This is a genomic window from Winogradskyella sp., from assembly GCF_965228925.1.
Lineage (GTDB): Bacteria > Bacteroidota > Bacteroidia > Flavobacteriales > Flavobacteriaceae > Winogradskyella.
Genome location: NZ_OZ245845.1, coordinates 3863985 through 3921655 on the forward strand (window position 1 = coordinate 3863985; position 57671 = coordinate 3921655).

Here is a 57671-nt window from a genome sequence, read left to right on the forward strand (position 1 = left end):
AATAAACACAAAAATATCACCGAGGGCTCTATAGCCGTAAGGAGCATCGCCCATAGTATAATTTAATGCAGCATAAACCGAGATGCCACCTAAAAACACGAATAATAGTAAAAACAGAAAATTGGTTGATCCGAAAGCCGCCCATATCAAGGCAAGTGTTAAAATAATGACCAGTACAATGTTAAACTTTATGGCATCTAGCATCTCTTCTGGAGTAATACTACCGCTTTGAACAGCACGTCTTGGCCCCACACGCTCATTATTATCTGCACCATTAACGCTGTCCCCATAATCATTGGCCAAATTTGAAAGTATTTGTAAACTTATGGTGGTTAATATGGCCAAGACCAAAACCCACCAACTAAAGCGGCCATTGTAATAGGCAAAACAAGTTCCTAAGATAATACCAGAAACTGAAAGGGGAAGTGTTCTAAGTCTCATGGCAGAAAGCCATGGTCTAATTTCTTTCATTCAAATTCATAGATTAAGGGATCCATTTTTTGGGGAAGTTAGGCTTTCTCTTCTCTAAAAAGGCATCTCTACCTTCTTTTGCTTCATCCGTCATATAGGCGAGACGTGTCGCTTCACCAGCGAATACTTGTTGACCAACCATGCCATCATCCGTGAGGTTCATAGCAAATTTGAGCATTTTTATTGATGTTGGCGACTTAGCCAATATTTCTTGAGCCCATTGGTAAGCTGTAGTTTCTAATTCTTCATGCGGAATTACGGCATTGACCATTCCCATTTCAAAAGCTTCTTGCGCTGAATAATTTCTACCTAAGAAGAATATCTCCCTTGCTTTTTTCTGCCCCACCATTTTGGCTAAATACGCTGAACCATAACCGCCATCAAAACTAGTGACATCGGCATCCGTCTGCTTAAAAATAGCATGCTCTTTGCTGGCAAGGGTGAGGTCACATACTACATGTAAACTATGTCCACCACCGACAGCCCATCCAGGAACCACAGCTATTACTGCCTTTGGCATAAACCTAATGAGACGCTGAACCTCCAGAATATTTAGACGATGATAACCATCGTCACCCACATAACCCTGGTGACCTCTTGCTTTTTGGTCTCCACCAGAACAAAAACTCCAAATACCATCTTTTGAAGATGGTCCTTCAGCACTTAATAGCACGACGCCGATATTAACGTCTTCATTAGCATCATAAAAGGCATCATAAAGCTCTGATGTTGTTTTTGGACGAAAGGCATTTCGTACATCAGGACGGTTAAAAGCGATTCGCGCTACACCATTGCATTTATGATATGTTATATCCTCATAAGATTTGGCAATTTTCCAATCTATATGACTCATTCTCTTCAATATTTTAATGGCAAAAATAAGGAATTAATAATAATGAATTAAAGGCCTTTTTTTATTTGATTTTATTATGCAAGCATAATATATTTGCGACCATTTTGCATTGATTATAATTGCTAACCTTAGTTCTTACTGATTGACCTAAGCCTCACTATGCTCTAATAACATTGAGCAGTATCGCTTTACTGAATTAACGGTTAGCCTTTAAAACAAGACTATGAGCATCACAGATTCAAATGTTGCAAAACATATATTAAAAGAAGTAAAGACTGAGGTTGGTGTATTGTACTTTTTTAATCACATCGCCGTTGTTGAGTTTAATGAAAGTACTCATGTAGATATGATTTCTGCGCGAGATACCATACATAACCTAGTTAGTTATTTTGGGCAATCGCGGCCTTTTGGTCTCATTGCCAATCGTGTCAATTCGTATTCCATATCCTTGTTGGACGCAAAGGAAATAAAGCCAGCCTTACCAAATATGATCGCCTATGGCGTTGTTAGCCATGATCACGCTAGTAAAATGGATGCGGAAATTGAAAACAACTTTTGCGAATCGCAGCAAATACACTTTAAAGATATCTACGAGTGCCTAAATTCGGTATACGGGAGAGTTAAGGAAAGCCTTATGCTATCACTTAATTAAAGTGATTCCGTTGGCATCAATTGAAATTAATCGGTCTTTATAAAGCGAGCCTATCGCCTTTTTAAAGCTCTTCTTGCTCATTTGGAGTTGTTCCTTTATAACTTCTGGACTCGATTTATCGTGAAGGGGTAAAAAACCACTGTTATCCTTTAAAACTTCTAAAATAAATGCGGCACTCGGCTCAATGTTTCTATAACCTATTTGGCTTAAGGAAATATCCAACTTATTATCTCGTCGTACTTTTTTAACAATACCCTTTAGTCGATCACCGACACTGATATCCTTATAAATATCATCCTTAAAGACAAGTCCTAAGTGTCTTTTGTTGACAATGACATTCATACCAATTTCAGAGGGATGAGAAACAATCAAATCGACCTCATCGAACTGAGATACTGTTAATTCCTTATTGTCTAAAAAGCGATTGGTTTTACTTGAAGCCACAAGACGTTGTGTGTCTTCATCCAAATAACAATAGACCAAATACCATCCGCCAGCCTTCATCTTAAATGCCTGTTCCTTGAAAGGGCAAAACAATTCTTTAACGAGACCCCAATCTAAAAAAGCTCCAAACTTGGTCACTTGGTTACAGCGCAATACTGCAAAATCCCCTTTCTTTATATAAGGTTGGTCTGTGGTAGCTACAGGGCGTTCCTCATTATCCAGATAAACAAATACCTCTAGCTGGTCACCGATCTCGAATGTTTCTGGAACATAGCGATTAGGCAATAGAACTTCGTCTTGATCCCCATCACCCAGAAACAAGCCAGGTTCTGTATCCCTTAAAATCTCTAATGTATTGTATTCGCCTAAATGTATCATGGCACAAAGGTATTGATATTAGCGACATACTAAAACGAAATTTAGACAAAGAAAAACGCTGCAATTGATGAATTACAGCGTTGAAGTTTATGATTTACGAGTGTAATCTACTAGTAAACAGATGCTTTATTGAAATGGGTTACCAACAAGTAATAGACAACCGCTCTGTATTTATTTCTATTAGACTGTCCATAGGTATCCATAACAGATGCAATGGCACCATCTAAGCCATCGCTCTCACTTAAGCCTAATTTTTTGATTAGAAAATTGTTCTTCACCGTAGCTAGTTCTTTTTCGTCGGAACCTGATACTGTAGACGAATCGGCATTGTAAATGGAAGGTCCTAAGCCAATGGTTACTTTGGTTAATAGATCCATATCTGCATCTACACCACATTTTTCCTTTAAATCTGCAGCATACTTGGCGATTAATTCATCTCTTTTACTCATGTTGTTACTTGTTTATAGGTTAAATATATTGTCTCACTAAAGGTAAGATATTTTTTAGACACATAAAAAATAGGCGCGTCACACGAAATCATATTTAGCCTAAAATTTATTTTATGAATTTAAAGTAGTTTAAAAGGATTTCATCATTGCGCGTTGATGGTGTAAATACCTCCAGTAACTTAGGGCGTTCTGAAGCATTGTAAAAAGATTCCAAAGCTGAATTTAAAGAGGTATCATCTGTGGCCTTTATATAGTCAAAGCCATACATATCGCAAAGCTGAGTCGCCGTTAATTGATGTTTGGTTTCGAAGTACATATCAAAATTTTCCGTGTTCTTGTGTCCCGGTAAAATCCTAAAAATTCCCCCACCTTGATTATTGATAAGAATAATTCTAAAACTTTGGGGTATGTAATTGTTCCATAATGCATTGCTGTCGTAAAAGAAACTCAAATCGCCCGTAATAAATGTAGTGCGCTTTTTACTGACCACTGCTGCACCAATGGCAGTGCTTGTACTACCATCAATACCACTGGTTCCTCTATTGCAAAACACGGTAACATCGTTCCGCAATTGAAACAATTGCGTATATCTAATGGCAGAACTATTTCCTACCTGTAATTGACTTTGCTCAGGAATACGCCTTAATACAGCATCAAAAACCGTAAAATCCGAAAATGGAATGGTCTTTATATAATCCTCATGGCGCTTACGACGTCTTTGTCTTACAGCTAACCAATAGGTCTTATAATCGCTTTTTGTATGTACCGTTATCCGAGGAAAAAATGTCGCAAAAAATGTATTGGCCGATAATTTTATGTGCTTATCCAAACTAAAAAACGTATCATTCGCTCTAAATAAATCGACATGCCAATGGTACTTTGGCTTGTAGTTTCGTAAAAATGCTTTAATCTTTTTGGATACCACTAAACCCCCGAAGGTCAATAAAATATCCGGCTGAAGTGCTTTAAATTCCTCGTCGCCCAAAGGCGCAATGATTTTGTCTATTCCAGGGAAAAAATCTGGATGATGCCAATTAGAGGTCGTTTCTGTAAAGACCAAAATACTACCATCATTGGCCAATTCTTGTAGCCATTGCTCTTCTATCGAATTAGGTTGATGCACCCCAACTAAAACCATTTTTCTTTTAGCAGCCTGCCAAACATCCAAAAGACTTTCAATTTCAAAGTCATCAACTGTTTCTTTTCTGTCTTTCAGACTAAAGGGTTTGGGGTTGATCGTCAATTCATCGACGGTATCATATAAGGGCTCTTCAAAGGGAATATTAATATGTACTGGTCCCGATTTTATTCTAGATATGGTTAAAGCCTCATGCACCTCCGATTCATTATAAGTCTGAATCCCTTTCTGAAGTCCTAAAAAGTGTTCAAGTTTATTTTCAATACTCTTAAGAATAGGCAATTCCTCATCTGTTCCATGATGTTCTTCTTCCTTGAGGTCTAACTTCAAATTTGTGCTATACAAGACATGCTCTCCATAAACATTTTTTTGTTTTATGGTTTGCCCATCACCAATATCGATTAAATATTTTGGCCTATCAGCAGACAACACCACCAATGGTATATTGCTGTAGTACGCCTCTGAAATTGCCGGGTAATAGTTGAGCAAGGCACTACCAGAGGTGCAAACTACGGCCACTGGTTCTTGTAGTTGTTGGGCAATTCCAAGGGCAAAAAATGCGGCACAGCGTTCATCGACTATGCTGTAACACTCAAAAAAATCATCGTTAGTAAACCCAATGGTCAAGGGTGCATTTCTACTCCCGGGTGAAATTATAATATGCTTTACATTATGCGTTTTGCATAAGGTCACTACCGTTTGGGATAAGGGAATATTGGAATATGTCATCAAGCTACAAAAATAAGGAATCTCTTTATTTTAGCTTAAAACGTTAACGATTGTTTTAGTTTTGTTCACGGTTTCCTCCCATTCATTTTCTGGCACTGAATCCTTTGTAATTCCACCTCCTACATAAATGATGGCGGTATCGTCCTTAAGCTGCATGCAGCGCAGATTCACATAAAAATTAGAATGGGTCTTAACGATGCCATAGGCATTGTTCTCAACATTTCTCCGATTGGTATTTCTAGTTTTAGATTGTTTTAAATTGAGTTCTCCCAGAAATCCTGTATAATATTCCCGATGGTAAACTTCATGTTTTAAAATAAAGTCTTTCGCTTGCTGTTTTGGAAAACCACAAACTGCCGGTGTAGGATGTAAAGCTTCGATTATAGATTTTAAGCTGCAATCGTCCTTGATCATGCTAATAATATAGGTCTTGAGATGTAAGAGATTACCTGCTCTTACGGTTTCTACCTTTGAAATGTCTATTTGACTGACATAAGGTGCGATTTGCTCCGTAATATAATCTGTCACGATTTGTTGCTCTTCATACTCTTTATCGGTCCAGGGTAACTGGTCGTTTTCAGAATAGGGTTTCGTTCCTGCTAATGAAATGGTCGTAAGGCGTTTTCCTTCTACTTTGAATAGCAATTCTGGTGTGGCACCCAACCACAGCCCTACTTTAGGATGGTACCAGCAGTAGACCATAGCATTTTTATAGGTATTGAATAGCCTTTTAAAAATCGCTATGGGGTGATTAGAGCTTGATGGTTTCTCGACTTTTCTAGATAAGACCACTTTTTCTAAGTCGCCATTTTTTATTGTTCTAATACCCCTAGAAATAAGATCTAAGTGGTCTGCTTTGTCTTTATTCACCAAGGAAGATGGTTCAAAATCCTGTTCTAGTTCTAATGCTGCGATTTCCAATTTGTGGTGTTCACAATGGGCTTCGGGCAATACAACACTTGGCGTATTTAAATCGAACGGCGCAAATACAAAACCACTTTCTGAAAAATCTTTTGTGGTGTGCAAGGCATCGTCCTTTTGCAGCCAACACTTTATGATAGAATTGATCGGTCTACTATAGACGACAAAGGGTAATTGATTACGATACTGATGTTCTAAAGTTTCAAAAAATGAATGTATAGTCATCAACTATTTTTTAGGCAGTGAAATTGTTGATAAGCGGCAAATCGACACCAAATTATCGGCCTCGTCAGTCACTCTAATATCCAATAACTGTGTGGTACGGCCCTTATGTAAAAATGTTGCTTTTGCGTATACATAGCCCTCCTTAACGCTCTTTAAATGATTTGCTGTTATTTCTATACCTCTAACAAAAAATTGCTCTAAATCCACAAAGACATGGGACGCAAAACTACCGACACTTTCGGCTAACGCCGCTGTAGCACCTCCATGAAGAACGCCATCTGGCTGATGGACTTTAGGGGTTACCGGCATACGCGCAACTATAAAATCTTCACCAAAATCGATCATTTCAATATCTAAGGTCTCTAGCAAGGTATTCTTGGATATGGCATTGGCTTTTTGCAAAAATTCTTCTTTAGATAGTTGCATATAAAACGTATTTTTAAAATCGATTACAAAAATACTGAAACTACTAAGAATAATGAATTCAGAAGAAAAAGAAATCCTGTATCAAACAGGTAACTCCTACTCGACTTTGAATAGCCTTACTGAGACTACTAAAACGGTCTGGTTTGTATGCCATGGCATGGGCTATCTGAGCCGTTATTTCTTGCGTTATTTTAAGGGTTTGAATCCTGAGGACAACTATATTATAGCACCACAAGCGCCCAGCAAATATTATATTCAGCCCAAAATGCATGTTGGGGCCAATTGGTTAACACGAGACAATACCGTGGCAGGTATGCAGAATATCCTCAATTATTTCGAGGCGATTTTTGAGGTGGAACAACTGCCAGATCATGTTAAGCTTATCGTTTTCGGGTATTCGCAAGGTGTCAGTGTCGCCATGCGCTATCTAGCTTATAAAAAGCTACAATGTTCGCAATTGGTGATGCATTCTGGTGGTATTCCCAAAGAGTTAAAAGCAGAAGATTTTGAATACTTAAGTCCTCATACAAAGGTGAAACTCATTTACGGTACCGATGACGAGTTTTTGGATGAGAATAGAATCGCAGATGAGACAGCACGTGCGACAGAATTATTTGGTGATCGCTTGACCATACGTCCTTTTGAAGGCAAACATGTGGTTAATGTGGATTATATAAATGATTTGGTTTAGGCTGTCATTCCTGCGAAGGCAGGAATCCACTCAAAAAATTAACACTAAATTAATATAGATTCCTGCCTTCGCAGGAATGACAACATATGAAAGCACCAACTTTAGAAAACAACCGAGCTAGACTAAGTCTTATAGATTTAAGCAACTACAAACATCTCGAGGCTATAGCCCAAGAAAAAGATCTTATTTTCTATTCCCCTTCCGATATTTCAACGCCTGAAAAATTAAGAGCCTATGTACAATTGGCCGTGGATGGCTATTATCATAAAACCATAATCCCGTTTATCATCTATGACAAAGAAAAAGAGGCTTATGCGGGTTCTACGCGTTTTGGGTTGATCAACTGGAAAAACAAATTACTGCACATTGGTTGGACCTGGATTGGTCACGACTTTCAAGGTACGGGGTTGAATACGAATATGAAGTTTTTAATGCTTCAATATGCATTTGAAACTTTGGAATTTGAGAAGGTAGAGTTTAGAATCGATGAGCGCAATAAGAAATCACGACGTGCTGTTGAAAAACTGGGGGCTACCCTTGAAGGCATCTTGCGCAAAGACGTCTTGATGAAAGATGGCTTTAGACGGAGTACCTGCTGTTATGGCATTCTAAAAGATGAATGGCCACAGATAAAGCAGAAATTGTTATCGGTCATAGCATAAACAACAAAATGTCATTCAGAAGGAATGTAATGACTGAAGAATCTCTTTAATTTACTCTAGATTAGATGCTTCGCTTTTCAACTTCGTTAGCTTCCTTCGCTATAGTAGCTTTGGCTACGGTAGCCGAGAAGCTGCGTTGAACGAGTCGCTCTGAATGACAGTTCGTTAAAAACCTATTAACTCGGTTGTTGCAGGGTTTTGTTCTTCTCCTTTAGAATCGCTAATTGCTTTTCTAAAAAGGTAATGGCCTGTTCGGTTTTATAACTGGTTTTAGAGGCAAACTCTTTAAGGTCTTCCTTAAATTTGTCTTTACCAGACTTTGCGGCTTTTGAGACATCTTCCTTAACCTCATTAAAGTCATTGACTATTTGATCCTTAACCTCTTTACCCTCTTTCTTTAATTTATCTCGTGTTACGCTTCCCTTGTCTGGTGCTAATAATACAGCAACACCTGCACCTATTAAAGCGCCTAAAACCAGAACTCCTTTATATTGTATCATGTTGTTTTCTTTTAAGATTAATAATTCCTTTACTTGTAAGTAGTAAAACTTAGGGATTTGTTACAAACAAATACAATGCCAGTATCCAAGCTTAAAAGACCCATCCTAAAACCTTTAGATAAGTTTTCTATCCTTTAGGTTGACTAGCGAGAAGTTTATCTAATTTCTCTTTCGAAAAGTCTTGATCGGGTTTCATTTCCAAAGCCTTTTTGTACCATTTTATGGCCAAATCAATGCTGTCCATCTCCTTGTAAGCATCCCCTACGCTATCGACCCAACCTGCATGGTCTGGTTCTACTTCTGTTTGAAATAGCAGGACGTCTAAAGCCGGTTTCAAATGATTTCTATCTATAAGCCAATATCCCAAATCATCGAGTTCCCCATCATTAAAATAATAGTCTTGTGGTGATTTCTGCTTTTCTTCGAAATATATAGCTTTCATTTTTTCAATGCCGCCCTTAAGAATGCAGTCTTTTAGCTTGAAGTGAATAGGCGCACGAGATCGAAGCGTATCATCAAAAATGATATTCTTTAATATAATTGCTGCATTGTTGGTTCGCCAGAAATAATCGGTATTGGCCATCATTACAATGGCTGTATTATGCTCCGGAACGAACCCGAAGAAACTGTTGAAACCTGTATCCTGGCCACCATGATAGTAAATAGGTGACTCGTTTATTCTTCCAGGAAACCAGCTTAAGCAAATTTTTCTTTGGTCTTCTGGTGTATGTACAGCAGTCAATAACTCATAAGAAGCTTCACTATATATCCGCTTACCATTAATGATGCCTTTATTTAAATATACCTGTGCCCATAACAACATATCCTCGACATTTGAATGCAAGGTAGAGCTTCCGGCATGCCTTCGATTGTAAGGATAAATAGCACTCACCTCACTTTGAAGACTATCACCAAATACATGGGGTTGCGTCGCTAAATCCTCAGGTACTTCAGGCTTAAGGAAGGTACTGTTTTTCATACCGATAGGCTCAAAAATGCTTTGTTTCATATAAGCTTCAAAGGTCATCCCTGAGGTCTTGGCAATCACATCACATAAAATATCAAAAGCGGGATTGCTGTAATTATATTGCGTCCCTGGTTCAAAATCCAGTACTTCTGTGTTTTGGCTTCTGGCATAGCGTTCTGCCGCACCATCATCGTATTGGGGTTTGTCCCATTCATAATCATCGATATTGGGGATGCCAGAGGTATGGGCAAGCATCTGCTTGATGGTGATATCTTTATAACGCGCATCGGCCATGGTGTAATAGGGTAAGTAATGCGTTAGTTTTTCATCTAGGTCAATCTTTCCTTGCTCCACCAACTGGACAATAGCTGTGGCCACAAAGGGTTTTGACACTGATGCCATATGAAACAGGGAACGTGTTGTTAACGGCTCTTTTGTATCTAAACTTCGTACCCCATGAGCACCTGTGTAAACAATAGTATCATTTTTAATCAAGCCTATGGCGATGCCTGGGGCATCAAATAGTACTTTTTGTTTTAGAACTTCAGTCTCAATTTTTAAGGCTTCTGGAGAAAGGGTATGTATTTCTTCTTCTTTACAGCTCACTAATAAAAAGAGACAGACAATGGTGTACAGTGTTTTTTTCATTATTAAAATCGTGTTTTAGTTATTTTGATAGGTTTTTTTCGAGTTTATCAATGATGTATTGTACACCTTGAATCCAATTAGCTTCAACAAGAGTCAAGGCCTTTGTAACATCGTTAGCAGCTAAATAATTAATGATCTTTTCATGCATTGCTATGGACTTTAGCTTTTGGTCTTGGTTCCAAAAGGCATAATCGTACAAGCTAATTCTCACCCTGAGATTTTCAATTATTTTAACAGCTAATCCGTTGTTATAGGTTTCGATGAGCTTTTGATGAAATAAGCGATCATAGTCCAACATTTCTAAAGCGTTTTTAGCATGTATAAATGCCCCATTTATACCTCTTAATTCTTCGATTTGCTTTGTGGTATACGATGAATTCTTAACCGCATTACGCTCTAACACCGCCATGAGGTCGTAGATCTCTTTGGCTTCCGTAATTGACAATTCCATTACAAAAAACCCTCTATTGGCAATGTAGTTAACGATCCCCGTTTCTGATAGTTGCGTTAAGGCCTCTCTAATGGGAGTAACACTTAAGTCTAATTCTTTAGCCACCCTTGGAAGTGAAATTCGTTCCCCAGGTTTAATATGACCTACAAGGATATGCTCCAAGAGAATTTTTTTGACTTCATCTTTAAAAATAATTTTTTTTAGCATCGACAAATGATATATCGTATACGATTTCTAGTTTGAAATTAACACAATTAGAAATGGCCTATGGTTCATATTTTAAACTAAAGATGACCTAGTTTTCTAATTGTTACACTTATTAGAAAAATAATTACTATTTCACTTTTTTGCCGTTATACCCGACGACTTTCAAATTTGTGACTGATTCATTTTCAAAAACAAATTCAAAATATAACCCCGTTTTGGCACTAAAGAACAGGGTCTCTGTTTCTGGCAATAAATAAATGGGGTTTCTTACTAGTCCTCCACTAAATTCTAGACCATTATCCTTTATAATCACTTGAGCCGTTGCATCTTCAGAAAATTGATAGTCCCCAACATAGCGCGATAGTTCTTCGTTCGACTGCTCCTTATACTTCCTTAGTCTTGGGTAGACTCCTGGCAAGTTATATTCTTGGGCGATGCTTAGAAATAACTCTTTAATAATATCATTTCCGTTATCCGAATTGACCATAATAGCCACAGAAATGGGATGTTCCTTCCAAATTCTTAGGTCAGAAACAAAACCTTCATCTGAGCCACCATGCCCAAATACATGTTCAACCACATAAGGGCCCATACCTTGATTATTTCCATAATCGGTAAGCATTTCGTTAACAGTCTTTGTCTTTAAAAATCCGTCTTTTTGACTTTGATAGGTGGTTTGGATATCCTTTGCCCATAGCAAAAGTTGGGAAGGTGTTGTCCAGAGTCCAGCAGCAGCCATTTCCGGATAAGTATGCCACTTTCCTGGTACTTGAGAACCATCGGATTTGTATCCTGCGGCTGCAAGATTATGATAAGACTTCGGAAGCGGGTTTTCATAGGTACTTGAGGTCATACCAAGTGGATTAAGAACCTCTTCTTGCATAATGTCCGAAAAGTTTTTCTGCTCAATATCTGTAAGCATCAGCTGCATCACCGTGTAACCACCTCCGGAATAACCGACTTTCTCACCAGGTGCTCTAAAGACCTGAACTGAATCTGTATTTCCTTTGCCGTTCAATACGTCCACAACGCTGGGAATGGTATCGTTTATGGCGTAGCCTGGGAAGCCATGAACGGTAAGTCCTGCCGAGTGGTTTAACAAACGTCTTAAAGTCACCTTTTCTTTAGTTGTAAATTCGTTCTCTGGTACTTTCCAACGTTTTAAAACGTCATTGACGTTAGCATCTAAACTGAGCTGACCTTCTTCCACAAGTTGAAGTGCTCTGGTTGCTGCAATAGGTTTACTAATGGAACCTGCCTGAAACAAGGTCTTTGTCGTGACCTTACGATTTTCACTAGAATCGGCCATACCATAACCTTTTGCCCATTCAATCACCCCATTATTCATAACAGCTATACTTATTCCCTTAATATTTAACTCCTTCATTCGGTCTTCGATATGATGATATTGAATACTTACACTATCCCCATATTGCACCCGTAAATTGGATTGGAGTCCATTTTCTATTCGAGCAATTTTTTCTTTTAATAATTCACTCTCTCTTTTCTCTTGACTGTTACAACTGGCCATGACCAATAAGGTCATGACATAACAAAGTATGCGCATAATTACATGTTTTAAATTAATATTTGATGAATTTTTTAGTAAACCACTGCATGGTGTTATCATAAATCACCATGCAATGCTTACAATGCTAGAATTGTGAATTCTACATATTGGTAGGATGGTCTAGCTTATACGCTAGACACAATAGGAAGTTAGTTTATTCCTGCTTTCTAAGATAGATGTTGCCCGACCCCGCGTCTAACTTCATCTTTGTTTTCCCAGAATTTAACTGCAGTTTCATGCTCTTGGCACCTTCAGTGATGGTTTCATTCAAAACTTCAAAATCTACATTGCTTAATATACGATCGCCAATAGCATCTACATTCAGATTGGCATCTGTTGGCAAAGTAATATCAATGTAACCATCATTGCTGACTAAGGAATATAACTTTGATGGTTTTACGCCATCGAATATCACTTTGATGTTACCACCAATGGTATTGGCGATAACGGGTCCATCCACATCTGTTAAAGTTATAGACTTATAAGAGGTTGAGATCTCCACTTCACCCTTAAAATCCGATAGTTCCCAAGGCTGTGATGTTGTTCTTACAAAGAAGGTATTTGAATTTTTCTTAGAGCAGTCTTCCACATTCCAAGATAGCTTAATGGAATTGGGAATTAAAATTTCATATTTGTTATTTGAGAATGCCAAATTCGCCAACCCTATGTACGAATTTTTCTTAGAATTCTTCTTTTTAGCATCCGTAGATTTAACAGTATAACCAAGGGCCCTATCCTTACCGGATGTTTTAAATTTAAAATCCTTAATGATTAACTCTCCCGGTTTTTCAGTAATGTCCAAATACAAATTATCCGCAGGATTATTGGATTTGTTACCCAAGGGTTTTAATCCTTTCTCCAATTCTGCATCTTCATATTGTGTGGATAATAAATAGAAACTCCTATCTACGAGTGATTCCTCTAATGAGTCTAATGTCTTCTCTTTCTTTATTAAATTCCCGTTTTTGCCATCAAAGTCATAAACATAGGAAAAACGCGATTTGTTATTTAGGCTTTTAATGATAACCTCATCACCATCATGGCCTTTAATGGTCATATGCGAATTTGAGCATATTTTTAAGGTGCCACTATTGAATTTAATGCGTTTTTCTTTGTCCTGTGAATGGCCTACTCCTAGGATTAAAAGTAGTATTACTAATGTTATTATTTTTTTCATTTCTGTTCGTTTTTTTAGTTCACCATAGCTTTGCCTACTTCGCCAAAGTACTTGCTACGAAGCCTGAAAGCGTAGGCGAATTATTGATTTAACATGGCTAATAAGGCTGAAGCATTACCTTTAACTAAGGGTAAAGCCTCTTTATCCTCCATAATTTTTTGCAACGGTACTTTGGCCCGTTGCTCTCTTAAAATAGCGACTGATTTTATGAGTTTAAGCTGCACGATAGGTTCTTTTTCGGTACCTAGCGCATCTATGAGATTATTCCGTACCGATGCATTATTTGGAAATTTCAATAGTGCATCTATGACAGCAATTTTAGAGTTGGCATCGGAATCGTCTTTTAAGATCTTAAAAAAGGCATTCAGAATTTTTTCATCCTCTTTTTCATTCTGAAACGCATCCTCTATCTCATAGATAGCTTCTAAACGCGAACTATTGGTGTCACTTTCGTCTAAGGCCAACACCAGATTATCTCTTTTCTCAATATGTTTGGTATGCTCATTATAGAAATACCCAACAGTCATTAATAATGCTATACTCGCCGCAATCGAGGCATACCTAATCATATGTAATCGCTTGACTCGACCTGAAGGATGCAACTCCTTTTTTAATCTGGATTCAAAATCCATCCTTGCGCTTTCTGGCATCTTTTGGTCATCAAAAGTGGATTTGTGCTCCTTTATAAATTTCTCTAAACTCATAATACAATACTATTTTGCAATTGTTGCTTTAAAAGACGTTTCCCTCTTACATATTGGTTGCGTACCGTGCTTTCCTTTAAGCCTAATTGTTGAGCTATTTCCTTATGGGAATAGTCTTCAATGAGGTACAGCACAATAATAATTCGGTATTTGTCCTTTAAACCATCTATTGCTTTTTTAACGTCTTCAAATTTTAAAGACTTCTCCTCGTAGTCGTCCTGTGCGTCTTCTAGTTCTGGAAGCTGATTGGCATCGTGCAGCCAGCTTAATTTTTTTTGCTTCCTTAAAAAGTCCAAAGCACAATTCACGACGATACGTTTTAACCAAGGCCCAAGGTTAAGGTCGTTTTCTAACTTCGATATATTCTGAAACGCTTTGATAAAGCCGTCGTGCACAGCGTCCTGAGCATCGTATTGGTTTTTAACAATCCTAAAGCTTACATTATACAGCATGTCCTTATACATCTCATAGACCTGCATCTGTGCTTTTAGATTATTTTGCTTACATGCTTTTATTAATTCTGAGCGTTCCAAAAATTAGTTTTCGATGGGTTAGTTGACTTAATAACGTGGCTAGTTAAAAAATGTCGCAAAAAAATAAATCGATTTCTAAAATTAGGGAATGTTTGGGATATCTCGAGTGATGGCAATACTTAGAACTAGGCAATTTTCAGATAAGTGCGATCAAATTTTTTTTTTTGTGTAAGACTGGAAAGACACTACCCCAAGGCTACCATTAAGCTCGTGACTATAGAACAACGGTACACGACCGAATCCATACAGAACGAAGCATACCCTATGTAGGGAAGCTTCATTCAGTTATGGTAAGATCGATTTAAGACCGCTCGCAAGTCAGCCCTATGATAGGCTGAGTATTGATAATAGACTGCCAAAAATCATTATCTGATCCATTATGAGCTTCTGGGGACAGCTCCACAGGGTGCCATTTTATATTGGATAGTCCTGATTGGGTCATGGTCCTTTCGTGCGTGGTCTTTTCGAGATGGTAGTTAACGACTTCGATATGGCTGCCATCGTCTTGATAAAAACGGTAGATGACTTCTCCTCCTTCGTCGTAGTTCTTATTCTCCCTTGTAAAGCCATATTTAAACATGGTGTCTACTGGAGATCGATAATCCGGATTAGAGTTGATGGTAATAAAACGTCCTCCTGGATTTAAATGTCTTGAAATGGCCTGAGAAAATTGCAAGAGTTCTTCCCTACTCTTTGCATAATTGAGCAGGTAGGACGCCGTTATGAGGTCATAAGTTTTGTTCAGTTGCAAATTGAGCACATTTTGTATATAATAGGTAATGCCCAATGGCGTTTCCGTCTCCGATACCTCAGCCAATCGAATCATTTCTTTTGAGATATCGACGCCTTCCACATGTGCCGCCCCTCTTAGTTTTAACTGTCTGGTATAAAAACCATCCCCACAGGCAAGGTCCAACACCTGCATGTTCGATAAATCTCCGGCTAGTTTAAAAAAGGTATAGGCCTCCACGTGGCGTCTCCAAGGTTGTAGTTTAGACAATTGGTATTCCTTGGCAATGTTGTTGTAGTCTGTTTTCATAAGTTTAGGTACTAATTTGTTCATATTTAGTAGGGGAAGTTTTCAATATGCCTACATCCAAAACCGTAATTTCCGGATACTCTGGTATAGGTATGCTTCGCACAAATAGTGCGGTTTAAAGGGTAAGTAAAATTGTGTTAGTCCATTGCCTTGTTATAAGGAATGGAAATGGCCCATTTTATATCATCTGGCCTAGGGGTAGGTGCAAATCATAATCACTTTCTACACTTCTGGTATACATATCTAAGGCGATAATGAAATACACGATAAATATAGCATCATCTATCTTAAAAACAAAAAAATAGGCGTTTCTTGTAGAAATATACAAGGCCTTAGATACCCTACAAGGTCGACCAAAGGCAAAGTTGCTTTAGAGCTGTGCTAACCAATCGGATAGGGTCTGTAGAAACCCTTCTGGTCGTTCCCAAGGCAAGTCATGATCCTGAAACTCATAAAAGCCGCCTGTCTTACATTTATATAAGTTGTGGTTAGTATCGGGAAATGATTTTATAGTCAAGTCCGTAGTTTTACCTAAAGTCTTTTCGTAGAGTGCTTTGGTTTTTCTCCAATCCACGTGCATATCTTTTTCCCCAAATATGGCTAAAACGGGACAATTGATATTTGACAACATGTTATCAAAATCGGTAATGACTATAGGTAATCCCGTAGCTTCATCCAGCACTTGAACTTTAGACGTTTCTTGATACTGATAATAATCTTCTTCCTTGTAAGGCCCGCCATTAAACCGCAATATAAAAGCGTTCTTACTCAGGTTTGGAGCGGCTTTTTTAGCACTTTCAAAACTGCCACCAGAATGTTGAATTTTTGTGGCCTTTAACCATTCGTTAGCTAATAAAGCAATGGAATCTTTAGGCATACCGGCGATACGAAGATTATTTTCCAAGAGATATTTAAAATTTTCTTTGTCGTCCACACCACTTATGGAAATCCAAAATGCTATGTCCTTGTATTGGTTAATGATAATGGGATTGATCCAACTCCCCCTACTTCCTCCGTATAGACCAAAACTGTGGGTACCTGGTATATTTTGCGCTTTAAGCGCCATTATAGCAGCAATAGCTTCATCGGCACTATTATAAACCGATTGGTTATTATTAAAGGTTCCGCCACTTTGCCCACAACCCATTTTATCCCACATATAGGTGGCATAACCACTGTTTACAATGGTTTCCCGTATGTCGGCATACCAGTTTTGAGCCACGGCATTGGTACGACCTGAACCATGAATGATGAGTACAAGGCCCTTGGGCTTTTGATCTTTTGGAAGATTTAATACACCATTTAAAGTGACGCCCTCAAAATCAAAATCTAAAATTTGCTTTTGCATTTGCATTTGCGCATTGCAAAACGATATAAGAAATAGAAAAACAAGAAATACGCTTCTTAGCATGGTCTATAACAGTTTTATGTATAGACCGCTTTAAAGTGGCAGTGTTACAGTTTTATGACGCATTGGCCATTTATGATAATATCTATTTAGGAGTTATTCAAAAAAAATAAGACCTCACTTATTGGCCTTGGCTATGACCAGTCCCGAACACTCGGGATTACTTATAGTCAATGTTGGCAGTAGTTGCTTTTTGTTAAATTTTAATCGTACCTCAAAGTCTATTCTGTAACAACAAATTGCCACGATATACCATATTTATCGGCACACCATCCGAATTTTTTACCAAATCCGTAATCCCCTTCTCCTTTGTATGCGTCTAACGGAACCATGATCTGCCCACCATTTGAAGAGAGCTTTTCAAAAAGCGTCTGGATCAAATCCTCTGAATCATCACTTATAAAAATTGAGACCCCTGGCGTAAATGACCAAGCATGATTATAATTACTTTCAGAAACCATATAATCTGTGCCATTAAGCGTAAATATACCATACTTAATCAGTTCAGGTGTACCTCCGGCTTCCCCTTCTGAATACTTTATTATGCTCTTAATTTCTGAGTTTGGAAATATGGATGTATAAAGCTTTAAGGCTTCTTGTGCTTTTCCACATTGGTCGCCCACAAATGTTAGAAATGTTGTTGTTTTCATGTTTTAAATAGTTATTTATTTTACCATCGATAAGTTTTTACTTTGTGTATAATTCCATTTTTGTTAATAAAAAAATCCTTGGAGTAATTATTAGGCGGGATATCGGGTGTGAAATCTGTATGATGATAAAGATAAACTTCAGTTTCCGGAAATTCATCTACAGTATAAATTTTCGTAGGTTCTCCATATTTTTCGATTAATTCTGATTTTGATTTTCCCAACCATTCTTTTTCTAGCTCTTTTCGCCATTTGTTATTAGCTGAACCACAAGAGAGTACCACAGCAATTAGTATTAGACAAAACCTAGTTATTAAGGGTTTATTTTTCATATGATCCGTTATTCTCAAATTTTAGCCTGCGATCTCAACTATAGGTAGTTCGGCACTCAGAATTACCTATCGCGTTTGTTTTAAAACGTCTTTTTAATAATCATCAAAGTTTAATTTGTCAAATCCTTTAAATTCCATGCGTTTAGTTTGCACACAATTATTGACCACTAAATCAAATTTATCAATATGTTTTAAAGGAGTTACCAATGATTTTGATGTCCAACCCCCATAATCACGAGTCAATATATAAACGTAGTCGTATTTTGTCTTTTTGATTGAAAACAGTCCTTTTTCTGATTTTGATTTTTGAGTAATCGTTCTGATTTCAATTTCGATTTCCGTGTCTGTCAATTTTTTTAAATTGTGAATAACATCCGCATCTGCTTCGATATTATATGCATAAACAGCATTCTTATCAATAAAATATGTTGTAGAAATTCCATCACATTTATAATAGGCAACAAATTCGTTATTTAGCTTTTCTAAGGTAATCCAAGTATCTGGGAAATTTCCAATGGAGATATGTTTTGGTTGATGCTTTTTCGAAATTTCCTCAATGTAATAGGCGATAGCTTGTTTGTCAAATTTGTGTGGGTTCCAATCCAAATAGGCTTTATAAAAAATAGAATTTCTTGTGGTATCTATAAATAATTGGTGTTTCGTTAAATCCAGATGCTTAGGATTATTTTTTTCTAAAATAGAGTCTTGTCCTACCTTCCATAAAGGAATTTTTGTTTCAGAAGTTTCAATCTGTGTTTCGGTGGCTTTTTTATTTTCCATTTTTGATTTCGTATGGGATTGACAAGCCATCAAAACTATGGCGACCAATATGTATAATGCTTTTTTCAAATGTTTTACAGCCTGTTCTTATATGCATATTTCAGAAAAGGACACAGTCATTTTCCGCCGTAGATTAAAGGTAGTAAATTGTAATGAAACTTGTGGAATTCAGGCCAACTGGCAGGCTCAGCAAACGATACAACTCGTTAGCAAAAGAAATTTAAAAGCTAAACTCCAAAACAACAATTCTTTTATGAAAGTAATCCCTAAAATTTGGATCATTACTCAAAATTCCAGAAACCACGATTGCATTTTGCATCATTCCTACGGCATTCCTTGCTTTCCAATAGTTATTAATTAATGCGTCAGAGCTTTTAATTTCATACAGTGCTTTCATATATTTTCCTGCTTGATTTACCTGTAATCCGTCAACAGAATCTTTTGTGTATATGTCTTTCCATAGTCCACTTTGATGAAATTCTATATTTGTTTCACGCGATTGAAATTTAAATTTTTCCCTGTCAGATGTCGCGTCCGAAATCATATCAGTCAGGTATTGTTGATATGCTTTTTCGACAGACAAATCAGGATAGATTTTGTTTAGATTTTTTTCAAAGTCTGACACCAGTAAATTCAAGCATTTCGTTTCCCTTTCGCCTAAGACTTCTTCAAATTTTACAACATCAGCATTTCTTTGTTTTTGAGAACAACTGAAAGTCAAGATTAGAATAATAATTAAAACTTTCTTCATAGGTACATTGTCAAACATTATTGGCATTAGTTTTTCAATAGGTCATCAAGTTCATTATGGATATCGTGAGACAATATCTTTATAACCTGGTTTTTCTCATCTAAAAGCACTTGATAAGGCACTGAATTTGTCCCAAAAAGATTATAAGTTTCGTTATTTAGATCAATAAATTGTTTCCAGGGCGTTTTATCGTGTTTAATCGCCGTAAGAAATTTATCCTTTTCAGTTTCACTGTCAATTCTAATTCCTATGCCGTAAAACTCAATTCCTTTATCCTTATATTCCGAATAATGATTTTGGAATCTCTTGTTAAATGATCTACAGGGCGCACACCATGTAGCCCAAAAGTCCAATATCTTATACCCCTTATGCTCAAGAAGTAAATCTCGGAGAATTATAGTATCGTTCTCAATAATTCTGATTAAGGAAAGCTTTTCATCGCGTAAATTAATAGTTTTCAATGCATGTACTTTGTCATCCTTAGCTTTTAGATATTTCTGATAAGCTTTTCTTGCCCCTTTTCCTATTTCAGTAGAAAAGTCTTCTTCATTTAGCTTTTCATACAATTCAATGGGGATATATCCTGAGTTGTCTAGATTTCCTAAGATCTTAAGAATTGTATCCGTTGGTGCTTTACCATAAGATTCAATGAGTAAGTTGATTATATTTTCGGTATGTACACTTATTTTACGTGTAATAGAATCGTTTTTGTTATGATCTTCCTGATTATCAGATTGGCTAACAACGAATTGGCTCATATGTCGTATTGAATCTAACTCTTTGTTTATATTCTGAGAAAGGTCAAAAGGTTCCAGAGTTTTATTGCTGTTCGAATTTTTATGCGCTTTCTTACACCCAAAACATATTAAAAAAACAAGTAGAATTGACGATACCTTTTTCATTTTTAGTTCTTTGAGTCCTATAAGATTGACGATTAGTTTTACCAATTGTTACCTGCTGGCTTTTTATTTGATGTAATATCTAACCATTGGCCTATGTTTGGACTTTTGGTCAACTATTTCAAATCCCGCCTTTTCAAACGATTTGTATAATCCAATCCAAGCAAAAGCATCTGGTAGTTTCTCTTGCGTAGGTATTGTCGGGTATGCCTCTAAAATTTCGATTCCATTGTTTTTTGCATATGCAACTGCACCTTTTAGAAGCTCAACAGAAATTCCATTTTTCCTAAAATCCTTTGAGACAAATGTGCAAGGAATTGACCATACTTTCTTTTCGTCAATCGGCTTATGTACTCTCGACTTTTCAAGTCTTTTAAAATCTTCTCTTGGTGATAATGCACACCACGCGATCGGAATATCTTCATAAAATCCGATTAACCCTGTTGGTTCATCATTCCAAACGAGTGCTTTCATTCTGTCTTGATTAGCACATTCAGCTTTTCCTTCGTCGTGGTCAGATTTGGCCTGTCTGAAGTACATACACCAACATCCTGCACCAGCACCGTTTCCACCAAAGAGCTCTATAAATTTGTTCCAATTCGATTTGGTTAAAGATTCAAACCTTAAATTAGAGCGAAATTCTCTATCAATTGTCTTTTCTTCCATGTATCAATGCAGTTTATTTAGCTTGCAGGTAACCGTTTTGTGTATGGCTTCGTTGCGGATTTCTACTCACAAACTTTTCGGTTTCACCACTTAAACCCTTATTGCCCATACACATTGTTAGCCATTCGTCATTTATTTCCAAAATTCCCACCACTTCTTTTTCTTAGTTTCATTTTCATTCATCATTTTTTGAATTGGACTTTCAAGCTTACCGCTATTCATTAATTCCTGCATTCTCAAATAAGGTCTTGTAATGTCAAAATATATTTCTTTCCCGGATTGACATTGAATCAAATCCAATATGCTGTTTTCATTTTTAACGAGACTTTGACTTTTAAACTCTTCTTGAAAATATCTCAACATATCTTTCTCATCGGATACTCTTGTCACCATGTAGGGCATTTCTTTTGTACCATTTCCAGTTAAGCTAATCCCCTCCATTATTTTATGAGCAAAAATCAATTCAGCTTGCGCTTCTTTTTCTTTATTCATTTTATCTAGAGCGTAATTCTTATATAAATGTGCTCTTGGTGAAAGAATTACATTAATATTATTGTACTCTACAGCTTTTACTAATTCTTCTTTATCCAAAAAGTCTTCAATTACATCAAGGTCTTCGGAATAGGGATTGTAACTGGAATGATTAAATACTTCTTCTTGAGAAGAGATGAAATTTTCATTCGTAGTTGTCCTTATAAAATCAAAAAATGTGTCTGTCATTCAGTTTTCTTTTGGTGATGTGATGGCTAACGGTCTCGTATAACCGTCAATTATGGACTTTAAATTTGGGGTTTTTCTACTTATCTAAAGATATAAAATAAAGCTTAGATTTTTTAACGAAAGACTCCACCTTAATTGCGGTTATCTATTGTTGTGTGTAGATTTTATTTCTCCTTTTATTATTGTTAAATACTTTTTCTCGTCCAAACTAAACTTTGCGATTTTCCAAGATTTCTTTCTGTATATAAATTCAACCCAAAGCCCTAATTCAGAATTTAATTTTATTGACAGTACGTCCTTTTCAATTACTTCAATAGTCTTGTCAAAACAATTTCGAGTATTTAGTTCGGTAAGAATATAGGCCGTTGTTTTTAAATAATCCTCAGACGCTCTTATGGCATCTTCTAATTCTTTTTTTCTATTCATTTCTTCATAGAATGTCTTAAGGCTTTTATAATATCGTACCTCATATTCAGATTCAATTAAATCGTTACTAGGTAGTTCCCGTTGTCCTAATACCCTTTTAATTGGTTGGGAATTATGCCAAGGACCTCTTTTATTATTTTCCTTACGACGAAATAATATCCAACTTACATCGTTTTCTTTTAGGCCATTCTCCTGACAACTACAAAGTAAAAATTCGTTTTTTAATTCACACATAGTTTGGTCGATTTACACACAACTGTTGCGGCTATGATTTCGTTACGGTACCAGCCTTTCGACAGAGCCTGTATCGAGCTCGTCGAGATGCTCAAGACAGGCTAAAGCGAACTGGTGTAAGCGATTATAGTCGATGTTGCCCACAGCATTTTATTTAGTTTTTAAATTCCTAATATATAGTCTTATCCTATGGGTTGGTGTTATTGTAATCATGCCACTTTTTTTATAAAAGTTAGAAACTACAATATACATTTCGATTTCTGTAGTTTCATTTGGGTACCATTTGTCATTCTTTTTCAAACCACCCTTTAGTTCTGCTTGTTTCAAATCGGACAGGTCTCCTCTGGATTTCGGTTTACCATAAAGTTCCGTTAGTTCTTTTTCTAATTCATTGAACTTTTCAATTAAAGCTATTTGATATTCCTTCGATTTTTTCTCTTGAGTATTTGGTTTTAGATTATGTAAGCTTTCATCCCATTCGTAAAGAATATGAGACATTATAGAGTCCTTTTCTTTAAAATAATAATAGCATATTAAATCGGATATTATTTCTTGTTCACGTTTAAATTTTAGAGGTTGTGCATTTCCATCAAAAGAAATGTGATTCCTAATATTCGGTACTTTTTCACTACCAAGACTTTCTTCGATTTTTAGATATTGTTTTAACGACGTGTTTTGAATATCAAATTCAAATTCTTGTCCGAAAAGAGTAATTCCGATTAATAAAAGACCAAGTGTGATAATATTCCTCAAAGGTTTGTTCATAGTATGGGCAACAGTTTTGTGCATAGCTCGTTGCGGAAAATGTCCAACGGACTTTTCTGCCGTAACCGAAAGATAGCAAATTGCAACGACACGAGCCACTTTTAGTGGCGAACTGGCGAAGCGATTCCGACTGCGAACACAGAAGCTTTTCAGCCTTCGCAGCCGATCTACTTCGGCGAAGTGGGCTGGCGTAGGTATGGAATTTCAGCCCTAATGAACTATAGCCGTTGTAGGCAATTAGCTTTATTTAGTCCATAAATTGATTTATAGTTTTCCATTTTGGGTCTTCGTTAATTTCATATCCGAAACCTCTTGTTAATCCTTCTTTATTTATTTGCGTTTGTAACCATTGATGTACCTTTTCAGGGTCATCTAAATATACATAAACGTCCAAAAAAGTGTCATTAAATAAATGTCCAACGTAATGAGATGTAGTCATCTCTTTTATATTTTTAAGAAGTTCATCTTCGAATTTATTCGCAATACTTGTTTCCTCTGGTTCAGGAAGTCCATTTTCTTTACACTTCTCTAAATCCAATCCAATTGCAATTTTCAGACACCAAGGATATTGAGATTTATATTCATAATTTTTATAAGCAAAATTAAACGACCCTATAGCAGGTCTTCCATCTTCTAATTTTGCTTGAACAACAGCAAATTCTTCTTTAGGGAATATTTTGTCAGATTCTAACTTTTTATTCTGTCCGTATCCAAACAGGGATGATAATATACCCATGGCTAATATTAGTACTTTTAGTTTCATTTTTCAGTTTATTGCTAACGGTCTGGTATAACCGCCAGTTACGAGTATAAAGTTACTGTTTTTCGGTTGTGATTGCATAAATGTCTGAAAAACTCCAAGTCTAGAGACCAAGTGCAGCTTGTAGGTGTTTTAATCCTTCCCCGTTGTTCTTATTCAATCCTGAATTGATGAACTTAAACATGGCTGCGTAAGCATCAAAATTGGTGTCGCCGTCTACTGGCGCTGTCGCAGCATCTGGATAAGCACATGTAAATGAGTGAAGCGTTCCTCTTGTGCCTCGAGAAATACCCAATGTAACATTCTCCTTTGTAGTAATTTCATATTTGGTATACACCAGTTGATTCCCTCCCGCCTCATAGGTCCATGTCGCAGCTGTAGAATAAAGTGGCGTTGAATCAAAAATCTGTAAATCAGGAGCAATGATACAGTATTGCGCAACTTTTATATCAATACAAAGGGAATCTTTAAAACCAAATAAGCTTGCAATATCGACTCCAACATTTGCCGCGCCTTTCCTCGGGTTGGTAATTGTTGAAACATTGTCAAAAGCCACAATATTAAAGCCTTCAGCTTGGTTGTTTAATTGTAAGGATCGTACAAGCTGAGCAACACCCGAATTGTCTACAGCTCCTCCGTCAGCAAGTCTTACAACCTTTTGGTTGGCCAATTCCTCAAGTTCTATTCCTTCTGTGTTAACATATTGAACGTTAGAATTCGCAAGGCCAAAACTAACGGCATCGTCTGCAAGGGTATACGAAAGATCAAATATTCCGGTAATGCGTTCACTGGCTCCAAATCCCAATGCTGCGCTAGAGGCCGCGGCCGCTACCATAACGGGAACATTATCACTATGTAATGGAAGTTCCAAGCTGGAAGCATATTCCGGTGCTTTTTTGAAAACAAAATCTGCGGTATATCCAAGATTAAACACGGACGATTTGGTATTTGTCCCCAATTCCGACAAAAAAGGAGAAGGTTGGTAGTCTGCACTTTTGGGTACACTTGAGAAGGTGACGGGAGTTACATCCGGTGGGATTCCGTTACTGCAGTCGGATCCCGAATCTCCATCCAGGACAGGTGTAGCAGGTGAAAGGCAAGCCTGATAATAATTATGATTGTTCCCGAGGTCATTTTCGCTATTAAGGACTGCTGTATTGGTTAATAGCGTTGATGCCAAGAGTAATGACTTATCAGCAGCCCATGTTTGATGTGGTGCTTTCAGTGTTGTTCCTCCTAAGGAATAATCTCTGAATACTAGATCTTCAACCACTAACTTCCAGTAAGTCCCCCCTGTAAATGATACATTTGTGTAGTAGTCAAAGACACATTCCAAATAAATATCCTCAGGTTTATTATTACAACCTGCGGCATCAAAGAGTTTTCGTTGCTTACCAGTCCATCCGCTGGTTGTGGTCCAAGAATTTGCTGCGTCCTTAGCTTCAATATCCGAAACGAAGTCGGCAGAATACATAAGCATAGTGCTAAACCAACTTCCTCCTGAATTTGAAGAGACAGTCCCTACATTGGAAAATATATCGTTCAGTTTCTTAGTACCGTTATCTAACAGTGAAATAGTCCAGGCAGAATGCGCGGTATGTGCCCGCCAGCCGCCACCGGCAAAGGCGACATGCACTTTCTCAGCGGAATCGGTAGTCACTTGTTTTGTTTCACTTTTTGTTGTATCATTTTTACAATCCGTCAATAGGAATAATGTACATACTGTAATTAATACAGAAAAAACAGAGGTAACAACTTTTGTAGAAAGAAAAAGTTCTGTACGACTGATAATTGGTCTGGTTTTCATTTGTTTATTGCATTTAAATCATTTGCTTTTATGGTATAGAACGGTATCGGCAGTTACATATCCCGATAGCTATCGGGATAGCAATTAGCTTAGCAAGTACACACCAAACTGACACGAACGCAGCGAACTGACATAAGCAAAATCCGTGAGGATTTCCGGATATGTCATATAGTTATAAAATTAGCACTTTACGCACAACCATATATACGTAGAACTACGTAATTATATGTCATTTAGCAAGATTGGAAAAGTGATTCCAACTCCTACCTTTAATGTTGTAGTCATATTACGATAACATATGGACAGATTACCCAGAAACAAGCACATTTATCAAGAGCAACCCCATACTGTTGAAGAGTACATCCTTAACTTTTTTGATACTGAAATTGATATCGTTTTAGGAAGAACTTTCTCATTTTCACCTGTTCACCTTCATCGCTTTATGCGTGCCATGCTCGGAGAACCCATTGAGGCCTATATTACCAGAGCAAGTCTCGAAATGACAGCTAAACTCTTGTGGTATTCTGAAAACTTGGTAGAGTAGATTACCTATACGTGGTTATGAGGTTAAGCACTTTTATTGGGAGGTGAGAACGGACTATTACTTCTAACAATTTTTGGGGGCAGACTTTTTCAATCTAATTTTTCTAAAATAGCTGTTCCACTTGAATTGGCAGCTGTTGTTTTAAAACGACCTTTGATAAGTTTTAAATCGTCCATAATTTCAAATTCAATATGACCAGAAGTTTCTCGTCTTTTCCCTTTTTCATAAATATTTGCTTCAAGCTTATCTTCTGATATTTTCCCATTAATGCTTATTGGTGTTTTTTGATTCAAATTGTAAAATGTTTCTACTCCTTTAAATTTTTCCCAAAACTTTTCTCCATTTCCATTTATTGCATTTTCATTTTGAGTCAAAAAAATCTTGTACTTGTATTCTAATTTATTATTGTCAAATCTATCAAGGCTACTATTTTGAACTTTAAAAGTCATCTCCCAATTTCCTGATAAATCAATTTCATTTTGACTCGAAGAAAAAAATAAGATGATTGCAATTATTCCTGACGTAATTCCAATTATCCAAGCTATGACTTGTATAATTTCTTTGGCTTTTGAGTTTATCATTATGTTTGTCTCCAGCTTGTTTATACCAATTAAAGATGGCGCCGTTTGTAATTAACTATATAGTTAATGCCAAAACTAGCTCAGTACCTATAATCGAAGTTAGCCTTTCTAAATAATGAAATCAATACGTAGAACTACGTATTTTTTCAACAAAGAGATGCTTAATTACAACTTAGCAAGATTGGAAAAGTGATTCCCAACTCCTACCTTTAGTTTTGTAGTCATAGAACGATAGCACATGGACAAATCACCCAAAACCCAACACATTTATCAAGAGCAACTCCATACGGTTGTAGAGTATATCCACAATCATTTGGATACTAAAATTGATATTGCTGTATTGGCAGAGCTGTCTCATTTTTCAGCGTTTCATTTCCATAGAATTACCCGAGCACTTTTAGGTGAACCTATTGGTGCTTATATCACTAGAGCACGTTTAGAAACCGCGGCTAAACTATTGCGCTACTCCGATAATTCTATAGAAACTATTGCTTACAGTGTAGGGTTTGAGACACCCTCTTCCCTATCCAAAGCCTTTAAAAACTATTTTGGGATTTCGCCAAGTGCACATCGTAACAAAAAAGAATTAATAATCAAAAAACAGAACAGTATGACGACTACACTCAACATCAAAACACCTAAAATCCAAAATCTCGACGATCAAAACTGCTTGTATTACACCATGCATGGGGCCTATCGAAGTTTAGACTATGCCGGTGCTTGGCAAAAATTATGGACGGAGATCAAGGCTCAAAAACTCTTTACCAAAGGCATACAAATGATGGGCTTACCCTTTGATGACCCTAACGTGACAGATCCAAATAACACACGTTATGATGCCTGTCTCATTATCCACAAGGACGCTAAACCCAACGGTGATGTCGGCGTCAAAACCCTAAAAGGTGGTAAATTCGCGGTCTTCTTGTACCAAGGCAGTTATAAACACTTCCCAGAAGTGTATGACTATATGTTTAATAACTGGCTATTGAATACCGACTATCAATTACGAGACGCTCCACCTCGGGAACGCTATATCAGTAACCCGGATCGTGTAGCAGAGGACAAACTAAAAACGGAGTTTTATATCCCGATTAAGTAATGTTATAAACAGAACTGTCATTGCGAGTGAGGTACGAGCGGGGCAATCTCATTACTATGGACGCTAATATATAGCAGATTGCCGCAGCTACACTTTTGGCGTAGCTTCGCCAGCCTGTCGGCTAGGCAGGCAATGACCATAGATAAGGCGTTTTCGTCAGTTCGAGTAATTCCTCTCCTGATAGCTATCGGGAGAGGAATTGTATCGAGAACTGCTTCTAGTTAGAAAGACTTCTCGATAGCTCTGCTGAGCGCAGTCGAAGTACATCACACTAAAAAGCGCGACACTCGAAGTGACAAAAGCTTTTTAATTCTGAGCAATGTAAAATCATAAAGAGCAGGTCAATTGACCTGTTCTTCCAATTGTCGCTGCTTCAATAATTTTTCGACCGTGAGTAAAGACACCAAATACGATAAGGTGGATTCAGCACCTTGGTTAAGATTAATGCCATGGGCTTCTATACCATCGTGACCGCCACCTGTTGCCGGATTATACACAATTTGATGCAACACATTATTCCCCATAAACCAGGTAAAAGCACAAATGAGCAGATCGTAGTAACGGTAATCATTGGTGACTTTATAAGCGATTTCCAAACATTCTATCAGCGAGGCAATCTCTACAGGTTGCTGACCAAACTGATCGATATGATTGGTACTTTCCTTGGTGATCTGACTGCGATTGGAAATTGGATTGATCATCCCTTCGTGATACATATTGGCGATTAAAAATTCCAAACTCTGTACAGCAATGGTCTTATACCTTTCGTTTTTGGTCATCTCAAACGCGTAAAACAAACCTTCAGGAATATCGCTGTTGGAATAGCTTAAATTGTTCTCGAACCAAGGCCACAATTCAGAAGCCGTATTATTATAAAGTTCACAGAGGTAATCGGCCAAAATCGTAATCCGTGATTTAAAATCATAGGAGTCGTTAGCAAGCATCAATCCTGAAAAAGCCTTAATCAATTTGCCCACCGCTCTTGGGGACTTTACCTGTGGTATTAAAGGGATATAGGTATTTAGAATAGTCCTAGCCTCCGCTTTTGATGCCTCACTCGACCAATTACTGTTAAGTACTTCGCATAAGCCCAAAACGGCTCGTGAGGCTGCTTCATCGGTATTGACATAATAGTTCTGATCCGTAAACTTGCCAAACTCATCCACATAATTCAAAAATATGCCATCCTTGAGTTGGCAGGATTTTATGAAGTTTAGATAAATCGCTTCAAGGTGCGCCACGGATTCATCTTCAGGATGGAGCTCACGATATTTTAATAAAACATAAAGTGCCCTAGCATTATCATCCAAGGTATAACCATAGTCTTTATTCGGGTATTCAAAATCTGTAAATTGATACATGCCTATCTCGTCGGTAATATTGATGAAGTGATCGAGATTTAGGGTGGGCTTGGTGTAGACGAGTCGACCTTCTATTTTCAAGATATTCTTAAAGATTTGAGCATAGGCAATGGCTATGTTTTCCCATAGCCCTTTACGCGATAGAATATGTGCTCTAATGCTCAACTCTTTTCTAAGTGCCTCATCCGCAATAAGCTTATTGATCTTCGATGCCAAGTCCTGACTATCACCAAAGTCGAATGAGAGTGCTGCATTCTGGTCCAAAATTTCTTTGGCATGTGAAATAGGCGTCGTTAATACCGCACATCTGGCACCTAATGCATAGGTTAAGGTGCCACTAATGGCCTGAAGTGGATCTTTGGAGGTAAACAAATAAATATCCGTCATTTCGAGATATTCCAACAATTCATCCAATTCCAAAAACCTATTGATAAAGCGTACGTTATCCTCTAATCCATTTTCTCTTACTTTCTGCTCTAAAAACTCCCTGTAGCGTTCACCCTCGTGCTTTTTGACTTCCGGGTGTGTCTTTCCTAACACAAAATATATGGTGAAGTCGCGACGTGTCACTTGTTTTAAGGCGTCTAATGCCAATTCAATGCCTTTATTTCTGCTCAAAAGCCCAAAGGTGCTAAGCACAATTTTGTTTTCGCAGTTATACTTGGCCTTTAAAACTTCGGGCGGGACAGACGGTCTGAGATGAAATCCATGAGGTATGATCTTAATTTTATGCTCAGGGATGTTATAGGTCTCGGTAAGCAATCGCATCGAGTGCGCCGTCATTACAATGGCCCATTGACTATGTGTTATAAGATCGTATACAACGGATTGCATGAGTACTTCTGGGTTGGGCAATACGGTATGAAGCACCACAACATAGGGTTTTGTCAGCCTTGTGGTCAACTCCAATATATCCTTGCCAAATTCGCCAGCATACAATCCGAATTCATGTTCTAAGACGACAATCTTTATGGAGGCATCTGCATTGATTTTTTCTGATAATTCGACATAGCCTTCAATGGATTTTTCAACTTCAAAAATGACCTCGGGCGGGTACGCCCTTTCGACTTCGGTATGTTCGTTAAGTGCTGCAACCACCAAATCAAAATTGGAGTGAAAAGATGTATTGATGGCGTTAATCGTATCTTGTGTAAAGGTTGCTATACCACATTCTCTTGGCGGATAGCTATTTATAAAAAGGACTTTCGGTTTAATGGTCATTGCATGGGAATTTTAATAGGTGTTCTAGTAATTCTGAAAGTTGCATTCTCGCTACGGCAATCGTGTTATCTGCGGCGCCGTAATAGACATATAGATCGTCATCAAATAAGCTCGTTCCTGAAGGAAAGCAAACGTTATTTACATAACCCACTTTTTCATAAAATTGATCGGGAGAAAATAAGGGGGTATTGAGCCTGTGGGTCACTTTGGTAGGATCTTTTAAATCCAACAGCGCTACCGTCGCGTGATAATTTCTTCCTTTTGGTGTAGATTGCACGCTGTGATTAATGAGCAACCAACCTTCTTTTGTTTTTAAAGGCGGAGCACCAGCACCAATATGCATATTTTCAAAATCGAATAAAGGATCCATCAAAATGTATTGATTGAGATGAAACAGATAATCTTTCCAAAAGGCCTTATCCAAATCTGAAAAACTCTTGAATTTTACCCACTGCATGCCCGGTAATAGACGATGTATCATCATAAAATGCCCATCAATTTTTTCAGGAAACAGTACCACATCCTTATCCCACACTTTATATTTTGTCTTGTGAATCAATCCGCGATCAATATAGGTCTGAAGGTGTTCAAAATACTTTGGAAAAATAGATCTGTTATTGTCTAGAGCTATTTTATAGGAGTTTAAAGATGCAGAAGGCGTAATAATACCATGTTTTTCAAAATGTTGAAGATCTTTACTTGTGGCCAAACAGCCCAAGGCATTTTTTCCATCATAACCCGTGTATGTGATGTAATACACTCCATCGATCTTTACGATTCTTGGATCTTCGACACCGTGAATCTCATAATTTTTTTCAGGAATAATAACGGGAATATCATATCTGGCTTTTAGCTTCACCGGACCATTAAACTCACAATACCCAATGGTTGAAAAATTACCATCTTTAAAAGCGCGATAGAGCATTTTTACGTTTTCCCCTTCTTGAATTACAGCTGGATTTAAAACCCCAGCGCTTTCAAAATCGTGTGCCGTGGCTTCTAAAATAACGCCTAACTTTTCTACTTTTAACATAGCTTTAAAATGATATAAGCTAAATATATGGAAAATAAGCGGGTATTTTTTTATCAAATTGATAACATAATGATAATTTAATGCGAATTATGCAATGATTCTAAATCCCTTGCCATTACCGTTAAGAATTTGGATTAAGGTTTTTATCAGGCTGTTTCATCAACTAAGCTTTAGACAAAAGCTCGGTATATTTTTTCTGCAAGTAATCTCTTTCGGAAGTGTTGTTCACATTTGCCAATGCGATCTCAAGATGTTTTAGTGCTGACTTTTGGTTGTTGGTTTCAGCATAAAAATCTGATTTTGCGGCATCGTATAAATACCGGCGCTGCTCTAAATCCTCTGGATTGATTTGTTGGAAAAAACTTTCCGATTGCTCATAGTCTTTAATTTGCACGCAGATGACGGCCATAGTCAACAAGTGAATCGGCATAGGTTGTAAATTATGAAGTGCTTTATACCATTGTAATATTCTATGCCAATCGGTATCCTCAAAAGACTGAGCTCGTAAATGCTCTGCTGCGATGGCCGCTTCATAATGGTAACAGGAAAATGTGTCGGTCTTAACCGCCTTATTCATCATGGTATTGCCCAGCTCAACCAAAGGGAAATGCCATAGGCTTCGATCCTGTTGTTTTAAGTCCAGAATTTCATTATTCACCCCTATCTTAGCCTCTAACCTGGCCGAATGAAAACACATCAATGCGAAAAGTGCGTAAGCTTCAGGAATTCGCGTATGACTATGCCTCAGTAGTAATTGACACAAACGCATGGCTTCTCCACAGAGGTCTTCGCGAACTAAATGCGCTTTTGTATTAGAATGAAAGCCTTCATTAAAAATAAGATATAAGACTTCCATAACGCTTTCTAGCCGCCGCTGTAAGGCCTTTCCCTTGGGAATATTAAATTTTATATCAGAGGTTTGGATGGCTTTTCTCGCTCTGGATAGACGTTTTTTTATGGTCTCTTCTTTAGTGAGTAAAGCCGTAGAAATCTCCTTTATACTAAACCCAGAAACGGTTTTTAAAGCAAATGATATGCGATCTCTTGGATCTAATTTTGGATGGCAGGCCGTAAAAATCATTCGCAATTGCGCATCTTCAATTTCAGAGTCCAGGAATAGTTCGTTAATGGCAATGGCATCTGTTCCGGTTTTGATTGACGACTGGTATTTTCTTTGGGTACTTAAGGCTCTAAAAATATCGAGGACTCTATTTTTTGCGGCCTTGGTCAACCAAGCTTCAGGATGCTTGGGTATTTCTTTTCGCCAAGAGATACTGGCTTTAATGAAGGTATCTTGGACGGCATCCTCGATGATATCGAGATGTTTCAGCCCGAATATACGGGTTAAGACAGAGACCATCTTTCCACTGTGATGGCGAAAAAGATGGTCTACAAGTTTATCGTTCATTATTTATCAAATACCATAATTTCTCTTATCTCCACTGTATTTCCCAAATCGTAATCCGGGAAGTCTTCTGCTATTTTTTGGACCTCGTCAAAATCTTTAGCTTCAACCAAATAATATCCGCCAACAATTTCCTTAACCTCAGCAGAAGTTAAATCTGTAACTGTTCTATTTTCGCCTGTCACTCTCCTAATTTGTGGTGTTAAAGCTTCACCACCTCTTAATATGCCTGCCTTTTCCATCTTACTTCCCCAAGCAAACCATTTTTCCATTCTGCCTTGCATATCTTCAGGAGAAAGGCCGAGATCGATATACTCTTTGCCAACAAAAATCATCATAAAATTTTTCATAAGTTCTAAAATTTAAAAGTTTATATCCTTAAGACGTTTCTTAATTTACAAAAGGGGACACCTTTCTAATCTTTTTTAAATATATAAAGAAAAACAAGACTAAAGTTAAAGCTTGAGGCGCCTTTAATCGTATAAATAGCGATCCAAACGATTAAAAAGGTCCCAATAAATAATAAATCCTACTTTTCTAAACAGAAACCAACCCCTATGAAATATTTAGTCACACTATTCGCACTAGGCATTTACAACTTAAGTTTATGCCAAGTGACCTTAGAAGATGAAGGCCTACATTTTGCGACTGGTGCTGTTTTATCGAGTGCCACCTATACCCTAGTCTATGCCAAGACAAAAAATAGAACGAAAGCCTTTTGGTATAGTTTCGGTGTAGCAACTTTGGCAGGTCTCTCAAAAGAAATTCACGATGGCTATTTCATTAACGGAAAATTTGACACCGGTGAATTTATAGCGACTTCATTGGGTGGGCTTACGGCCAGTTATACGTTTAACATCTTCACGGGGAAGCGGAAAAAGAAAAAGGAAAAAAAGAAAATGGAAGCCTTAAGCAATTAGCTTGGCTACAATGTCTTTCACTGGCAATATTTCAGTCGTATGTTCAATACTTGGACCGGCTACCCAAACGGTTTTATAGGTTGCCTTTTTGGCCGCCTTCTCTGTAGCCTTCATACCAATTGAAAAGCGTATCATCTTCACCCATTTTTTGAGCTTTCGGTTTTTGTTGAGCAGATTCTCTATCCAAGTGGCTTTAGTCCCAATTTTTTGAACGTAAGGCGTGTTAATGACCGTACATGGTGTTCCAGAAATACGTTCGGTCATTACAATATCCTCAGCACCATAATCCACACAGGCTTGCTTATACTCTTCCGTCACATTAGCCTCGGTCGAAGCAATAAATGGGCTTCCCACTGAAACACCTTCTGCACCATAACTGAGCATTCTATCAATATCCGCTTTACAACCTACACCACCAGCAGAAATGACAGGAATGGAACAATGTGTATTCAATTCTTTTATTAAGTCCTCTGGCGATAAATTGCCGCGATGCCCACCAGCTTCATTATTTACCGCAATGAGCGCATCTGCACCCAAGCCTTCCACTTTTTTAGCAAACTTTAAATCAGTGACATCACAAAACACTTTTATACCCACCTTATGGGCCTGTTTAATAGTTTCTTCGGGACTCCCGAGCGAAGTGATAATAAAATCACAGCCTTCTTTACACAAAACCTCAAGCTGCCCTTTGTACTTGATATTCGATTTGTTAACGATCAGGTTAAAACCAAAAGAGCCGCCTTCTACCTTATTGGCCTTAAGGGCTTTAATCGCACCTGAAAGCTCTTCAAGTGTCCTGTAATTTAAAGCAGGGATACAGCCCGCAATGCCCGATTTCATAGCTTCTGTGACCATTGCCACATTAGATACCAAAAACATCGGAGCTTGTATTACTGGATAGTTGATATTGAGTAATTCAGTCAGTTTTGTTTGCATGCTTCGGAAGAATTTTTCCAAATATACTAAAATTTATTATGCATGCATAATACTTTTATTCTAAAAAGCGATAGTATCCACATTTTAAATAAGCCCCTTCAGGAAAAGTGACTGGATGATCGCTATCGTGCTTCGTTTTGAGCATCGTCTCATAAAGCCGATGTTGCCCATTTAAGACCCTTTGATTAAGGTCAAAAAACGACTGTGCCAAAACCCGCGACGAACAAGAGGCTAACACCAATAAACCTTTTTTTGCGGTGAGTTGCGCGCCCAATTCTGCAAGTTGCGCATACTTCTTTTTTGCCAGATCTATTTCGGATTGTTGCTTTGCAAAACTCGGTGGGTCTATGACCACCACATCAAATGTTTTTTTCCGCTTGATAAGATGCTTCATTTCATGAAAAGCATCCCCCACTATGGTTTTATGAATTCCTAAATAATTGTTGCGTTGCCCATTGTCCATGGCAATGTCCAAAGCTTGTTTGCTGATATCTAAACTTGTGACTTCGGTAGCACCGTTGGCTAAGGCATGAACTGAAAACCCACCGGCATAAGAAAATACATCCAATACGGTTTTGCCCTTACTCTGTTCCCCTACCCGTCTTCTATTGTCTCTATGGTCGAGAAAATATCCTGTTTTATGACCTTTAATCACGTTGACCGAAAAATGAACTCCGTGCTCCACAAATTCAACAACTTCGGTATCTAAATGGCCATAAACTACCTCGCCATCTTTTAAACTGTGATTGCTGCTATTCTGGAGATTTCTACTCAAACGTATAACAATGGTTTGGGCTTGGGATACCTCTTGTACCCCTTTTAATAGAGACTCAAGATAAGGTAACCATATCTCGGAATACAATTTCACAACGAGGACTGAAGCGTATACATCTGCAATTAATCCAGGAAATCCATCATTCTCGCCAAATAAAAGCCTATAGCTATTGGTATTGGTCTTTAATAGTTCTAGACGTTTCTGATAGGCTAAATCGATTTTGTGCCGAAAGAAATCAGCATTGATTTCTGCTCTGGTTTGTGCCTGGTGAATAACTTTTATGCGAATGGGAGAATCCGCATCATACAAGCCTATGCCAATCACTTTGTTTTTATTCTTACTAAAAATAATGGCCAAATCTCCGGTCTGTGCATGGTCATTAACCTTTACTATACTTTTGGAAAAGACCCAAGGATGACCTTTAACAACGGATTGCTCTCCTTTTGAATTAAGCTTAACCGCTAGACGTTTTGGACTGTAATTATATTTTAAATTTTTAATCAAGGGCTACGACACGAAATTAGGCAATAAGTTAAAGCTTACTGTTTCAAAAACTTGAGTGAATGGCCATTGTCCAATTTTAATAAGTATAAACCGTCCGTAAAACTCTCTATATTAATTGCTTCGTCATTTGAAATCTTGCCACTTTTAACCTTTGACCCCAGAACATTATAGATGGTATAATATTCTGAATTCCTCAAACCCGAAATTTTCACGTAAGTACTTGCTGGATTCGGACGTAGCTTCAGCCTTTCGTTGAATTCGAACGTTTCGGTGCTTAAGTTTTGGTCTGTAGACCGTTCATAACTAAAGCCACCTCCAGCACCTCCAGATTGCCAGGATAAAAATTTTATATCGATATAAATATCATCAGTGATTAAATGAACCACCATATCTTGGTTGACCAAACTCGGTGGATTACTGCCACTCGTATCTTCCCAGTTTTGAAACATCAGACTTCCGATATTGGCTGTTGTTCCTATCGCCCACTCTGTATCTGCTGGACTTGAAAAATCCGCGTAACTGGGTTCTGTTACAATGTTAAAAATACCTTGATTGTTGGCTCTTGTAATCCAGACATTGTCAGTTATACGGTCCTGATTAGCCTCTAAAGTCCAGTCGGCATTATTTGTTTTGGTAAAGGTCGTCATCGGTCCTGTCCAAATCGTTTGAGCACTAAACTGACTCATACTTAACAATAAGCTCAAAGCAGCTATAAAAATGTAGTTTTTCTTCATGCCTTTATGTTATTGATGTTAATTGTCGTTTATAAAGTTATACCATTTTACAAACTTAAACACATTTAAACGCACAAATTCTGTACCATTACTACGGTATAAGATAGAATTTTGCCAATTGACAAAGTCATTGTCTCACGAAATGAATTAATTAAAGTCTACTCTAAGTCCGATAGCAAGATTGTTAATATCGACAGGATTATTCCTAAAAATCGGATTGATATCATATTTAACAAATAGACTAAAATCCTTATAACCAATGTAGGCGTTAAGCCCAAAAGTAAATCTGTTTGTATTAAAATCATCCCATTGTATTTCGGTAATTCGTTTGCCATCTTCCTTATACGAGATATACTGCCTTGTAAAAAGTCTAATCGCTGCAAAACCGCCCAAGCCCAGCCTGAATCCTTGCTGTGATCGCAAATAGGTTTGCTCTGTTTTTTTATCGTATTGCGGCTTTGAAAAATCAAGTTCTAAAAAAACAGGAATCCCCAAATTAAAGTAGCTAAGTCTTGCATCTCTTAGATTGATCCCAGAATCTACAAGCGTGGTTTGGCCTTGGTTGGTCACTAAAATATCATCATCATTGTTATAGGTGATATCGCCCATCATATTCATTAATCCAAATTTCAGGTTCCAAAGGTTACTATCTTCCCTTAGTCTATACTTTACCGTAGCACCGACTTCACCATAACCTATAGGGTTGGTTTTAAATCCATCGCCATAAAAATCATCATTACCATTCAAAATGGTATTGGCGCCTAATGCGATTACGAACTGTGAGGTCCATCGCTTTTCTATTTTTATCCCTGTAAGACTATCTTTATAATAATTCAATTCGTCAAAGGTCTTAGTAAAAGAATTAGTAAAAGAACTGTTATTTTCCTCTGATTGCAAGGTCCCATTAACCCTATTCTTAATTAGCGTTTGTAGCTTTTGTTCTTGTTCTGAAACGGCTTTATTGATGCGCTCCGAATGATATGAGGCAAGCTCTTTTTTTTGGGCTTCGGCTTCCTCTACAGTGATGTCCTTCTTTTTAAGTTTCTTATCTATTTGTGCCAAGGCTTTCTTTAAAGCTTTTTTTTCGACCTTTGAAATAGAATCAATGCTATTGGCAATTTTAGAAGCTTCTTTTTCGAACCTCTCATTTTGAGCTAAAGACATCTGAATAGAGGCGAAAGTGATGAATAGAAACACTAAATATTTCATAATTAAGGGTTTAATTGTTCTTTTTGTTGCTTTCATTGTTTTTATAGTTTCTATTAGCCAGAGCTTCCTTTACTTTTTTAAGCTCTCTTTTAGCCTTATTGAAAATCCCTTTGTTTTTTTCATCAAAGCGTTGGCGTTCCACTTCAAGCAAAAGTGCCTCAGACTCCACATAATTATCCTTTGATATCTTCAGGTTCTGATTTAGTTTTAAGGTACTGTCTGTGATTGTGGCTGCCAATAAATCTTCTGCTGATATATATATAAACTGGTTTGGAACTGCAGGCTTTATCGCCTCTAATGGGGTCACCACGTCTTGGTTAGATTCCTGAAGTTCTGATTCAATACTAACTATGGCGTCTTGGGGTTGTTGAGCGCGTTGATCTTGTTGGGTTTTATTTGTGATCGTTGCAACTTCAGGTTTTGGTTTTTTATATTGTTCTGGTTGCTGATCACTTAGTATCTTATTTGAATTAGCGACGTTCTCCCCTTCGAATTCGTCCTTAGGGATTAATGGTTTCTGCTCAACTGGAGACGGTTCATCCTCATTGACGATTTGAGGAGTGGGTTCTGAAATCTCCACATCACCGAACATCATTTTTGCACCTACAAAACACATAGCAAGGATGATGGAAGCAGCAATACCATAGCGCAGCCAGAGGGTCTTTCTATTCTTGCGATTTGAGCTCAGGGCATCAATAAATCGCTCTCTGGCATTATCGGAAGGTGCTATTTCGCGATTGCCAATAATCTCTTTTATTAAATCTTCGGTATTATCGTGTTCCATTGTAATTCGACTTTAAGTGGGCCAATTGTTTTTTAAGCAAGGTTTTGGCATGCGCAAGCTGCGACTTCGAGGTCCCTAAACTTATTTTTAGAAGCTCGGCTATTTCCTTATGCTTATAACCTTCCAAAACATAGAGGTTGAAGACCGTTCTACATCCTACAGGTAGATGATCAATAGCACGCTGAACATCGGCAGTAATATCATCATAGCGCTCTACAACTTTGTTTGAAAAATGATAGTCAAAAATCTCTACCACGTTAAACTTGTTCTTTTGAACCCGTAAATAAGAGATACACTCCCTTACCATAATCTGGCGCAACCAAGCTTCAAAACTCCCGATGGGTTTATATTTATTTAGATTTTGAAAGGTTTTTTGAAATCCTATGAGCATCACATCCTCAGCAAATTGCAAGTCGCTGATATACTGTCGGCAGACACTTAGCATCTTTGGTGCGTATAGGTCATAAAGTGTTAACTGCGCTTTTTGATCAGACTTCTTGGATAATCTAATCAGCTCGTTAACACTTTGATTCATAGAAATTAGTTTTGACATCCTTTCGCTTTCTATTATTAAAAACGCTTTTGGATAAAAAAAGGTTGGATGCCTAGTTAAATATTTTTTGAATTTAAACCAAAAAGATGATTTAAGCGCATAAACTAAATAACTCTGAATAGGGTAGCACTAAACAAAAACGCTATAAATATTTTTGACATCTTCACATCAATAGTCTAACTTTAAAACATTATTATCTAACTTAATCAACCAATTATGAAACAAAAATTACACTTTTCTTTAGTTTTTTTGTTTAGTATCGCCTTTACCTTTGGGCAAGGTATTTTTGATGATACTATACATACGGCAGTCAACTTTGGTACCGTAAGTTCCCCTAGTGGGGAAGCTGTCCAAAATGTTATCGATCAAAATTCAAGTACAAAATTCTTAGATTTTGATGCTTTTGATGGTATTGGCTTTGAAGTGGACTTATTGGGCGTATCTAAAACTGCAGTAGCAATAGAAATCGTTACCGCAAACGATGCTCCAGAAAGAGACCCAACAGATTATGAAATATTTGGCTCTAATGACGGCGTCAGTTACACCAGTATCGCTACGGGTAGTATTCCCTGTATTTCTGATCGTTTCTTCTCCAGAACATTTTCATTCACCAATACAACTGGATATACTATTTACAGGGTAAATTTTACGGGGACTTGCGCTGCCAGTACCATAAATCAAATAGCTGATGTGCAACTCTTTGAAACTGTCGGCAATGCGCCTGTCATAACCTGTCCTGCTAATGTTAGCGTAAATAATGATATGGGCGTATGTGGTGCTGTTGTCAATTATAGCATCTCTGCCAACGATGATGAAGATGGGGTTTTAAACCCAACCATTACTTCGGGTTTGGCGTCTGGAGAAACTTTTCCTGTTGGCATCACTGAAGTTTTTGCAAATGTTACGGATAGTGACAATAACACGGTGAGTTGCAGCTTTACGGTAACTGTCACTGATAATGAAAACCCTACAGTAAATTGCCCAAGTAATATTACTCAAATGGTGTCTAATCCTGGAGATATGAGTGCGGTTGTAAACTATAGTTTAAGCCCAACCGATAATTGCGATCTTATAAATCCATTAACCGGGTTTACACCACTGGCAAACATCAATGGTAAAGCTTATTATTTATCAGACAGCAGTTTTTCTCCTATAGATGCATTTATAGATGCTATAGCACAAGGCGGTTTTGTAGGTACTATAAGGAATAGTTCTGAGAACGATTTATTAGTAAGTGCTATTAGCGCTATAGGAGCTGCAGGCAATATATTAATTGGTTATAATGACATCGCTACAGAGGGCAGTTTTGAATGGCAAAGCGGGGATGCTTCAACCTATGACAATTGGAATTCAGGTGAGCCAAATAATGTAGGAAATGAAGATTATACCGTAGTGCAATCCACTGGTGGCTGGAACGATGTTAACACTAATGAGACCTATAGATATCTTTTAGAAATCGACTATGTACCGCTTCAAACAGAAGGTCTTCCCAGCGGCAGTGATTTTCCCATTGGTACCACTACGAATACCTTTCAGATTACCGATATATCGGGTAACCTCGTGTCCTGTTCTTTTGATGTGACCATTGAAGAAAATCTAAGTATTGATGATCATGACTTTAATAGCAGTATATCTCTATTCCCTATTCCTGCACACGCCTTTATTACGCTAAAATCCAATGCTTCAATAGCTATAGATGTTTTAACGATGACAGACTTAAACGGAAGAGTTTTGCAGGTATTTACCAATATAGAATTGACTGAAGCAGAACAACAAATTGATATATCACAATTGTCTCCAGGCATTTATTTTATGTCCATGAGAAGTAACGACGGTCGTTCTGCTTTAAGAAGGTTTATTAAGCAATAATCTAATTGGTGCAGGTTTTATATAAATAAAAAACGCAATCAAATAAATGATTGCGTTTTTGTTTTATGAGATGCCGAAACGAGTTCGGCATAAGCGACTCACACCAATTGTCTAAGACAATTTGGTTCGCTGAGATACTTCGACTTCGCTCAGTATAAGCGATTCACTACACTTTTTAAATAAAAAGTGTGTTCTCTGCTTACTTTACTTCTTCGAAGTCGACGTCTTCAACGTTATCGCCTTCGCCTGACGTTGCTCCTTCTGCATCAGTTCCACCTGTTGGAGCTCCATTCTGCTGCGCTTCAGCTTGTGCTTTGTACATCTCTTCGCTAGCCACTTTCCAAGCTTCATTGATTTTCTCTAAAGCAGGATCGATTACCGCTAGATCTTTAGTTTCATAAGCCTTTTTCAACTCTTCTAAAGCTTCTTCGATAGGCTTTTTCTTATCGTCAGATAACTTATCACCAAACTCTTCCAATTGCTTTTCCGTTTGGAAAATCATCGCGTCGGCCTGATTCAATTTATCAGCAGTTTCCTTAGCTTTTGCATCGGCTTCGGCATTAGCTTCTGCCTCTGCTTTCATCTTTTCGATTTCCTCTTCAGTCAATCCTGATGATGCTTCAATTCTAATGTCTTGCTTCTTACCTGTGGCTTTATCTTCTGCAGATACTTTGATGATACCATTGGCATCGATATCGAAAGTCACTTCAATTTGAGGCGTACCTCGTCTTGCTGGTGGAATACCGTCTAAGTGGAAACGACCGATGGTTTTATTATCTGCTGCCATTGGACGCTCACCCTGTAATACGTGAATCTCTACCGATGGTTGATTGTCTGCTGCTGTTGAGAATACTTGTGATTTCTTAGTTGGAATCGTCGTATTAGCGTCGATCAACTTCGTCATCACGTTACCCATAGTCTCGATACCAAGTGATAAAGGCGTGACATCTAATAATAAGACATCTTTAACATCACCTGTTAATACACCACCTTGGATACCTGCACCTAGAGATACTACCTCATCTGGATTCACCCCTTTACTTGGTGCTTTTCCGAAGAATTTCTCTACGGCAGCTTGTACAGCTGGGATACGTGTAGAACCACCTACTAAAATCACCTCATCGATATCTGATTTTGATAAACCTGCTGCTTTCAAAGCTGTTTCGCAAGGCTCAATGGTACGTGCAATTAAATCGTCTATTAATTGCTCGAATTTAGCACGTGTTAAGGTACGTACCAAGTGCTTTGGTCCACTAGCAGTTGCTGTGACATACGGTAAATTAATTTCTGTTTGTGCAGATGATGATAATTCTATTTTTGCTTTTTCAGCAGCTTCCTTAAGACGTTGCAAGGCCATTGGATCTTCTCTTAAATCCAAACCTTCATCACTCTTAAATTCTTCTGCTAACCAATCAATGATTCTTTCATCGACATCATCACCACCTAAATGTGTATCTCCATCTGTAGATAGTACCTCAAATACGCCATCTCCTAATTCTAGGATGGATACGTCGTGTGTACCACCACCAAAATCGAATACAACAATTTTTTGGTCTGTTGATTTTTTATCTAATCCATAAGCCAAAGCTGCTGCCGTTGGCTCATTGATAATACGTCTTACTTTTAAGCCAGCAATTTCACCAGCTTCTTTTGTCGCCTGACGTTGTGCGTCATTAAAATATGCTGGTACTGTGATTACCGCTTCTGATACATCCTGTCCTAAATAATCTTCAGCAGTTTTCTTCATTTTTTGAAGGATCATCGCTGATAATTCTTGAGGCGTGTACAAACGGCCATCGATATCCACTCTTGGTGTATCGTTATCGCCTTTTACCACTTTGTATGGTACGCGTTCTGCTTCTTTTTTAGATTCAGAATATTTATTACCCATAAAACGCTTAATAGAATACACCGTTTTTGTTGGGTTAGTTACTGCTTGTCGTTTTGCTGGGTCACCAACTTTAATTTCACCGCCTTCTACGAAAGCAATTACCGAAGGTGTTGTGCGCTTACCTTCAGCATTTGGGATTACAACAGGTTCGTTACCTTCCATGACTGAAACACAAGAGTTGGTTGTCCCTAAATCAATTCCAATAATCTTACTCATAATTTATTTTGATATTAGTTTTCCGCTTTCGCGAAAATTATAGTGTTTTTAATTTTTAAACTCGCTTTCTATAAGTCAAGTATTATGCCATGACAACGATTATGACATGATGTCATACACTTTTTTAAAAAAGAATTTTATCCCCGTATGACTTTGGAATAGCATTTGATAATACATATGAAAACTATTAATTATTATGAAACGCATTTTAACTTTTATGACCCTTTTAGCTTTAGTATTAACCGCCTGTGAGGGTGATCCGGGACCTCCAGGGCCACAGGGCTTTCCTGGTCAAGATGCCGAAATTGCACCTGGATTTGAAATTGTATTGGATTTTACACCACAAAATAATTATGAATTTATAGAACCTTATGGTTTTGAGGTTCGCCCTTTTGAGGTTGTTTTAGTCTACTTGCAGGACGGGAGCTTAAATGGTCAGGAAGCATGGCGACTTTTACCACAAACTTTCTTTTTGCCTAATGGAAATCCTGTAGATTACAATTATGATTTTACGCAAAGCTTTGTTCGGTTTTTTATTGATACGGAAGACTTCAGCCTACTGACCTCTGAGTTTTTACTCGAACAAGTATTTAGGGTTATTATCGTACCCGCCGAAAATATCGGTCGTGTAGATTTATCAGACTTAAATGCAGTTATGAATTTGTATGGTATCGAATCTTTTGAAAGACGATAAATAAACAATCATAAAACTAAAAAGCCGAAATTACAATTTCGGCTTTTTTTATTTAAGGCTTGCAATCTTGTCGTCGTCGTGTGTCCACCAAATAAATTAGCTTCTACTCCCCCTCTTATTTGATGAATTGGAAAGAATTCACGCCGCAATGACTAAAATTGCCATTATACCAAAACTCGTAGGGTGTCTATGTATTGGCCATAGCACCATCCGCTTGAGCAGTAAAGTCTAGCAACTTTTCCTTAAAGGTATTATAGGCTTATTCATCTAATATTACTGGTAGGATTAATCGGGCATGGACGCCCTGAGACACATTTAAATAGTCTAACTGAAAGTTAGATTTGAACTTTTTCGATAGAATTCTTAATCTTTCTTTTATCAATTTCGTTGAGAACGATTCCTTTTCTATGCCAGAAGCGTTTGCGTTCTGTTGATTAAAACCTTTCCCATTGTCATAAACTTCAACTATTAGAACTTTAGGGTCACTGTGAGATACATTTATATCAAGATTTATCAACCCCTTTTCCGCTACAATACCGTGTACGATCGAATTTTCTAAAAGAGGCTGTATCAACATAGGTGGAATAAGTAACATTTCTTGATTTAAATCTTTATGCACCTTAATATTGAAATCAAACTTTTCTAAAAAATCGGATTGTACTTCTAAATAATTGGATAAAAACTCCAATTCATCCTTTAAGGTGACATATTCCTCAGATGAATTCCGTAAGATGCTTCTAAATAAATAGCTTAATTTTTGCACATATGTTAAAGTATTCTCTGAGCCAGAGACTATTTTACCATTTATGGCATTAAATGCATTAAAGATAAAATGAGGATTCATCTGCATAAGCATTAAACGTTGTTGCAAGTTTATTTTTTCATACTCATTTTGTTGTCGTTTCACCTTTCTGTAATAGACAAAAAAAGCGGCAGCTAACAGCAAAACCGCTATTAAGGCAATAGCTATAATTTGGTAGTTCTCAATAATTAATTTTTGTTCACTTTTTTCCTGAGATAAGGATTTAATTTGATTCTCTTTTAATTCAGTATCAAACTCCATTGACAAAAGCTGTAGCTGTTTTGCTGTATTGACCTCCCCATAATCGTCTAAGTACTTTAGAACCCTCCTGTTTAGTGCAATGGCCCTGTGTTCTTTATTAATTCCCTGATATACTTTGGTTAGATAATCCTGTAGTCTTAAATACAGTCTTTTATTATCTCTGGAGTAATCGGAAGGATTGATAGAATCTAAAACACTTAATAAAATCCCCTCCGCTTTTTTTAACTGCCCCTCTTTATATAAAACGAAGGCATGATTTGCTTTCATAAAGAATTTGATATTGGATTTTCCTTTTTTTGTGTAGTCTAAATTTTTACTTAGAAATTCGTTATGCGCCTTTTTGAAATAAATGGTTGCGGAGTCGATATGTTCTTCTTGATAATGATAAGCGCCTAGGTTGCTATAGATTCCGACTTTATTCATATATAGCGATTCATAGGATTCGTCACCAGTGTGCTCTGCATCCGAGTTATACACTGCTAAAGCCTTATGATTGTATACTTTTGCAGAATCTAAGTTTCCTAAATGCGCGTATAAATTTCCGATATCGAGATAGGCTAGGCTTCCAAAAAACTTAAATTTCATTCTATAGTCCTTCAATTTTTCCTTTTTATACCTTAAGGCAAGTTTCAAATCTCCAAGATTATAATGGCTGTTGCTTAAAAAACTATAGATGTAAGACTTCCAACTCTTACCATCATAAGAGTGAGGGTATTTCTCAATATACCGAAGTCCTTCATTGAAACTTGTAATGGCAGACATGTATTTTTTTTCAAAAAATGCTCTGAGCCCTTTTAAATAATAAGCCTTATGGATTAATCCTCCAGCCGCTTTATCATTAAACTCTTTTTCGTTAAAAACAGAGATCGCCTGTACAGCATATAATTTTGAAGAATCCTTTTTTCTTTCCACAAGGCACCGAAATGACTTGAAGGTATAATATTTAGTCCAGCCTACGATCGTTTCATCATTTTGAATGGCTTGTAAAATAGCATTCTCATACTTAAAATTTTCATTAACAAATCTTAAGGTATCGATAGCATTTTGGTCTAAGGTTATTCGCTTTTGCGAAAAGCAGTTAGTAGAAAATAAAATAACTGTAGTAAGTAGTAAAATTCTGAACATAATAGTCGTTTTAACAGTATATTTGAAAAAAAACATGATCAAGGTCGTCGTCATAGAAAATGAGGCTAACGCCTTACACTATTTAACTGCACAATTGAGACGTCATAAAGACATTACAATATTGGACACTGCAGGTTCAATAAAGGTAGGAAAAATCTTAATTGAAACAGCGAATCCAAATATTGTTTTTTTGGATATAGAATTAGACGATGGTAATGCTTTTGAATTGCTAGATGAACTGAAAGCAAGAACCTTTGAGGTTATTTTCACTACAGGATTTGATAATTATTATCAAAAGGCCTTTCAGCATTTTGCACTGAGTTACTTACTAAAGCCCATCGATCCTACAGAATTAGATAAGGCTTTGTCCTATTATAAAAATGGACTTCAGCGCTACGGCATATCTAAATTCAATCAATTCAAAAACTTCATTAGAAACGACGATTCTAAGATTCTTTTAAGTATTGGCTACGATCATATTTTAGTTGGGCTCGATACTATACTCTATTGCAAAGCCCACCATAATTTTACGCTCTTCACATTGACCTCGGGAAAAACTGAAATTGTTTCGAATTCTCTTAAGTACTTTACGGAATTATTTGCCGAGAAGGGCTTTTTTAGAGCAAATCGATCTGTCTTGATCAATGTTTTACATGTGAAACGTATCATTAAAAGGGAGGCTTTAGAGATGACCAATCGAGAGATTATTAATGTTTCTCTCAAAAATCGACAACAGCTCAATCACTTGATAAAGAAAATGTCTTAGTCTCTCCAATAATGGATATCATTAGAATCCATTCACTCCTCATTTAATATAGCTTATTCATCATTTTTAATACTATTAATCAAATGAAAATCAATAGCTTAGTGTTAAGCTAGTAAAAGTGAATTTCATAAAAAATCACTGTTCCATGTCTTATCCGATTGGTGTAAGATATAGCAACTATACCCCTATGGCTTACGACCCAACTGAGGTCCTTTTTTAGCACAACATTGACTTTAAAAGCATAGACATAACTAGCGAGTGTCTTTAAAGGTTCGCTAAAAATTATTTTAAACACTTTACAATATGAAAAAATTAAAAACATTAGGAAAAGTTCTAAATAGAGCTGAACAAAAAGACATTCTTGGGGGTAACTTTCCTGTTCCGGATCCTAACAACAAAACTTGTGTAGGTACGGGAACTGGAGGTGATATTACTATAGGTTATTCAGAAGCTTGCATAGGATATTCTGGAGACTGCACGATTGATGGGTATCTAGCGGTATGTACCGGAGGTGGTGGTTTTTGGTATTACTAATTGAAAGATTTTCAGTCAGAAATATTACTCATTATTCCCTGATACTTATCAGGGAATATTTTTATTTAGAAGCGCGATTAGTTCTTTATATTAAGGCTTACACCCTTGTCGTCGTCGCGTATCTACCAAATAAATTAGCTTCCACTCGTCCCCTTCTTTGATCAATTGGAAAGAATTCACGCCACAATGACTAAAATTGCCATTATACCAAAACTCGTAGGGCGTCCATGCATTGGCCATAGCGCCATCTACTTGAATAGTAAAGTCCAGCAACTTTTCCTCAAAAGTATTGTCCTTCGGAATACCAGCGATACTTTTTATAAAGGTTTCATAGCTGCTTTCTTGTAACACCGTTTTGCCCTCTTTATTGACCGATATGGATTGTAGTGGAATATCCCCTTTGGCCATGGCCTTTAAGGCCGTGGTGTCTTGCTTATGAAAAGCCTCAAAGAACTTGATAATCGTAGACTTTACACGATCTTCTTCGGAGTCTTGAGCATGTCCCATTAATCCTAGGCATAACACAAATGCTAGTGGTAATTTTTTCATGATTGTTATAGTTTTGGCTGAAATTAAAGATTAGACCGTATTTCTATAAGGCATTAAACAAAAGTTTAACAAAACCCTTATTTTTACATTCTCTAATTTACAAACTATGTCAGTCGCAAAAAAAGAATACAAAAGAATTACCGTGAAGACTTTGGTCGATATGAAAGCCAAAGGCGAAAAAATCTCAATGCTCACCGCCTATGACTATACCATGGCAAAAATTGTGGATGGTGCTGGTGTTGATGTGGTTTTAGTTGGGGATTCTGCGAGTAATGTTATGGCAGGTCACGAGACCACATTGCCCATTACTTTAGACCAAATGATTTACCATGCGTCTTCAGTGGTAAGAGCTATTGACCGTGCTTTAATTGTGGTTGACTTGCCCTTTGGAACTTATCAGAGTGACCCCAAGGAAGCCTTGCGTTCTGCCATACGCATCATGAAAGAATCTGGTGCACATGCTGTAAAAATTGAAGGTGGTAAGGAAATTAAAGAGTCCTTAAAGCGTATCCTCAATGCAGGGATTCCCGTTATGGGCCATTTGGGACTGACCCCACAATCTATTTATAAATTTGGAACCTACACTGTAAGAGCCAAAGAAGAACAAGAAGCACAACAACTAAAAGAAGATGCCATCATGTTAGAAAAAGCAGGCTGTTTTGGTATTGTTTTAGAAAAAATACCTGCCACATTGGCAAAGGAAGTTGCTGAGAGTGTTTCGATACCAATCATAGGTATTGGGGCTGGTGATGGCGTGGATGGCCAAGTTTTGGTACTTCACGATATGATTGGAATGACCCATGAATTCAATCCACGATTCTTACGTCGCTATATGAATTTATACGAAGATATGACTAAGGCCATTAGCCAATATGTTGCCGATGTTAAGTCCGAGGACTTTCCAAATGAGAAGGAGCAGTATTAGTAGGCAGTATTCAGTAAGCAGTGAGTAGTAGGCAGTAGGTAAATAGAAAGGGAATTGTATGGTTTTTAAGAATTGGGCGTTTAGACTTTTCATCTACTCTTTAGTTCTAATCATTTTATCATATATAATTGATGGTGGTTTGCTAACTATTCCGTATCATGTAACTATTGTTTTGGGGGCAGTATTTGGGATATTGTCGGGTATTAAAAAAGAAAACAACGATTACAAAAAGTATGTTGGTCTCATTGGCAACCTTGTTTTATTTGTATATATAGCATTCCTAAATATATTTATTTTAAGTTTTTTAGGATATGTCTAAAACCTTGTCAAACTCCACTAATTTGCAAGTTCTTTACGAAGACAACCACGTTATAGTAGTCAACAAACGTGCAGGCGATATCGTTCAAGGTGATAAGACAGGTGATCGACCGCTAAGCGACATTGTCAAGGCCTATATAAAAGAAAAGTATAAGAAACCGGGAAATGTTTATCTCGGTGTGGTGCATCGTCTGGACCGCCCCACGACGGGTATCGTACTATTTTCTAAAACCAGTAAAGCCTTACCTAGACTCAATAAACTATTTGCCGAGAAAAAGGCCCAAAAAACCTATTGGGCTTTAGTGAAACAGCAACCTCCAAAGTCCGAAAATCGCTTAGTACATTGGCTTAAGAAAAACCCAAAAAATAATAAGTCGACCGCCTATGATCATGAGATTGAAGGAAGTAAGAAAGCGATTCTCAACTATAAGGTCATTAAAAAACTCGATCATTTTTATCTGTTAGAAATTGACTTAGAAACTGGAAGGCACCATCAAATCCGTAGTCAGCTCGCTAAGATAGGCTGTCCGATTAAAGGGGATTTAAAGTACGGATTCCCCCGAAGTAACAAAGATGCAAGCATCAGTTTACATGCCAGACAACTCGCGTTTACCCATCCTGTAAAAAAAGAACCCCTTCTCATTACCGCATCGGTCCCAAATGATGCACTTTGGCAAGCTGTATTGTAAACTTTAAGGGTCTCGGTAAGCGTATGTCAATGTGAGTGTAGTACCTTTATCAGGCTTAGATTCTAGATAAAATTCTGTATCAATCAACTCCGCGCGTTTTTTCATGTTGGTCATTCCAGAACCCTGTTCTACGCCATCGATGTCAAAACCCTTGCCATTGTCTGTGACCTCAATGCGAAGTGCCTTAGGGTTATAATCTAAATGAACATTCAAATGTTCTGCTTCCGCATACTTTAGGGTATTTGAGAAAAATTCTTGCAATATTCTAAATAGGATGATGCCGTCCTTTTTGTTCTTAAAATTGATGTTTTCACCCTCAATACTGAGATTGGCTGTAAGGAGTCCAGATTTATTTAAACGCGCTATCTCATTTTTTACGGTGGCATCAAACCCTAGGTTAGCAATAACATCGCTATTAAGGGATTTTGATAAGTTTCGGACTTCTGCCAAACTCTCTTTTAGGGCCTCTGAGGCACTATCAACTTTAGATTTTACGTCTTCATGGACGGCTTTGGACAAGGCGTTCATTTGCATGGTAGCCACCGATAAGAGCTGACCAACATTATCGTGCAGCTCCCTGCCTACATGTTTTAAGGTGGCTTCTTGGATTTCTTGTTGGGCATTTGCCAATTCCTCCTCGAAGGCTTGTTTTTGTTTTAACTGATCTAATAATAATTGATTTTTTCGTTTTTGGAAAGCGATAAAAAATACAATAATTGTAATGGCGATAATTGCCATCACAACTACCGAATAGATCAGAATAGTTAAATCTAAAACCTCTTTTTCTAATGCTCCCTGGCCCATAAAAAACCGATTATAAAACAACCGTATAAATAAAGATTAGTACAAATCAAAATTACATCTCGGAAGCGCATCATTTCAGGATAAATAGTTTTATAATATTGCATATAAAAAATAAACGGTGGGAAAATCAACCACCAAAGTAATAATCCAATACTAATATAAAAAAGAGTAGATCTAAAAAAAAGTAAAATCTCGTCGCTCATAAGAAGTTCATAAAAGTATAATGCTATGCACATAAAAACACAAAAAGTTGTCCAAATAAAATTATACTTTATATTCATAGTGAAATACGATAAACCATTTACATAAATATTATAAGCAATAACGAATACAGATAAAATGATAAGCAGATTTATGAGCTTCTTATAATTATCTGAAACGATTAAACTTCTATAAAAAATCATGTAAAAAAATAATGATCCTATTTGAAATGTATTATAAAGCCAAAAATTCTCTTTGAATATCGTATTCTCAATGGGCTTCAAAAAATCCAGAGTATTGTACAAATTGGCATACGTACCTAATGCATCTACAAGCACTGTTATTACCAAAAAATAAACAAAACTCCTTAATCTTGAATTTTTATTTTTCGATAAATAATAGAATCCCGCAAATGCAGCTAGTAATTCGAATATGTTGGTCAAAAAACCTAGCACACCTGAGCAAAATAATTATTGAGGATAGTTTGCTCCTGGTGGATGGCCATTTTGTCCATAGTTCAAACCTTTAGCCCCTTGAATATCATTACTCCCTCCTTGAGGTATTGGAAATAAACTGCCTTGAGCAGTGTTTTTAGTTCCTGTAGGAATAAAGAACATGGTCATGAGACCAGGCCCCTCCTTAGTATCTGGATAAGCCCCAGCATAAAGTCTTAAACCATCTAGGGTGTAGCCCAAAGAATCGGCTTGTTCTTGAGCATATTCTATATACGATGTAATATCCTCTAATGCATACCAAGAGGAGCGGTTATCGCTTGTTGGAGCGTTACTAAAAAGCGAATCACTAATAATTCTATGTCTAAGGTTATAGGCTTGATCCAATACCATGGCCTCTGAGGGTGTGATTAAACCTTCTGGCTCCTCAATTTCGGGAGGATCAGAAATATTGGCATCGTTACAGCAATAAAAGTAGACTACCAAGGCACCAATAATGAGACCTAGGATAAATAATCCAAAGTTTTTCATGATAAGTAAATTTAAATTAATGAACAGTTAATTCTGGGCATAGTTAAATGCCCAGAAAAGAAAACTTACTGTGGATAATTGCCACCTGGAGGGTAACCATTTTGTCCAAAATTTAGGCCATTCGCCCCTTGAATATCATGGCTTTGGCCATCTCCATCCTCCTCACTGCTACTTGCCGTAGGGACAATAAACGACGTCGAATAACCTGCTTGACCATCAACCTTGGGATAGGCACCGCAATAAATACGGATACCGTCCATGGTATAGCCCAAACTTTTAGCTTGGGTTTCGGCATAGTCTAAAAAATCCTTAATCTCTTGAAGTGAATACCAGGACGATCGGTTGTCCTCTCGTTTTGTAATGTCTTTGCTTACCAGTTCGCATCTTGCGGTGTAAGCATCATTTAAAGCTTTCGCCTGTTCAGGCGTAATTAAACCTTTTGGGTTGCTCATTTCTCAGTTAGTTTAGTAGTTAATAATTAGTTTTTGGTTACTAATTAAGGGTTATTAGGAATTAAGGGATTAGTATAAAATTATGGAATTTAAATGCAGACCACAAAACTTTATTAAAATTTTTCTTACGCCACTACTCTTTTAGTCTGATTTTTAGGGTATTTCCCACGGTCTTTTGACTAAGACTATTTATAGACCTTTCTGTAAGTTGCAATACTCTGGGATAACCTCCTGTTGTTTGACAATCGCGCATAAGTACAATTAAGTGCCCCTGTGGCGTTAATTGAACAGTTCCCGGTAACACAGGCGCCGTCAATATTGGTATTAAATCATTAGGTATTAGGGGTTCTAGTTGATAGGCCATTCTATTATTCAGTTTTGATACTTTAAGTGTTCGATTTAGTAAATCACGTTTTTGATGTTCAATTAGACCATCAAATTCAGGACCTTTATAAGCCTCCAAACTACCATTAACTAATATGGAGTCCTCGTATTTAACTGAGGCATTAGATTCTTGGAACTCCTGACTCAAACTCGCATGCTTTAGGATATCATTATTCTTAATCGTAGAGCTTGCTGTTATGGCGCCATATTGACTCTGGCTATTTAGCATCTTTTCTGAAACAAAGCCCCCTTTAATGGCTAGATAGGTCCTAAATCCTAGGGAAGTCTTACCAAAGCTTAAGATATCATTGGGAGCTATAGCTGTAATTGTATTTTGACTTATAGGTTCATTATTTAAATGCGGTTCCATAAGCGCCCCCGAAATCACTATTAACGTTGGAGCAGTAAACTGAAATGTTCCACCAACCATAGTCATTTCTAAAACAGCGGCCTGCTCATGATTCCCCAATAAGGCATTAGCGAATTGACTGGAATAGGAATCCATGGCACCAGATACGGGCACACCATATCCTCTAAAACCGAATCGTCCAGAATCTTGTAGGGTTGTATAAAATCCAGCCTTTAAAACCTTAATCATTTGGAGCTATGGGTTTAAGTTGAAATGTAGCCCTAGCGATTTGGCTTTCTATATCAAAGTAGGTCTGTTTTTTTATGGGAACAAACTTTAGTGTATCGCCCGCTTGAATAGGACAAGGAGAATCATAGGCCGCGTTGAATAGTTCCACCGGTGTTTGACCTATAATATGCCAACCTCCAGGGCTATCTTGAGGATAGATTCCCGTTTGCTGTCCGCCAATACCAACGGCTCCTTTTTTGACATCCAAATTTGGGGTCTTTTTCCGATCTAAGTGCAGTTTGGTATCAAGCCCACCCAAGTATAAAAACCCCGGCAAAAAGCCAATAAAAAAAACTGTGTAACTGTCTTTTGTATGCCGTTCGATAATCTCAGCTTTTGGCATTTTTTTTTCTATTGAAAAGGCTTCTAAATCCGTTCCAAATTCGTCGTCGTAACACACTGGGATTTCCCAATGATTAGATGTCATCGCTATAGCTTCGCTTTGGTGGTTTAAAAGTGCTTTTAGCTCTAAAAATCTATCATTGATATTTTCTATAGTCAAATCATAAATAATTAATATTGAGTTATATGTATGTATTACATCAACTATTTGTTTAACACCATTTTTTGAAACCCTTTTTTTGAAATTTAAGATACTTTCTAAGATATTTTCATCAATAATTGCCGGCCATTCTATTAGAATTGAGCGTTCATTGTACTGTGAATATCGAAGCTTATAGTCCATGAAAATCTACTGAATTTTGATGTTGTTTTTAGATAGTTCCTGTCTGAGAAATTTCAAAATTTCATGTGCATTTTTAGTATCACCGTGGACACAAAACGTCGAGGCTTTTATCGGCACTTTTACTCCAGTAACAGCTGTGACACTTTCGTGCTTTACCATTCTTAAAACATGACTCAAAACGTCGTGTTTATCGTTCAGAATAGCCTTGTCATTTGTCCTAGATAACAGAGACAAATCCTCGTTATAGTTTCTATCGGCAAAGCCTTCATAGGTGACCCGAATGTTTTCACTTTGAGCACATTTAGCCATAACAGATTGGTAAGGTGCGTAAAGTTGTAATGGCAGCGCGATACTCTTTACAACTTCTATGATAACCTTAGCCGTTTTTTCATCCTTAGCAGCCAAGTTATACAAGGCGCCATGGGGTTTAATGTGATGCAACTGTGTATTTTCGTCATAGAGAACCTTTTGTAAGGCTCTGACCTGTTGCTTTAACGTCGTATATAAATCTGCCGCTGACATCGTCATAAGCGTTCGCCCGAAATTTACTTTATCCGGAAAGGACGGGTGTGCTCCAATCTTAACATTATGGGTTTTTGCCAATCGCACTGCATCAGTCATGGTTTGTAGATTACCTGCATGGCCACCACAGGCAATACTGCATGAAGACAGATATGGCATTAAGTCAGGTTCGTTATTTAAACCCTCACCAACATCGGCATTAATATCTATGGCATAGTCACTCATTATATCCAATTAAAAACACTCAAAATCCCTTTTACTCCTAGACCTAAAGCTATTAGAACAATTAATAAGCCCAAAACGTTTTGAGTTTTGGAATTCTTGTAGTGCCCCAAAACGGAGGCTTTATTCATTACCCAGAGTAAAAAACCCGCTATTATGGGCAATAATAGGCCATTGGCAACTTGAGCAAACTTTATAATCTCGATGGATTTGAAACCAACGGTCGAAAACGCAACACCTAATACCAATATAAATATCCAAACTGCTCTAAATTTCAAGGATTTAAGATGGGAATCCCACCCCAGACAACCGCTAGCGACAAAGGCAGCGGCTAAGGGCGCTGTAATGGCACTTGTTAGTCCGGCTGCAAATAATCCTAAAGATAAGAATTGCTTGGCGTAGACGCCAAATAAAGGCTCTAGCCCTCTTGCCAAATCGGAAGCATTGGAAATCTCTTGGGACTGCATTACCGATGCTGAGATAATAATACTCATGGATACGATTCCTCCTAAAATCACGGCTAGTATGGTATCCTTCCTTGCATAACTTAAATCAGATTTATCTTTCCATTTGGTTTTTGCCAATGACGCGTGTAAAAAAAGATTATAAGGCACCACCGTTGTTCCGATGAGCCCAACAATAGTGAGAATACCGTTTTCTGGAATGGAAGGCACTAATGCACTTTTTAAAATCTGTAACAGATTAGGTTTTGTGATTAGTGCTGTGGTTAAAAAAGCCAAGCTCATCAATACGACCAAACCGACTAAAAAACGTTCTAAAATCTTATAGTTTCCCAAATACAACAATATAAATGCTAGAACACCTATAATCAGAGGCATGACTTTGAGCTTAAAATGACTAAGTTGAAATGTCAAATTTCCGAACAAGGCCTCCATACCAAGTGCTCCCCCACTAATATTTCCCGCTTCATATGCGGCATTTCCAATAACGATTGCACAAATGATTAAACATATAGCAAGGGCTTTTATGATAGGATGCTTTAGTTCTTCTCTAATAATTTCAGATAATCCCTTTTGTGCAACGACACCTAAACGCGCTGCCATTTCTTGCAATACTATGGTCGCTACAATAGATAATACCATTGCCCAGAGCAGTGTGTATCCAAAATTAGCACCCGCTAACGTACAGACGGTTACAGTACCAGGACCAATAAAAGCCGCAGCCACTAAAGGTCCAGGTCCGATATGCTTAATGAACTTTCTCATTAGTCTTCAATGGAATTCAAAGCATAAATAGCAAAACTCCCTAACCAATGGCCGCCTTCGTAACTATCGCCGATAATACTTGGCAATGAATAATTAATATGCTGATTGGCAAGGTTCTTAAGATGTGCATAGTCCGGTAATCCTTTGGCGATATAATTTAAGCTCCAAGCTCTAGAAAAATTGACCCCATCGAGATGAACCAATTTACCATCGGTTCTGTCCGACACTTTACCTGTTTCCATCTGAAAGGTTTTAGATTGCAATTGCGGTAAGAACTCTACAATCCAAATCTCGAATTCCGCCTTCGGCAATACACGCTTCATTAGGGCCGCTTCTTCGAGACATGGCGATAGAAAATCGAAGCCGCTAGGCTCCCAATTAAGCGGGCAAACTCTATCGTTCATATAGAAATCTTTGGCTCTTTTTTCTATTGCGGTTTTTAGTTCTGTATGACCAATGGTCTGTGCATAATCGTATGCAAAGCTTAATCCAAAGGCGGTATTGGGATGCTCGCCTACACGAATAGGATAGTTAAGCTTGGGCAGAAACTCTAAATAGCGTTCAACGATTAAATCCGTTAAGGGCTGAAGATTGGCCTCTGCCTTTCTCGCCGTTACATGATCCCATTGATGCAATTCCTCGGCTAACTTAAGCAGCCAAGCCCAACCATAGGTGCGCTCGTATGATGTATTGTGCTTCCCATTAAAATAGTCGACTTCCTTTAAAATATGGTCTTTAGAAATACTTTGCAACAGCCATTGATGAATCTCAACCTTTTTTTCCAAATCCGGAAATTGCCGTATTAAGCTCACCAAACTCCAATGACCATGTACGGCCGAATGCCAATCGAAACAGCCATAAAATGCAGGATGCAAGTCCTGCGGTGATTGTAAGTCCGCATCACTTCCCAGAGTCTGTCCCAATTTATTGGGGTATTCAGTGGCTACACATGCCAAGGGCAAGGCCGCCAAACGATTGGCCTGTTCTAAGTTTAATCTTGGGATATCTACATTTTCAATAGCATTTTCTTCTACCGTCTGAGTAACGTTTTCTGAATTTTGACAACTAAAAAGTAAAGCAAGTATACAGATAGAGACATAGTATTTCATAGAAAGTTAGGTATTGGTCTAGTAAAAATACATTAAAATGCAGTTTTAAGTAACTTTTAAGTGAATACACTTGAAATACTGAGAATACTATTTATCTTTAAACTTGAATTTTACAATG

The 57671-nt window shown here is 37.5% G+C and carries 61 protein-coding genes (1 of these 61 only partly in view); 12 read left to right on the forward strand and 49 right to left on the reverse strand.

What is annotated here, in order from left to right; all coding sequences use genetic code 11:
• Together menA and ACO052_RS16030 are read right to left on the reverse strand one after the other, a co-directional pair.
• A protein-coding gene (gene menA / locus ACO052_RS16025; RefSeq protein WP_422104798.1) for a 1,4-dihydroxy-2-naphthoate octaprenyltransferase crosses the window boundary here: on the reverse strand, window positions 1-471 show its 5' portion. Its footprint begins 432 nt before the window's first position; 471 of the gene's 903 nt are visible here — the first part of the coding sequence; the start codon lies at window positions 469-471; its stop codon lies beyond the left edge, outside the window.
• A gap of 13 nt (window positions 472-484) precedes the next feature.
• Window positions 485-1324 (reverse strand): 1,4-dihydroxy-2-naphthoyl-CoA synthase, encoded by an 840-nt coding sequence (locus ACO052_RS16030; protein WP_422104799.1) that lies wholly within the window; start codon window positions 1322-1324, stop codon window positions 485-487.
• Window positions 1325-1547: 223 nt separating this feature from the next.
• Here ACO052_RS16030 and ACO052_RS16035 point away from each other — a divergent pair, with 223 nt between their 5' ends.
• Entirely contained in the window at window positions 1548-1976 is a 429-nt protein-coding gene (locus ACO052_RS16035; protein ID WP_422104800.1) for a hypothetical protein, read from the forward strand.
• Here ACO052_RS16035 and ACO052_RS16040 read toward each other — a convergent pair.
• The 5 genes from ACO052_RS16040 to ACO052_RS16060 all read right to left on the reverse strand — a co-directional run bounded on the left by ACO052_RS16040 (window position 1965) and on the right by ACO052_RS16060 (window position 6686).
• Window positions 1965-2798, reverse strand: coding sequence for a S1 RNA-binding domain-containing protein (locus ACO052_RS16040; RefSeq protein WP_422104801.1), 834 nt, complete (start codon window positions 2796-2798; stop codon window positions 1965-1967). The two genes, ACO052_RS16035 and ACO052_RS16040, sit on opposite strands and share 12 nt — an antisense overlap.
• 110 nt (window positions 2799-2908) lie before the next feature.
• Window positions 2909-3247, reverse strand: coding sequence for a DUF2853 family protein (locus ACO052_RS16045; protein ID WP_422104802.1), 339 nt, complete (start codon window positions 3245-3247; stop codon window positions 2909-2911).
• Window positions 3248-3353: 106 nt separating this feature from the next.
• The gene (gene menD / locus ACO052_RS16050) at window positions 3354-5114 is read right to left on the reverse strand and encodes a 2-succinyl-5-enolpyruvyl-6-hydroxy-3-cyclohexene-1-carboxylic-acid synthase (RefSeq protein ID WP_422104803.1); all 1761 of its coding nucleotides are present in this window, start codon (window positions 5112-5114) and stop codon (window positions 3354-3356) included.
• Between the two features lie 30 nt (window positions 5115-5144).
• Window positions 5145-6260 (reverse strand): chorismate-binding protein, encoded by a 1116-nt coding sequence (locus ACO052_RS16055; RefSeq protein WP_422104804.1) that lies wholly within the window; start codon window positions 6258-6260, stop codon window positions 5145-5147.
• Window positions 6261-6263: 3 nt separating this feature from the next.
• Window positions 6264-6686, reverse strand: a complete 423-nt coding sequence (locus ACO052_RS16060) for a PaaI family thioesterase (protein ID WP_422104805.1) — start codon at window positions 6684-6686, stop codon at window positions 6264-6266.
• A 52-nt stretch (window positions 6687-6738) separates the two neighbouring features.
• Between ACO052_RS16060 and ACO052_RS16065 the strand changes: the two genes are divergently transcribed.
• Together ACO052_RS16065 and ACO052_RS16070 are read left to right on the forward strand one after the other, a co-directional pair.
• Window positions 6739-7377, forward strand: a complete 639-nt coding sequence (locus ACO052_RS16065) for an alpha/beta hydrolase (RefSeq protein WP_422104806.1) — start codon at window positions 6739-6741, stop codon at window positions 7375-7377.
• An 86-nt stretch (window positions 7378-7463) separates the two neighbouring features.
• Complete coding sequence (locus tag ACO052_RS16070; protein WP_422104807.1) at window positions 7464-8039, forward strand: GNAT family N-acetyltransferase; 576 nt, start codon at window positions 7464-7466, stop codon at window positions 8037-8039.
• A gap of 176 nt (window positions 8040-8215) precedes the next feature.
• Here the strand turns inward: ACO052_RS16070 and ACO052_RS16075 are convergent, their stop codons facing one another.
• From ACO052_RS16075 to ACO052_RS16170, 20 genes are all read right to left on the reverse strand, one after another.
• Window positions 8216-8539, reverse strand: coding sequence for a YtxH domain-containing protein (locus tag ACO052_RS16075; RefSeq protein WP_422104808.1), 324 nt, complete (start codon window positions 8537-8539; stop codon window positions 8216-8218).
• 127 nt (window positions 8540-8666) lie between these two features.
• Entirely contained in the window at window positions 8667-10154 is a 1488-nt protein-coding gene (locus ACO052_RS16080; RefSeq protein ID WP_422104809.1) for a serine hydrolase, read from the reverse strand.
• Window positions 10155-10173: 19 nt separating this feature from the next.
• Window positions 10174-10812 (reverse strand): GntR family transcriptional regulator, encoded by a 639-nt coding sequence (locus ACO052_RS16085; protein ID WP_422104810.1) that lies wholly within the window; start codon window positions 10810-10812, stop codon window positions 10174-10176.
• A 127-nt stretch (window positions 10813-10939) separates the two neighbouring features.
• Window positions 10940-12379 (reverse strand): serine hydrolase domain-containing protein, encoded by a 1440-nt coding sequence (locus tag ACO052_RS16090; RefSeq protein ID WP_422104811.1) that lies wholly within the window; start codon window positions 12377-12379, stop codon window positions 10940-10942.
• Between the two features lie 157 nt (window positions 12380-12536).
• Window positions 12537-13559 (reverse strand): hypothetical protein, encoded by a 1023-nt coding sequence (locus ACO052_RS16095; protein WP_422104812.1) that lies wholly within the window; start codon window positions 13557-13559, stop codon window positions 12537-12539.
• 80 nt (window positions 13560-13639) lie between these two features.
• Window positions 13640-14263 carry a HEAT repeat domain-containing protein gene (locus tag ACO052_RS16100; protein ID WP_422104813.1) on the reverse strand — a complete coding sequence of 208 codons (624 nt, stop codon included), beginning with the start codon at window positions 14261-14263 and terminating at the stop codon, window positions 13640-13642.
• The gene (locus ACO052_RS16105) at window positions 14260-14796 is read right to left on the reverse strand and encodes an RNA polymerase sigma factor (RefSeq protein WP_422104814.1); all 537 of its coding nucleotides are present in this window, start codon (window positions 14794-14796) and stop codon (window positions 14260-14262) included. The genes ACO052_RS16100 and ACO052_RS16105 overlap by 4 nt, the downstream gene beginning before the upstream one ends.
• A 301-nt stretch (window positions 14797-15097) precedes the next feature.
• Window positions 15098-15835: a class I SAM-dependent methyltransferase gene (locus ACO052_RS16110; protein WP_422104815.1), complete on the reverse strand. Its 738-nt coding sequence runs from the start codon at window positions 15833-15835 to the stop codon at window positions 15098-15100.
• A 370-nt stretch (window positions 15836-16205) separates the two neighbouring features.
• On the reverse strand, window positions 16206-17183 hold the full coding sequence (locus ACO052_RS16115; RefSeq protein WP_422104816.1) for an alpha/beta hydrolase family protein: 978 nt from the start codon (window positions 17181-17183) through the stop codon (window positions 16206-16208).
• Between the two features lie 281 nt (window positions 17184-17464).
• Entirely contained in the window at window positions 17465-17893 is a 429-nt protein-coding gene (locus tag ACO052_RS16120; RefSeq protein ID WP_422104817.1) for a VOC family protein, read from the reverse strand.
• Between the two features lie 20 nt (window positions 17894-17913).
• Window positions 17914-18222, reverse strand: coding sequence for a hypothetical protein (locus ACO052_RS16125; protein WP_422104818.1), 309 nt, complete (start codon window positions 18220-18222; stop codon window positions 17914-17916).
• Between the two features lie 93 nt (window positions 18223-18315).
• Window positions 18316-19002 carry a hypothetical protein gene (locus tag ACO052_RS16130; protein ID WP_422104819.1) on the reverse strand — a complete coding sequence of 229 codons (687 nt, stop codon included), beginning with the start codon at window positions 19000-19002 and terminating at the stop codon, window positions 18316-18318.
• A 220-nt stretch (window positions 19003-19222) separates the two neighbouring features.
• Window positions 19223-19753 (reverse strand): hypothetical protein, encoded by a 531-nt coding sequence (locus ACO052_RS16135; protein WP_422104820.1) that lies wholly within the window; start codon window positions 19751-19753, stop codon window positions 19223-19225.
• Between the two features lie 26 nt (window positions 19754-19779).
• Window positions 19780-20511: a TlpA family protein disulfide reductase gene (locus ACO052_RS16140; protein ID WP_422104821.1), complete on the reverse strand. Its 732-nt coding sequence runs from the start codon at window positions 20509-20511 to the stop codon at window positions 19780-19782.
• Between the two features lie 207 nt (window positions 20512-20718).
• Complete coding sequence (locus ACO052_RS16145; RefSeq protein ID WP_422104822.1) at window positions 20719-21318, reverse strand: GNAT family N-acetyltransferase; 600 nt, start codon at window positions 21316-21318, stop codon at window positions 20719-20721.
• Between the two features lie 132 nt (window positions 21319-21450).
• Window positions 21451-22038: a DUF4919 domain-containing protein gene (locus tag ACO052_RS16150; protein ID WP_422104823.1), complete on the reverse strand. Its 588-nt coding sequence runs from the start codon at window positions 22036-22038 to the stop codon at window positions 21451-21453.
• A 141-nt stretch (window positions 22039-22179) separates the two neighbouring features.
• Window positions 22180-22698 (reverse strand): hypothetical protein, encoded by a 519-nt coding sequence (locus tag ACO052_RS16155; RefSeq protein ID WP_422104824.1) that lies wholly within the window; start codon window positions 22696-22698, stop codon window positions 22180-22182.
• A 150-nt stretch (window positions 22699-22848) separates the two neighbouring features.
• The gene (locus ACO052_RS16160; RefSeq protein WP_422104825.1) at window positions 22849-23562 is read right to left on the reverse strand and encodes a hypothetical protein; all 714 of its coding nucleotides are present in this window, start codon (window positions 23560-23562) and stop codon (window positions 22849-22851) included.
• 148 nt (window positions 23563-23710) lie between these two features.
• Window positions 23711-24226: a DUF695 domain-containing protein gene (locus ACO052_RS16165; protein WP_422104826.1), complete on the reverse strand. Its 516-nt coding sequence runs from the start codon at window positions 24224-24226 to the stop codon at window positions 23711-23713.
• A gap of 100 nt (window positions 24227-24326) precedes the next feature.
• Window positions 24327-26030: a hypothetical protein gene (locus tag ACO052_RS16170; RefSeq protein WP_422104827.1), complete on the reverse strand. Its 1704-nt coding sequence runs from the start codon at window positions 26028-26030 to the stop codon at window positions 24327-24329.
• A 298-nt stretch (window positions 26031-26328) separates the two neighbouring features.
• Here ACO052_RS16170 and ACO052_RS16175 point away from each other — a divergent pair, with 298 nt between their 5' ends.
• Entirely contained in the window at window positions 26329-26574 is a 246-nt protein-coding gene (locus tag ACO052_RS16175) for a hypothetical protein (protein ID WP_422104828.1), read from the forward strand.
• Window positions 26575-26663: 89 nt separating this feature from the next.
• On the opposite strand, the gene ACO052_RS16180 is transcribed toward ACO052_RS16175, so the two are convergent.
• The gene (locus tag ACO052_RS16180) at window positions 26664-27155 is read right to left on the reverse strand and encodes a hypothetical protein (protein ID WP_422104829.1); all 492 of its coding nucleotides are present in this window, start codon (window positions 27153-27155) and stop codon (window positions 26664-26666) included.
• Window positions 27156-27393: 238 nt separating this feature from the next.
• Between ACO052_RS16180 and ACO052_RS16185 the strand changes: the two genes are divergently transcribed.
• Entirely contained in the window at window positions 27394-28254 is an 861-nt protein-coding gene (locus ACO052_RS16185) for an AraC family transcriptional regulator (protein WP_422104830.1), read from the forward strand.
• Window positions 28255-28595: 341 nt separating this feature from the next.
• On the opposite strand, the gene ACO052_RS16190 is transcribed toward ACO052_RS16185, so the two are convergent.
• From ACO052_RS16190 to ACO052_RS16205, 4 genes are all read right to left on the reverse strand, one after another.
• Window positions 28596-30836 (reverse strand): glycosyltransferase, encoded by a 2241-nt coding sequence (locus ACO052_RS16190; protein WP_422104831.1) that lies wholly within the window; start codon window positions 30834-30836, stop codon window positions 28596-28598.
• Window positions 30826-31869: a pesticidal protein Cry7Aa gene (locus ACO052_RS16195; protein ID WP_422104832.1), complete on the reverse strand. Its 1044-nt coding sequence runs from the start codon at window positions 31867-31869 to the stop codon at window positions 30826-30828. Before ACO052_RS16195 ends, ACO052_RS16190 begins: the two co-directional genes overlap by 11 nt.
• Window positions 31870-32032: 163 nt before the next feature.
• Window positions 32033-33277 carry an RNA polymerase sigma factor gene (locus ACO052_RS16200; protein ID WP_422104833.1) on the reverse strand — a complete coding sequence of 415 codons (1245 nt, stop codon included), beginning with the start codon at window positions 33275-33277 and terminating at the stop codon, window positions 32033-32035.
• Window positions 33277-33624, reverse strand: coding sequence for a YciI family protein (locus ACO052_RS16205; RefSeq protein ID WP_422104834.1), 348 nt, complete (start codon window positions 33622-33624; stop codon window positions 33277-33279). The genes ACO052_RS16200 and ACO052_RS16205 overlap by 1 nt, the downstream gene beginning before the upstream one ends.
• A 207-nt stretch (window positions 33625-33831) precedes the next feature.
• On the opposite strand from ACO052_RS16205, the gene ACO052_RS16210 reads away from it, so the two are divergent.
• Window positions 33832-34194 carry a hypothetical protein gene (locus tag ACO052_RS16210; RefSeq protein WP_422104835.1) on the forward strand — a complete coding sequence of 121 codons (363 nt, stop codon included), beginning with the start codon at window positions 33832-33834 and terminating at the stop codon, window positions 34192-34194.
• Here ACO052_RS16210 and ACO052_RS16215 read toward each other — a convergent pair.
• From ACO052_RS16215 to ACO052_RS16240, 6 genes are all read right to left on the reverse strand, one after another.
• A complete protein-coding gene (locus tag ACO052_RS16215; RefSeq protein WP_422104836.1) occupies window positions 34183-35130 on the reverse strand; it encodes an NAD(P)H-dependent flavin oxidoreductase in 948 nt (315 codons plus the stop codon). The genes ACO052_RS16210 and ACO052_RS16215 overlap by 12 nt on opposite strands.
• A 55-nt stretch (window positions 35131-35185) precedes the next feature.
• Window positions 35186-36409, reverse strand: coding sequence for a class I SAM-dependent rRNA methyltransferase (locus ACO052_RS16220; RefSeq protein ID WP_422104837.1), 1224 nt, complete (start codon window positions 36407-36409; stop codon window positions 35186-35188).
• 35 nt (window positions 36410-36444) lie between these two features.
• Window positions 36445-37143, reverse strand: a complete 699-nt coding sequence (locus ACO052_RS16225; RefSeq protein WP_422104838.1) for a T9SS type A sorting domain-containing protein — start codon at window positions 37141-37143, stop codon at window positions 36445-36447.
• Window positions 37144-37290: 147 nt separating this feature from the next.
• The gene (locus tag ACO052_RS16230) at window positions 37291-38352 is read right to left on the reverse strand and encodes a hypothetical protein (protein WP_422104839.1); all 1062 of its coding nucleotides are present in this window, start codon (window positions 38350-38352) and stop codon (window positions 37291-37293) included.
• Window positions 38353-38362: 10 nt separating this feature from the next.
• Window positions 38363-39136, reverse strand: a complete 774-nt coding sequence (locus ACO052_RS16235; RefSeq protein ID WP_422104840.1) for a hypothetical protein — start codon at window positions 39134-39136, stop codon at window positions 38363-38365.
• Window positions 39123-39671: an RNA polymerase sigma factor gene (locus tag ACO052_RS16240; RefSeq protein WP_422104841.1), complete on the reverse strand. Its 549-nt coding sequence runs from the start codon at window positions 39669-39671 to the stop codon at window positions 39123-39125. Before ACO052_RS16240 ends, ACO052_RS16235 begins: the two co-directional genes overlap by 14 nt.
• Before the next feature lie 234 nt (window positions 39672-39905).
• Between ACO052_RS16240 and ACO052_RS16245 the strand changes: the two genes are divergently transcribed.
• Window positions 39906-41558, forward strand: coding sequence for an HYR domain-containing protein (locus ACO052_RS16245; RefSeq protein WP_422104842.1), 1653 nt, complete (start codon window positions 39906-39908; stop codon window positions 41556-41558).
• Window positions 41559-41757: 199 nt separating this feature from the next.
• On the opposite strand, the gene dnaK is transcribed toward ACO052_RS16245, so the two are convergent.
• On the reverse strand, window positions 41758-43665 hold the full coding sequence (gene dnaK / locus ACO052_RS16250) for a molecular chaperone DnaK (RefSeq protein ID WP_422104843.1): 1908 nt from the start codon (window positions 43663-43665) through the stop codon (window positions 41758-41760).
• Between the two features lie 196 nt (window positions 43666-43861).
• Between dnaK and ACO052_RS16255 the strand changes: the two genes are divergently transcribed.
• Complete coding sequence (locus ACO052_RS16255) at window positions 43862-44359, forward strand: hypothetical protein (RefSeq protein WP_422104844.1); 498 nt, start codon at window positions 43862-43864, stop codon at window positions 44357-44359.
• A gap of 259 nt (window positions 44360-44618) precedes the next feature.
• Here ACO052_RS16255 and ACO052_RS16260 read toward each other — a convergent pair whose 3' ends face one another.
• Window positions 44619-46547 carry a histidine kinase gene (locus ACO052_RS16260; RefSeq protein ID WP_422104845.1) on the reverse strand — a complete coding sequence of 643 codons (1929 nt, stop codon included), beginning with the start codon at window positions 46545-46547 and terminating at the stop codon, window positions 44619-44621.
• Window positions 46548-46581: 34 nt separating this feature from the next.
• Between ACO052_RS16260 and ACO052_RS16265 the strand changes: the two genes are divergently transcribed.
• Both ACO052_RS16265 and ACO052_RS16270 read left to right on the forward strand, forming a co-directional pair.
• Entirely contained in the window at window positions 46582-47313 is a 732-nt protein-coding gene (locus tag ACO052_RS16265) for a LytR/AlgR family response regulator transcription factor (RefSeq protein WP_422104846.1), read from the forward strand.
• Between the two features lie 303 nt (window positions 47314-47616).
• Window positions 47617-47847, forward strand: a complete 231-nt coding sequence (locus ACO052_RS16270) for a hypothetical protein (RefSeq protein WP_422104847.1) — start codon at window positions 47617-47619, stop codon at window positions 47845-47847.
• A gap of 90 nt (window positions 47848-47937) precedes the next feature.
• Here ACO052_RS16270 and ACO052_RS16275 read toward each other — a convergent pair whose 3' ends face one another.
• Window positions 47938-48396, reverse strand: coding sequence for a nuclear transport factor 2 family protein (locus ACO052_RS16275; protein WP_422104848.1), 459 nt, complete (start codon window positions 48394-48396; stop codon window positions 47938-47940).
• A gap of 106 nt (window positions 48397-48502) precedes the next feature.
• Between ACO052_RS16275 and panB the strand changes: the two genes are divergently transcribed.
• Window positions 48503-49321: a 3-methyl-2-oxobutanoate hydroxymethyltransferase gene (panB, locus tag ACO052_RS16280; protein WP_422104849.1), complete on the forward strand. Its 819-nt coding sequence runs from the start codon at window positions 48503-48505 to the stop codon at window positions 49319-49321.
• A gap of 311 nt (window positions 49322-49632) precedes the next feature.
• Window positions 49633-50328: an RluA family pseudouridine synthase gene (locus ACO052_RS16285; protein ID WP_422104850.1), complete on the forward strand. Its 696-nt coding sequence runs from the start codon at window positions 49633-49635 to the stop codon at window positions 50326-50328.
• A 3-nt stretch (window positions 50329-50331) separates the two neighbouring features.
• Here ACO052_RS16285 and ACO052_RS16290 read toward each other — a convergent pair whose 3' ends face one another.
• The 8 genes from ACO052_RS16290 to ACO052_RS16325 form a co-directional block, all read right to left on the reverse strand.
• Window positions 50332-51132, reverse strand: coding sequence for a sensor histidine kinase (locus ACO052_RS16290; protein WP_422104851.1), 801 nt, complete (start codon window positions 51130-51132; stop codon window positions 50332-50334).
• A gap of 671 nt (window positions 51133-51803) precedes the next feature.
• Entirely contained in the window at window positions 51804-52316 is a 513-nt protein-coding gene (locus tag ACO052_RS16295; protein ID WP_422104852.1) for a hypothetical protein, read from the reverse strand.
• A gap of 65 nt (window positions 52317-52381) precedes the next feature.
• On the reverse strand, window positions 52382-52768 hold the full coding sequence (locus ACO052_RS16300; RefSeq protein ID WP_422104853.1) for a hypothetical protein: 387 nt from the start codon (window positions 52766-52768) through the stop codon (window positions 52382-52384).
• 133 nt (window positions 52769-52901) lie between these two features.
• Window positions 52902-53750: a biotin-dependent carboxyltransferase family protein gene (locus ACO052_RS16305; RefSeq protein WP_422104854.1), complete on the reverse strand. Its 849-nt coding sequence runs from the start codon at window positions 53748-53750 to the stop codon at window positions 52902-52904.
• Window positions 53743-54474, reverse strand: a complete 732-nt coding sequence (gene pxpB, locus ACO052_RS16310; RefSeq protein ID WP_422104855.1) for a 5-oxoprolinase subunit PxpB — start codon at window positions 54472-54474, stop codon at window positions 53743-53745. The genes ACO052_RS16305 and pxpB overlap by 8 nt, the downstream gene beginning before the upstream one ends.
• Before the next feature lie 6 nt (window positions 54475-54480).
• On the reverse strand, window positions 54481-55221 hold the full coding sequence (gene pxpA / locus ACO052_RS16315; protein WP_422104856.1) for a 5-oxoprolinase subunit PxpA: 741 nt from the start codon (window positions 55219-55221) through the stop codon (window positions 54481-54483).
• Window positions 55221-56444 carry an Nramp family divalent metal transporter gene (locus tag ACO052_RS16320; protein WP_422104857.1) on the reverse strand — a complete coding sequence of 408 codons (1224 nt, stop codon included), beginning with the start codon at window positions 56442-56444 and terminating at the stop codon, window positions 55221-55223. Before ACO052_RS16320 ends, pxpA begins: the two co-directional genes overlap by 1 nt.
• Complete coding sequence (locus ACO052_RS16325) at window positions 56444-57553, reverse strand: DUF2891 domain-containing protein (RefSeq protein ID WP_422104858.1); 1110 nt, start codon at window positions 57551-57553, stop codon at window positions 56444-56446. Before ACO052_RS16325 ends, ACO052_RS16320 begins: the two co-directional genes overlap by 1 nt.
• Window positions 57554-57671 lie beyond the last annotated feature (118 nt).

Bases quoted from the DNA above. Each gene is read 5' to 3' on its own strand.
- ACO052_RS16305 (WP_422104854.1), bottom strand. From the start codon at position 53,750: ATGATTAAGGTTTTAAAGGCTGGATTTTATACAACCCTACAAGATTCT.
- ACO052_RS16110 (WP_422104815.1), bottom strand. From the start codon at position 15,835: ATGAAAACAGACTACAACAACATTGCCAAGGAATACCAATTGTCTAAA.
- ACO052_RS16055 (WP_422104804.1), bottom strand. From the start codon at position 6,260: ATGACTATACATTCATTTTTTGAAACTTTAGAACATCAGTATCGTAAT.
- ACO052_RS16205 (WP_422104834.1), bottom strand. From the start codon at position 33,624: ATGAAAAATTTTATGATGATTTTTGTTGGCAAAGAGTATATCGATCTC.
- ACO052_RS16270 (WP_422104847.1), top strand. From the start codon at position 47,617: ATGAAAAAATTAAAAACATTAGGAAAAGTTCTAAATAGAGCTGAACAA.
- ACO052_RS16060 (WP_422104805.1), bottom strand. From the start codon at position 6,686: ATGCAACTATCTAAAGAAGAATTTTTGCAAAAAGCCAATGCCATATCC.
- ACO052_RS16230 (WP_422104839.1), bottom strand. From the start codon at position 38,352: ATGAAATATTTAGTGTTTCTATTCATCACTTTCGCCTCTATTCAGATG.
- ACO052_RS16145 (WP_422104822.1), bottom strand. From the start codon at position 21,318: ATGGAAGAAAAGACAATTGATAGAGAATTTCGCTCTAATTTAAGGTTT.
- ACO052_RS16165 (WP_422104826.1), bottom strand. From the start codon at position 24,226: ATGAAACTAAAAGTACTAATATTAGCCATGGGTATATTATCATCCCTG.
- ACO052_RS16085 (WP_422104810.1), bottom strand. From the start codon at position 10,812: ATGCTAAAAAAAATTATTTTTAAAGATGAAGTCAAAAAAATTCTCTTG.
- panB (WP_422104849.1), top strand. From the start codon at position 48,503: ATGTCAGTCGCAAAAAAAGAATACAAAAGAATTACCGTGAAGACTTTG.
- ACO052_RS16130 (WP_422104819.1), bottom strand. From the start codon at position 19,002: ATGGAAAATAAAAAAGCCACCGAAACACAGATTGAAACTTCTGAAACA.
- ACO052_RS16190 (WP_422104831.1), bottom strand. From the start codon at position 30,836: ATGACCATTAAACCGAAAGTCCTTTTTATAAATAGCTATCCGCCAAGA.
- ACO052_RS16125 (WP_422104818.1), bottom strand. From the start codon at position 18,222: ATGAAAAATAAACCCTTAATAACTAGGTTTTGTCTAATACTAATTGCT.
- dnaK (WP_422104843.1), bottom strand. From the start codon at position 43,665: ATGAGTAAGATTATTGGAATTGATTTAGGGACAACCAACTCTTGTGTT.
- ACO052_RS16265 (WP_422104846.1), top strand. From the start codon at position 46,582: ATGATCAAGGTCGTCGTCATAGAAAATGAGGCTAACGCCTTACACTAT.
- ACO052_RS16185 (WP_422104830.1), top strand. From the start codon at position 27,394: ATGGACAAATCACCCAAAACCCAACACATTTATCAAGAGCAACTCCAT.
- ACO052_RS16240 (WP_422104841.1), bottom strand. From the start codon at position 39,671: ATGAATCAAAGTGTTAACGAGCTGATTAGATTATCCAAGAAGTCTGAT.
- ACO052_RS16045 (WP_422104802.1), bottom strand. From the start codon at position 3,247: ATGAGTAAAAGAGATGAATTAATCGCCAAGTATGCTGCAGATTTAAAG.
- ACO052_RS16095 (WP_422104812.1), bottom strand. From the start codon at position 13,559: ATGAAAAAAATAATAACATTAGTAATACTACTTTTAATCCTAGGAGTA.
- ACO052_RS16235 (WP_422104840.1), bottom strand. From the start codon at position 39,136: ATGGAACACGATAATACCGAAGATTTAATAAAAGAGATTATTGGCAAT.
- ACO052_RS16255 (WP_422104844.1), top strand. From the start codon at position 43,862: ATGAAACGCATTTTAACTTTTATGACCCTTTTAGCTTTAGTATTAACC.
- ACO052_RS16320 (WP_422104857.1), bottom strand. From the start codon at position 56,444: ATGAGAAAGTTCATTAAGCATATCGGACCTGGACCTTTAGTGGCTGCG.
- ACO052_RS16120 (WP_422104817.1), bottom strand. From the start codon at position 17,893: ATGAAAACAACAACATTTCTAACATTTGTGGGCGACCAATGTGGAAAA.
- ACO052_RS16215 (WP_422104836.1), bottom strand. From the start codon at position 35,130: ATGCAAACAAAACTGACTGAATTACTCAATATCAACTATCCAGTAATA.
- ACO052_RS16070 (WP_422104807.1), top strand. From the start codon at position 7,464: ATGAAAGCACCAACTTTAGAAAACAACCGAGCTAGACTAAGTCTTATA.
- ACO052_RS16170 (WP_422104827.1), bottom strand. From the start codon at position 26,030: ATGAAAACCAGACCAATTATCAGTCGTACAGAACTTTTTCTTTCTACA.
- ACO052_RS16245 (WP_422104842.1), top strand. From the start codon at position 39,906: ATGAAACAAAAATTACACTTTTCTTTAGTTTTTTTGTTTAGTATCGCC.
- ACO052_RS16135 (WP_422104820.1), bottom strand. From the start codon at position 19,753: ATGAAGAAAGTTTTAATTATTATTCTAATCTTGACTTTCAGTTGTTCT.
- pxpB (WP_422104855.1), bottom strand. From the start codon at position 54,474: ATGGACTATAAGCTTCGATATTCACAGTACAATGAACGCTCAATTCTA.
- ACO052_RS16325 (WP_422104858.1), bottom strand. From the start codon at position 57,553: ATGAAATACTATGTCTCTATCTGTATACTTGCTTTACTTTTTAGTTGT.
- ACO052_RS16295 (WP_422104852.1), bottom strand. From the start codon at position 52,316: ATGAAAAACTTTGGATTATTTATCCTAGGTCTCATTATTGGTGCCTTG.
- ACO052_RS16030 (WP_422104799.1), bottom strand. From the start codon at position 1,324: ATGAGTCATATAGATTGGAAAATTGCCAAATCTTATGAGGATATAACA.
- ACO052_RS16140 (WP_422104821.1), bottom strand. From the start codon at position 20,511: ATGAGCCAATTCGTTGTTAGCCAATCTGATAATCAGGAAGATCATAAC.
- ACO052_RS16075 (WP_422104808.1), bottom strand. From the start codon at position 8,539: ATGATACAATATAAAGGAGTTCTGGTTTTAGGCGCTTTAATAGGTGCA.
- ACO052_RS16150 (WP_422104823.1), bottom strand. From the start codon at position 22,038: ATGACAGACACATTTTTTGATTTTATAAGGACAACTACGAATGAAAAT.
- ACO052_RS16115 (WP_422104816.1), bottom strand. From the start codon at position 17,183: ATGCAAAAGCAAATTTTAGATTTTGATTTTGAGGGCGTCACTTTAAAT.
- ACO052_RS16100 (WP_422104813.1), bottom strand. From the start codon at position 14,263: ATGAGTTTAGAGAAATTTATAAAGGAGCACAAATCCACTTTTGATGAC.
- ACO052_RS16290 (WP_422104851.1), bottom strand. From the start codon at position 51,132: ATGGGCCAGGGAGCATTAGAAAAAGAGGTTTTAGATTTAACTATTCTG.
- ACO052_RS16200 (WP_422104833.1), bottom strand. From the start codon at position 33,277: ATGAACGATAAACTTGTAGACCATCTTTTTCGCCATCACAGTGGAAAG.
- ACO052_RS16180 (WP_422104829.1), bottom strand. From the start codon at position 27,155: ATGATAAACTCAAAAGCCAAAGAAATTATACAAGTCATAGCTTGGATA.
- ACO052_RS16090 (WP_422104811.1), bottom strand. From the start codon at position 12,379: ATGCGCATACTTTGTTATGTCATGACCTTATTGGTCATGGCCAGTTGT.
- ACO052_RS16225 (WP_422104838.1), bottom strand. From the start codon at position 37,143: ATGAAGAAAAACTACATTTTTATAGCTGCTTTGAGCTTATTGTTAAGT.
- ACO052_RS16155 (WP_422104824.1), bottom strand. From the start codon at position 22,698: ATGTGTGAATTAAAAAACGAATTTTTACTTTGTAGTTGTCAGGAGAAT.
- ACO052_RS16210 (WP_422104835.1), top strand. From the start codon at position 33,832: ATGAAATATTTAGTCACACTATTCGCACTAGGCATTTACAACTTAAGT.
- ACO052_RS16195 (WP_422104832.1), bottom strand. From the start codon at position 31,869: ATGTTAAAAGTAGAAAAGTTAGGCGTTATTTTAGAAGCCACGGCACAC.
- ACO052_RS16275 (WP_422104848.1), bottom strand. From the start codon at position 48,396: ATGAAAAAATTACCACTAGCATTTGTGTTATGCCTAGGATTAATGGGA.
- ACO052_RS16300 (WP_422104853.1), bottom strand. From the start codon at position 52,768: ATGAGCAACCCAAAAGGTTTAATTACGCCTGAACAGGCGAAAGCTTTA.
- ACO052_RS16285 (WP_422104850.1), top strand. From the start codon at position 49,633: ATGTCTAAAACCTTGTCAAACTCCACTAATTTGCAAGTTCTTTACGAA.
- ACO052_RS16040 (WP_422104801.1), bottom strand. From the start codon at position 2,798: ATGATACATTTAGGCGAATACAATACATTAGAGATTTTAAGGGATACA.
- menD (WP_422104803.1), bottom strand. From the start codon at position 5,114: ATGACATATTCCAATATTCCCTTATCCCAAACGGTAGTGACCTTATGC.
- ACO052_RS16260 (WP_422104845.1), bottom strand. From the start codon at position 46,547: ATGTTCAGAATTTTACTACTTACTACAGTTATTTTATTTTCTACTAAC.
- pxpA (WP_422104856.1), bottom strand. From the start codon at position 55,221: ATGAGTGACTATGCCATAGATATTAATGCCGATGTTGGTGAGGGTTTA.
- ACO052_RS16175 (WP_422104828.1), top strand. From the start codon at position 26,329: ATGGACAGATTACCCAGAAACAAGCACATTTATCAAGAGCAACCCCAT.
- ACO052_RS16035 (WP_422104800.1), top strand. From the start codon at position 1,548: ATGAGCATCACAGATTCAAATGTTGCAAAACATATATTAAAAGAAGTA.
- ACO052_RS16080 (WP_422104809.1), bottom strand. From the start codon at position 10,154: ATGAAAAAAACACTGTACACCATTGTCTGTCTCTTTTTATTAGTGAGC.
- ACO052_RS16065 (WP_422104806.1), top strand. From the start codon at position 6,739: ATGAATTCAGAAGAAAAAGAAATCCTGTATCAAACAGGTAACTCCTAC.